At 58.6% G+C, this 56,474-nt stretch carries 56 protein-coding genes and 1 tRNA gene (2 of these 57 only partly in view); 26 read left to right on the top strand and 31 right to left on the bottom strand.

The annotated features are described in order from the left end of the window. Together J7447_RS21525 and J7447_RS21520 are read left to right on the top strand one after the other, a co-directional pair. Positions 1-1,192, top strand: partial view of a DUF262 domain-containing protein gene (locus J7447_RS21525; protein ID WP_209170871.1) — the 3' portion only. Its footprint begins 605 nt before the window's first position; the window shows 1,192 of its 1,797 coding nt (coding positions 606-1,797); its start codon lies off the left edge, out of view; it ends in the stop codon at positions 1,190-1,192. Continuing rightward, positions 1,189-3,552: a DUF262 domain-containing protein gene (locus J7447_RS21520; RefSeq protein ID WP_209170869.1), complete on the top strand. Its 2,364-nt coding sequence runs from the start codon at positions 1,189-1,191 to the stop codon at positions 3,550-3,552. Before J7447_RS21525 ends, J7447_RS21520 begins: the two co-directional genes overlap by 4 nt. An 82-nt stretch (positions 3,553-3,634) precedes the next feature. On the opposite strand, the gene J7447_RS21515 is transcribed toward J7447_RS21520, so the two are convergent. The 8 genes from J7447_RS21515 to J7447_RS21485 form a co-directional block, all read right to left on the bottom strand. Then, positions 3,635-4,210 carry an exonuclease domain-containing protein gene (locus J7447_RS21515; RefSeq protein ID WP_353653807.1) on the bottom strand — a complete coding sequence of 192 codons (576 nt, stop codon included), beginning with the start codon at positions 4,208-4,210 and terminating at the stop codon, positions 3,635-3,637. Positions 4,211-4,514: 304 nt separating this feature from the next. Beyond that, positions 4,515-5,522, bottom strand: a complete 1,008-nt coding sequence (locus J7447_RS21510) for a hypothetical protein (RefSeq protein WP_209170866.1) — start codon at positions 5,520-5,522, stop codon at positions 4,515-4,517. 343 nt (positions 5,523-5,865) lie between these two features. Beyond that, positions 5,866-6,552 (bottom strand): nucleotidyl transferase AbiEii/AbiGii toxin family protein, encoded by a 687-nt coding sequence (locus tag J7447_RS21505; RefSeq protein WP_286189417.1) that lies wholly within the window; start codon positions 6,550-6,552, stop codon positions 5,866-5,868. Between the two features lie 6 nt (positions 6,553-6,558). After that, complete coding sequence (locus J7447_RS21500) at positions 6,559-6,819, bottom strand: hypothetical protein (protein ID WP_286189416.1); 261 nt, start codon at positions 6,817-6,819, stop codon at positions 6,559-6,561. A 900-nt stretch (positions 6,820-7,719) separates the two neighbouring features. Beyond that, positions 7,720-8,511, bottom strand: coding sequence for a hypothetical protein (locus J7447_RS21495; RefSeq protein WP_209170864.1), 792 nt, complete (start codon positions 8,509-8,511; stop codon positions 7,720-7,722). Continuing rightward, on the bottom strand, positions 8,508-8,705 hold the full coding sequence (locus J7447_RS31555) for a helix-turn-helix domain-containing protein (protein WP_353653813.1): 198 nt from the start codon (positions 8,703-8,705) through the stop codon (positions 8,508-8,510). Before J7447_RS31555 ends, J7447_RS21495 begins: the two co-directional genes overlap by 4 nt. Before the next feature lie 187 nt (positions 8,706-8,892). Next, positions 8,893-9,636: a hypothetical protein gene (locus tag J7447_RS21490; protein ID WP_209170863.1), complete on the bottom strand. Its 744-nt coding sequence runs from the start codon at positions 9,634-9,636 to the stop codon at positions 8,893-8,895. Continuing rightward, a complete protein-coding gene (locus J7447_RS21485) occupies positions 9,626-10,807 on the bottom strand; it encodes a site-specific integrase (protein WP_209170862.1) in 1,182 nt (393 codons plus the stop codon). The genes J7447_RS21490 and J7447_RS21485 overlap by 11 nt, the downstream gene beginning before the upstream one ends. Positions 10,808-10,930: 123 nt before the next feature. Here J7447_RS21485 and J7447_RS21480 point away from each other — a divergent pair. Continuing rightward, positions 10,931-11,003 (top strand) — tRNA-Arg (locus J7447_RS21480). A 97-nt stretch (positions 11,004-11,100) separates the two neighbouring features. Here the strand turns inward: J7447_RS21480 and J7447_RS21475 are convergent. Then, positions 11,101-12,225, bottom strand: coding sequence for a TIGR03032 family protein (locus J7447_RS21475; RefSeq protein ID WP_209170861.1), 1,125 nt, complete (start codon positions 12,223-12,225; stop codon positions 11,101-11,103). Positions 12,226-12,472: 247 nt separating this feature from the next. On the opposite strand from J7447_RS21475, the gene J7447_RS21470 reads away from it, so the two are divergent. Beyond that, positions 12,473-15,955, top strand: coding sequence for an autotransporter outer membrane beta-barrel domain-containing protein (locus tag J7447_RS21470; protein WP_209170860.1), 3,483 nt, complete (start codon positions 12,473-12,475; stop codon positions 15,953-15,955). A 189-nt stretch (positions 15,956-16,144) separates the two neighbouring features. Here the strand turns inward: J7447_RS21470 and J7447_RS21465 are convergent, their stop codons facing one another. Together J7447_RS21465 and J7447_RS21460 are read right to left on the bottom strand one after the other, a co-directional pair. Beyond that, a complete protein-coding gene (locus J7447_RS21465) occupies positions 16,145-16,291 on the bottom strand; it encodes a hypothetical protein (RefSeq protein WP_023002620.1) in 147 nt (48 codons plus the stop codon). A gap of 333 nt (positions 16,292-16,624) precedes the next feature. Continuing rightward, the gene (locus J7447_RS21460; protein WP_082444716.1) at positions 16,625-17,356 is read right to left on the bottom strand and encodes an FCD domain-containing protein; all 732 of its coding nucleotides are present in this window, start codon (positions 17,354-17,356) and stop codon (positions 16,625-16,627) included. 149 nt (positions 17,357-17,505) lie between these two features. Here J7447_RS21460 and J7447_RS21455 point away from each other — a divergent pair, with 149 nt between their 5' ends. Genes J7447_RS21455 through acuI form a run of 3 tightly spaced genes read left to right on the top strand, consistent with a single transcriptional unit; the run spans position 17,506 to position 19,976 of the window. Next, positions 17,506-18,321, top strand: a complete 816-nt coding sequence (locus J7447_RS21455; protein WP_209170859.1) for a DUF2182 domain-containing protein — start codon at positions 17,506-17,508, stop codon at positions 18,319-18,321. A gap of 10 nt (positions 18,322-18,331) precedes the next feature. Further along, positions 18,332-18,958, top strand: a complete 627-nt coding sequence (locus J7447_RS21450) for a DUF1326 domain-containing protein (protein WP_023002616.1) — start codon at positions 18,332-18,334, stop codon at positions 18,956-18,958. Between the two features lie 25 nt (positions 18,959-18,983). Then, positions 18,984-19,976: an acryloyl-CoA reductase gene (gene acuI, locus J7447_RS21445; protein WP_031270065.1), complete on the top strand. Its 993-nt coding sequence runs from the start codon at positions 18,984-18,986 to the stop codon at positions 19,974-19,976. Positions 19,977-20,046: 70 nt separating this feature from the next. On the opposite strand, the gene J7447_RS21440 is transcribed toward acuI, so the two are convergent. After that, entirely contained in the window at positions 20,047-20,439 is a 393-nt protein-coding gene (locus J7447_RS21440; protein ID WP_023002614.1) for a hypothetical protein, read from the bottom strand. A 519-nt stretch (positions 20,440-20,958) separates the two neighbouring features. Continuing rightward, positions 20,959-21,864, bottom strand: coding sequence for a LysR family transcriptional regulator (locus tag J7447_RS21435; protein WP_209170858.1), 906 nt, complete (start codon positions 21,862-21,864; stop codon positions 20,959-20,961). 98 nt (positions 21,865-21,962) lie between these two features. On the opposite strand from J7447_RS21435, the gene J7447_RS21430 reads away from it, so the two are divergent. The 8 genes from J7447_RS21430 (at position 21,963) to J7447_RS21395 (ending at position 27,702) form a co-directional block, all read left to right on the top strand. Then, entirely contained in the window at positions 21,963-22,577 is a 615-nt protein-coding gene (locus tag J7447_RS21430) for an NAD(P)H-dependent oxidoreductase (protein ID WP_055660082.1), read from the top strand. Positions 22,578-22,861: 284 nt separating this feature from the next. Further along, a complete protein-coding gene (gene rpmI / locus J7447_RS21425; protein ID WP_023002610.1) occupies positions 22,862-23,059 on the top strand; it encodes a 50S ribosomal protein L35 in 198 nt (65 codons plus the stop codon). A gap of 26 nt (positions 23,060-23,085) precedes the next feature. Continuing rightward, positions 23,086-23,445: a 50S ribosomal protein L20 gene (gene rplT, locus J7447_RS21420; RefSeq protein ID WP_023002609.1), complete on the top strand. Its 360-nt coding sequence runs from the start codon at positions 23,086-23,088 to the stop codon at positions 23,443-23,445. Between the two features lie 210 nt (positions 23,446-23,655). Then, positions 23,656-25,086 (top strand): alanine/glycine:cation symporter family protein, encoded by a 1,431-nt coding sequence (locus tag J7447_RS21415; protein ID WP_023002608.1) that lies wholly within the window; start codon positions 23,656-23,658, stop codon positions 25,084-25,086. 145 nt (positions 25,087-25,231) lie between these two features. Further along, positions 25,232-25,759 (top strand): MAPEG family protein, encoded by a 528-nt coding sequence (locus J7447_RS21410; RefSeq protein WP_208992228.1) that lies wholly within the window; start codon positions 25,232-25,234, stop codon positions 25,757-25,759. Between the two features lie 19 nt (positions 25,760-25,778). Continuing rightward, positions 25,779-26,435 (top strand): 3'-5' exonuclease, encoded by a 657-nt coding sequence (locus J7447_RS21405; protein ID WP_209170857.1) that lies wholly within the window; start codon positions 25,779-25,781, stop codon positions 26,433-26,435. Positions 26,436-26,760: 325 nt separating this feature from the next. Next, positions 26,761-27,033, top strand: coding sequence for a hypothetical protein (locus tag J7447_RS21400; protein WP_031270062.1), 273 nt, complete (start codon positions 26,761-26,763; stop codon positions 27,031-27,033). A gap of 348 nt (positions 27,034-27,381) precedes the next feature. Beyond that, entirely contained in the window at positions 27,382-27,702 is a 321-nt protein-coding gene (locus J7447_RS21395) for a hypothetical protein (RefSeq protein ID WP_139314091.1), read from the top strand. A 15-nt stretch (positions 27,703-27,717) separates the two neighbouring features. Here the strand turns inward: J7447_RS21395 and J7447_RS21390 are convergent, their stop codons facing one another. Both J7447_RS21390 and ggt read right to left on the bottom strand, forming a co-directional pair. Then, positions 27,718-29,103, bottom strand: coding sequence for a multicopper oxidase family protein (locus J7447_RS21390; RefSeq protein WP_209170856.1), 1,386 nt, complete (start codon positions 29,101-29,103; stop codon positions 27,718-27,720). A 107-nt stretch (positions 29,104-29,210) separates the two neighbouring features. Continuing rightward, complete coding sequence (gene ggt / locus J7447_RS21385; RefSeq protein WP_023002602.1) at positions 29,211-30,806, bottom strand: gamma-glutamyltransferase; 1,596 nt, start codon at positions 30,804-30,806, stop codon at positions 29,211-29,213. Between the two features lie 134 nt (positions 30,807-30,940). On the opposite strand from ggt, the gene J7447_RS21380 reads away from it, so the two are divergent. After that, entirely contained in the window at positions 30,941-31,372 is a 432-nt protein-coding gene (locus J7447_RS21380) for a heme-binding protein (RefSeq protein WP_023002601.1), read from the top strand. 190 nt (positions 31,373-31,562) lie between these two features. On the opposite strand, the gene J7447_RS21375 is transcribed toward J7447_RS21380, so the two are convergent. Together J7447_RS21375 and phaR are read right to left on the bottom strand one after the other, a co-directional pair. Continuing rightward, positions 31,563-32,063, bottom strand: coding sequence for a GNAT family N-acetyltransferase (locus J7447_RS21375; RefSeq protein ID WP_209170855.1), 501 nt, complete (start codon positions 32,061-32,063; stop codon positions 31,563-31,565). A gap of 19 nt (positions 32,064-32,082) precedes the next feature. After that, positions 32,083-32,673, bottom strand: coding sequence for a polyhydroxyalkanoate synthesis repressor PhaR (gene phaR, locus J7447_RS21370; RefSeq protein WP_023002599.1), 591 nt, complete (start codon positions 32,671-32,673; stop codon positions 32,083-32,085). Positions 32,674-32,968: 295 nt separating this feature from the next. Between phaR and J7447_RS21365 the strand changes: the two genes are divergently transcribed. Beyond that, positions 32,969-34,150, top strand: a complete 1,182-nt coding sequence (locus tag J7447_RS21365; protein WP_031270058.1) for an acetyl-CoA C-acetyltransferase — start codon at positions 32,969-32,971, stop codon at positions 34,148-34,150. 120 nt (positions 34,151-34,270) lie between these two features. Next, the gene (gene phbB, locus J7447_RS21360) at positions 34,271-34,999 is read left to right on the top strand and encodes an acetoacetyl-CoA reductase (protein WP_023002597.1); all 729 of its coding nucleotides are present in this window, start codon (positions 34,271-34,273) and stop codon (positions 34,997-34,999) included. A 69-nt stretch (positions 35,000-35,068) separates the two neighbouring features. Here the strand turns inward: phbB and J7447_RS21355 are convergent, their stop codons facing one another. Beyond that, complete coding sequence (locus J7447_RS21355; protein WP_209170854.1) at positions 35,069-35,890, bottom strand: hypothetical protein; 822 nt, start codon at positions 35,888-35,890, stop codon at positions 35,069-35,071. A gap of 264 nt (positions 35,891-36,154) precedes the next feature. Further along, positions 36,155-36,898 carry a DUF3299 domain-containing protein gene (locus J7447_RS21350; RefSeq protein WP_209170852.1) on the bottom strand — a complete coding sequence of 248 codons (744 nt, stop codon included), beginning with the start codon at positions 36,896-36,898 and terminating at the stop codon, positions 36,155-36,157. A 139-nt stretch (positions 36,899-37,037) separates the two neighbouring features. On the opposite strand from J7447_RS21350, the gene J7447_RS21345 reads away from it, so the two are divergent. Continuing rightward, a complete protein-coding gene (locus tag J7447_RS21345) occupies positions 37,038-37,679 on the top strand; it encodes a septation protein A (protein ID WP_023002595.1) in 642 nt (213 codons plus the stop codon). A 210-nt stretch (positions 37,680-37,889) separates the two neighbouring features. On the opposite strand, the gene J7447_RS21340 is transcribed toward J7447_RS21345, so the two are convergent. The 4 genes from J7447_RS21340 to J7447_RS21325 form a co-directional block, all read right to left on the bottom strand. Continuing rightward, positions 37,890-38,312 carry a hypothetical protein gene (locus J7447_RS21340; RefSeq protein WP_023002594.1) on the bottom strand — a complete coding sequence of 141 codons (423 nt, stop codon included), beginning with the start codon at positions 38,310-38,312 and terminating at the stop codon, positions 37,890-37,892. Positions 38,313-38,500: 188 nt separating this feature from the next. After that, positions 38,501-38,686, bottom strand: coding sequence for a 50S ribosomal protein L32 (gene rpmF / locus J7447_RS21335; protein ID WP_006936667.1), 186 nt, complete (start codon positions 38,684-38,686; stop codon positions 38,501-38,503). A 181-nt stretch (positions 38,687-38,867) separates the two neighbouring features. Further along, a complete protein-coding gene (gene mtgA, locus J7447_RS21330) occupies positions 38,868-39,611 on the bottom strand; it encodes a monofunctional biosynthetic peptidoglycan transglycosylase (RefSeq protein ID WP_083660470.1) in 744 nt (247 codons plus the stop codon). Continuing rightward, positions 39,604-40,818, bottom strand: a complete 1,215-nt coding sequence (locus tag J7447_RS21325; protein WP_023002592.1) for a cyclopropane-fatty-acyl-phospholipid synthase family protein — start codon at positions 40,816-40,818, stop codon at positions 39,604-39,606. Before J7447_RS21325 ends, mtgA begins: the two co-directional genes overlap by 8 nt. Positions 40,819-41,008: 190 nt before the next feature. On the opposite strand from J7447_RS21325, the gene J7447_RS21320 reads away from it, so the two are divergent. Then, positions 41,009-41,869: a polyprenyl synthetase family protein gene (locus J7447_RS21320; protein WP_353653812.1), complete on the top strand. Its 861-nt coding sequence runs from the start codon at positions 41,009-41,011 to the stop codon at positions 41,867-41,869. Between the two features lie 107 nt (positions 41,870-41,976). On the opposite strand, the gene J7447_RS21315 is transcribed toward J7447_RS21320, so the two are convergent. From J7447_RS21315 to J7447_RS21305, 3 genes are read right to left on the bottom strand one after another with little or no spacing between them, the layout of a single operon-like run. Then, on the bottom strand, positions 41,977-42,921 hold the full coding sequence (locus J7447_RS21315) for a prephenate/arogenate dehydrogenase family protein (protein ID WP_209170850.1): 945 nt from the start codon (positions 42,919-42,921) through the stop codon (positions 41,977-41,979). A 6-nt stretch (positions 42,922-42,927) separates the two neighbouring features. Next, positions 42,928-44,064: a histidinol-phosphate transaminase gene (hisC, locus tag J7447_RS21310; RefSeq protein ID WP_023002589.1), complete on the bottom strand. Its 1,137-nt coding sequence runs from the start codon at positions 44,062-44,064 to the stop codon at positions 42,928-42,930. Then, on the bottom strand, positions 44,061-44,933 hold the full coding sequence (locus J7447_RS21305; protein WP_055660523.1) for a chorismate mutase: 873 nt from the start codon (positions 44,931-44,933) through the stop codon (positions 44,061-44,063). Before J7447_RS21305 ends, hisC begins: the two co-directional genes overlap by 4 nt. Before the next feature lie 216 nt (positions 44,934-45,149). On the opposite strand from J7447_RS21305, the gene J7447_RS21300 reads away from it, so the two are divergent. Beyond that, entirely contained in the window at positions 45,150-46,352 is a 1,203-nt protein-coding gene (locus J7447_RS21300; RefSeq protein ID WP_075282223.1) for a homoserine O-acetyltransferase, read from the top strand. Positions 46,353-46,356: 4 nt separating this feature from the next. Beyond that, positions 46,357-46,989, top strand: coding sequence for a methionine biosynthesis protein MetW (gene metW, locus J7447_RS21295; RefSeq protein ID WP_209170848.1), 633 nt, complete (start codon positions 46,357-46,359; stop codon positions 46,987-46,989). A 198-nt stretch (positions 46,990-47,187) separates the two neighbouring features. On the opposite strand, the gene J7447_RS21290 is transcribed toward metW, so the two are convergent. Beyond that, a complete protein-coding gene (locus J7447_RS21290) occupies positions 47,188-47,967 on the bottom strand; it encodes a class I SAM-dependent methyltransferase (RefSeq protein WP_023002585.1) in 780 nt (259 codons plus the stop codon). Positions 47,968-48,105: 138 nt separating this feature from the next. Between J7447_RS21290 and gloB the strand changes: the two genes are divergently transcribed. From gloB to J7447_RS21270, 4 genes are all read left to right on the top strand, one after another. After that, positions 48,106-48,888 carry a hydroxyacylglutathione hydrolase gene (gene gloB, locus J7447_RS21285; RefSeq protein ID WP_062486192.1) on the top strand — a complete coding sequence of 261 codons (783 nt, stop codon included), beginning with the start codon at positions 48,106-48,108 and terminating at the stop codon, positions 48,886-48,888. Between the two features lie 125 nt (positions 48,889-49,013). Further along, complete coding sequence (locus tag J7447_RS21280; RefSeq protein WP_023002583.1) at positions 49,014-49,229, top strand: hypothetical protein; 216 nt, start codon at positions 49,014-49,016, stop codon at positions 49,227-49,229. A gap of 44 nt (positions 49,230-49,273) precedes the next feature. Further along, positions 49,274-49,717, top strand: coding sequence for a cupin domain-containing protein (locus tag J7447_RS21275; protein WP_209170847.1), 444 nt, complete (start codon positions 49,274-49,276; stop codon positions 49,715-49,717). A gap of 510 nt (positions 49,718-50,227) precedes the next feature. Further along, entirely contained in the window at positions 50,228-51,016 is a 789-nt protein-coding gene (locus tag J7447_RS21270) for a DUF1206 domain-containing protein (RefSeq protein WP_209170845.1), read from the top strand. 45 nt (positions 51,017-51,061) lie between these two features. Here the strand turns inward: J7447_RS21270 and J7447_RS21265 are convergent, their stop codons facing one another. The 4 genes from J7447_RS21265 to dapF all read right to left on the bottom strand — a co-directional run. Further along, positions 51,062-52,447, bottom strand: coding sequence for a mechanosensitive ion channel family protein (locus J7447_RS21265; RefSeq protein WP_209170843.1), 1,386 nt, complete (start codon positions 52,445-52,447; stop codon positions 51,062-51,064). A gap of 169 nt (positions 52,448-52,616) precedes the next feature. Continuing rightward, a complete protein-coding gene (gene ftsY, locus J7447_RS21260; protein WP_209170842.1) occupies positions 52,617-54,077 on the bottom strand; it encodes a signal recognition particle-docking protein FtsY in 1,461 nt (486 codons plus the stop codon). Between the two features lie 265 nt (positions 54,078-54,342). Next, positions 54,343-55,611 (bottom strand): tRNA (N(6)-L-threonylcarbamoyladenosine(37)-C(2))-methylthiotransferase MtaB, encoded by a 1,269-nt coding sequence (gene mtaB, locus J7447_RS21255; protein WP_209170840.1) that lies wholly within the window; start codon positions 55,609-55,611, stop codon positions 54,343-54,345. After that, positions 55,608-56,474, bottom strand: the 3' portion of a protein-coding gene (dapF, locus tag J7447_RS21250; RefSeq protein WP_209170837.1) for a diaminopimelate epimerase. 45 nt of this gene lie beyond the right edge of the window; the window shows 867 of its 912 coding nt (coding positions 46-912); its start codon lies beyond the right edge, outside the window; the stop codon is at positions 55,608-55,610. The genes mtaB and dapF overlap by 4 nt, the downstream gene beginning before the upstream one ends.

Genomic DNA, 56,474 nt, shown 5'->3' with positions numbered 1-56,474 from the left:
CCCACTCAGCGAAGCTGAGTTGGTCCGAGCGCTCTTCTTGCGCCGCGCGGCGCAAGAAGACACTACCGGCAACCTGTCATTGAGAATAGCCTATGAATGGGACCAAATCGAAAGAAGACTGCAAGACGATTCCTTCTGGTATTTCCTGCAAAACTCAGACCACGGTGAGGCAAACAGGATTGGCCTCGTATTTCGACTAGCTGCCAAGATGGCCGGCCAGATCGTGAACGGTGAGGACTACGGGGTATTTTCCCATTTCGCTGATTTGCTTACGACTGAACTGAGCGCAGAAAGTGAATGGCGAAGAGTGAAGGAAATATACATGGCAATGGAGGAGTGGTACGAGGACCGATACCTTTTCCACGTGCTTGGCTTCATCCTGAATCAAACCGGTGGCCTCACTACGATAGCGGAACTGCTCGCCGACAGCCGAACATTGAGCAAGCAGGCATTCTCTCAGAGACTTCGTTCACGGGTGTTTCGCATGCTGCTCGGCGGCGATCTGCAGGCCACTAGCATTACGGAACTCAAGGAAGAGATCTCAGATCTCTGCCAAACAGTCACTTATACGAACAGCCCAAAAGTGCGCAGCATTCTGCTCCTGTTTAACTTGGCCACTCTCCTTGATGATCCGCAGTCGAACATGCGGTTCCAGTTCGACAGCTTCAAGCGCGAGTCGTGGGACATCGAACACATACGCTCGGTGAGCGACGAACGCCCTTCCCGTCCCCAGGCGCAGCAGGAATGGCTGCGCCACTGCTTGGAATTTTTGCGCATTTCGAAGGACGAGACCGCTCAGGCGCTCACTAAGAAAATTTCATCCTACCTCAGCCCCGAGAAAGAGCCAGGAGACCAAGCGACGTTTGAAGATATTGATGGTGAGATATTGGTCTACTTTAGCGAGGCCACGGATGGCCCAAACCATGATCTTGCAAATTTGACTCTGCTGGACAGCCGTACCAACCGCGGATATCGCAATGCGGTTTTTGCGGTGAAACGTGACCTTATGCTGAAAAACGATAGATCCGGCATTTTTATCCCCCTATGCACCCGCAACGTTTTTTTGAAATGTTACAGCAACGTCGTTGGCAACGTGATGTTCTGGACAGAGGAGGACGCCCAGGACTATCTCGGCGCAATCTGCGAAACGCTAGCTCGGTTCTTCGGTGGTAAGGGAGTAACAGGGCAATGAGTGCGAAAACCACCTTTTATGGGTTAATCGAACGTCATGGTAGGGTCGAAATTCCCATTATTCAGCGTGACTATGCTCAAGGCCGGCCGGATCAACATATTGTTCGGGATGAGTTCCTTAAGGCATTATACGACGCGCTGTGCCTTCCCGAAGATGACCCATCCCTGCCACTGGACCTAGACTTCATCTACGGCAGTGTTGTCAATGAAGAAGCCTTCCAGCCGCTCGATGGACAACAACGCCTCACCACGTTGTTCCTGCTGCATTGGTATCTAGCATGGGCCGACGGCCAAGGAGAGGATTTTCGAGCTCGCCTTGTTTCGGAAGATCGTTCTTTTTTCAGCTATGAAGTACGACCCAGCAGCCGGGATTTTATTAATGCACTTGCCAACTATGCACCTGAAATTGAAGCCGTAGACTGTGACGACCTCGTCGCAATGATCACTGATCAGCCGTGGTATTTTCGCAGCTGGCGGCTTGACCCAACCATACGTTCAGCGTTGCTAATGTTAGAGCGTATGCACGAGATTTTCCGCAACACTTCTGGCATTTACGAAAGGCTGGTTGATCATTCATCTCCAGTAATCACGTTCCAGCTTCTTGATCTGGAACAATTTGATCTCTCAGATGACCTCTACATTAAAATGAATGCGAGAGGAAAACCGCTTACAAACTTTGAGACTTTCAAAGCCCGCTTTGAACGGCATATAGAGAGCCAATTTGATGGCACTGTTTTCCTAACCTTTTGCACGAATACTGCACTCTCGAAATACTTCGCCCATCAGATTGATACCAGATGGTCCGATTTCTTCTGGCCATTTCGGGACAGAAGGTCGGCTACATTCGATGATGCCGTAATGAACCTACTTCGAACAATAATCATGGTAACTCGCTCATCCGAGATCGCCGGAACTGCAAATGACCTCGCCGACCTCCGTTCCAGCGCAAAAATCAGCAGCTACTCATGGTTTCATGAGAAGTCCTGGCTTGACCAAGAGATGGTTGTTGCATTGATCACGGTGTTGGAGCGGTGGAGCTCGGGCTCGGGCGAGTTTCAGTGCTATCTGCCCAACACGCGGCATCTCGACGAAAAGGGTATCTTCGAAGAGCTTACAACTCGCCCCACCGGTCTTACATTCGAAATGCTCGCACAACTGGCGGGCTACGTTCAGTACTTTGTGCATAACCAAGATGAGATCGAACCCACAGCCTTCGATGCATGGATGCGAGTTGTCTCAAACCTTGCGATCAACACGGATTATAACAGGCCAGAAGATCTCCGGCGCAGTCTGGGTGGAATTAGGGATTTAGTTCCGTGGATGAACGACGTCATTCTCCACATCTCGGGTCCGGACGGTGATATTAGGGGCTTCTTCCGCGATCAAGTGGCAGAAGAGCGAATTAAGGCTCGCCTAATTGCACTCGGCAACGGCTGGCCGGAGCGCATCGAACGGGCCGAACGGCATTCCTACTTCCGAGGCCAGATCGGATTCCTTCTGCATTTCTGCGGCTTGGATCTAAATTCCCCGGATGAAGAGCTTGATCGTCTCGACATCATCGCTGCGCAGGACATTGCTGAGCCATTCGAGCACTATCTAGCCTGCGCCACGCAAATGTTTAATGACCTCTCAAAGGATCCCATGGATACTGGCCGGCTATGGGAACGCGCACTCTTGGCGATCGGAAACTATTTACCACTAATCGGCCGGAATCATTCCCTCCTGACCATGGCTCAAGACGAAGCTTGGAGCTGGAAACGTTTCCTGCGCAATGCCGCGACCGGCAGGCTGTCAGGAGAAGTTCTGCGGGAGCTTTGGGATCGCCTTGGAGATTCTTCCTCGTTCGTTGCGGACCTTTCGAAGATAATCGAGCAGGAAACCAACATTGATCCTTGGCGCCAAATTATTCTAAGCACACCTGAAGTTTACGGTTATGGACACTATCGAATGCTGCGCTTCTCAGATAACGGCGGTGTCTATCTCCTGAGGAAGTCGCAAATGAACGGCAGGCATGCCGAACTGTTCACTTACTGTCTTTTTGAGGAGCTCCAAACGACACCAGGAGCCTTGGGGCTGACAGTCGGGTATGAAGAGACGACGTCGACCGACGATGAACCTGGCCTTATCCTTTCAGCGCAGTTTAGAGATGAGGAAGTCTCGTTTTATCTCCAACTAGGAAACGCGGCTGACAGTTATGAACTCTACCTACGTACCCCTCGGGAGCCCCAAAGCGAGCTAGAGGCTTTATTGAAAGATGCGGACTACAATGTTGATGGTGGCTTTCTGACGAAGAAGTTCAGCCTTGGCGGAATGAAGGCGGCAATATTTGCTCTCGACAGTACGCTAAAACAGAATGCTTAAAATGCAGATCGCGACGACTCAACCCATTGTCTGATCAAATGATTTTAAACCATTTCACTTTGGAAAAGTTGTTTACAACAATTTAAGAGCTATACTCGGTGAGGACCATGAAATCCAAGCCTGTCGCCGCCTCTGCGCGAAGCACAACTTCTGCTGCCGCGCGCGCGTCTTCTTCCCCGTCGTGATGCCTGAATTCGAGACCTAAATGGGTTTTGAGCGACGTCAGGCCATGGCCGCCATTTCCCTTGAGCTCCGGCCAAGCCCGGCGGGCGACGGTCACGCTGTCACGCCAGAGCCATTCCGGGGCAAGGCTGCCATGCTGTGCACAGGCAGCGTTAATTGCACTGCGATCGAAACTGCTATGCTGGAAGACGGCATGCCCTGTCACCACCTTGGTGAGCATGGAAAGCACCACCGGAAAGCGCGGAGCACCTCGCACCGTTTCCTGGCTGATGCCGTGGATCCAGGTACAGGTCCAGGTCGACGTGCAGGGGTCAACATAGGTCGACCAGGTCGCAATTGATCCGTCCAAGCTGACACAGGCAAGACCTACCTGGCAGATGCTGGCGCGGTCGTTATTTGCTGTTTCAACATCCAAAGCGATAAATCGAAAGGAACCCGTGGGAAGCGGCTTTTCGGTAGTTCGATCAAAGAACACGGGCATTTCCCTCACTTATTGCACAATGTCGTTCCCTCTGGCACTCAAGTGCCGCCAGTTCGGCATCTGTTATTCCCAGGCGTCCGATCGTCTGCAGGAAGCAGCGTCTTTACCCGCACCATGCACACTGAAGCACTTGCCTCTTTTATCATGACAAAGAACTCGATAACAAGCCAACATAAATAGTAAAAATTGGATACTCATAAGTAGATATTAAATTGAAATTGCTCGAAACAAGAAATCACACTATCACGCGTTTGGCAGAAAGTCATTTTAATTCGATTTCAATATGTCTCCCGTGTCATTATTCCTGCTTTTGCCAAGATTTTCCAGTAGAGACATATATTCCGTCCAAACCGACCGTTTCACTTGATCCAAATTCAGTATATTCTGGCAGTAGCCCTCGAATCATTTCAAGTGTAACTTCTTGCTTAGTTAAATGAGGAAGAATCCGCATCAGCTTTAACTCCATTCCAAGCCAAATATCTAATCCTGATAATTCTCCCACGAGATATTCTCGTCCATTCAATTCCCTCACTTGAAGACCTGATCTGTCTTCGTTTAGGAATTCTCTTATGGGTTGGTAGTAGATATCTATAAGTTCATAATAATCTAAGTAGAGCGCTTCAGATTTGTCAGACCAACCTGACGGGTCAATCCATTCATGAGCAAGAATTTTGCCGCTAAAGCGTGCGATCGACGCGTATCGCCAGTTGGGCGGCATACCGTTAACAACACTAATCTGCCTTGTTTGCTCCTTTGCTTTTATGCGTAGTTTATTGGTGACGCTATTGGAGCGCCCCTTTGCTTCGCATACAAGCCAATCTCCCGTTTTACTCAAACCAATAAGATCTGGCCTACTATTAGTGCCCCCCGCGTATGTAATCTTGTTTGGCGGACCATATGGATTATTGACTTTAGTATAAATATCTAGATGCCATAGCCAAGGCACATTCAGCTGCCTTTCTGCGGCCAGCTTAGCCAACGCTAAGCCTAAAAAGTAAGTAATTGCGCCTTTCTCGGAACCATCCAACCACTGAAAAGATTTATTGTAACAAAAATCATAACCCCTCCGAATACCTTTAACGTAGTATGGTTGTGTTTCTATTTTTGACCTTATTATTGCACATCTCCAAATTATTTCCATTAGAGACGCGCCCCCGAATGCAAATATATCTAACAAAGATCGACGCCCAACACTTAATGTTGCCCAAAGTAGATCTGACCAACTATATTCAAGATAGTCACGATCTAAAAGCTGAACCTCGTCGGCTGCAGTGATGTTGGACCGAATGAATTTTACTCTTGGCATTGAAATCTCGTTTTGCGAGGAATGAATATATGATTGAACGAAAGCAAAGTCGGCATTGAATAGATAATAAATGCTTAAGCAAGTGATTACCTATACTGACGACTGATCGAAATTCTGAAATGTCCACAAAAGGACCCCATCCACCACCGGCGCGTAATGAGGGCACCAGGGTGGGCCGGAGGGGCGACCGCCCATTTTTTTATTCACTTGATTTCATTGGGGGCTCGCCTTGCTCGCCAGAACAGCGAGCAATCGCACTCCAAGGGGCCGCCACAGCGCGTTCGCACTCACGGCCTTGAATGGCCTAGCCAATCAACGAAACGACTCTCAGAGGGCCTTAGAATCAATCGCCCTGCAGAAGTGCTGGTTCGAATCTCTCCAGAAACTCAATCACTTTCTTCTGAGCCTTTTCCGGCAGGTCTTTGTATTTCGGCCTGATGTGCTGCAGGGACTTCATGCCGGCGACAGCGAGCTGCGGGTTCATGCGTGCAGCCGCCTCCTTGGCGACAGCGCACTTGTCTGCATATGGGATCAGCGCCTGTTCAAGGGTGTCTGCGTCGCCGTGCCGTATAGCGGCAGCGATGTCGAACATATCACGCGGCTGTATCATGCCGCCTCGATAGAAGACTTTCTTGGCGATGATTTCAGCCGGCGTTTCAAGTTCAACCTGCCGGCCGAGAACTTCGGTTGTCGAAGTTGGATTCTCTGTCAAATGACCGCAACAGATGAAGTCTATCTCGCCGATCTCGGCGAAGCTGAGCTTCAGCGAGCGCGTGCCGTCAGTGTCGTAAGCCGAAGGATGCAGCGTCAGCTCATAGCCTTGTGTCTCAGGATTGAGCAAGGGCAGCACTTGAGGATCGTCGATGAAGATATCGATATCATGGCTCTCACGGTGGTCGATTTGCAACATGAGGGCCGTACCGCCGCCGAACGACCAGGGTGCAACGATACTATCGCCACCGGCCAGATCAATGATCCCGCAAGCGATGTTGAAAAGCTCTTCCCAACGGCTCGGGTTCGGCGTGTTCAAGGGACGTTAGGCTGCCAGGGGCAGGTCGTACCCGGCAAGCTTCTGGAAGCCTGCAGCAACAGCGGCAACCGCATGCGGGTCAAGCTCCATTTCGGCCACGAAGGCTTTCTGGAGATCCGGCTTCACTTCGGAGAAGAAGGCGAACGCCGGCATGTTGCAGGTTTCAACGCTGCTCATGCTCGATATGGCGGCGGCGAGATCCCAAGCGGAGACGTTCGCGCCATAGGGCGCGTTCACCGTTCCGAGGATTTTTTCTGCTGCAGTCATCTTCAAACTCGCCACGGGAGCATTCTCCATGCTCCTACAATTGGTAGGGAATAGCTTTACTTCAACGGGTGTTAAGAATCAAACAATCCATAGGTCAGACCGAGCACCGCGGCTTTCAATCCGCGCAAACGAACCCTCGAAATCGGATGTCCGTTGAAGGGGCCCAACTACCGGGCCGCAAAATCAGGGCACCCCGGTGCCTGCTTTCGACGCCATTTTGCCATCGTCGAGATCTTAGGCAAGCAACGCGTAAAAACGTTTTCGGTTCCCATGTCCAGCCAAGCCGATCGCCTGAAGTCAGTTCTTCGCGACTCTGATTGACGTTTGATCTATTGCGGCTTGGCAATCGCGCACAAGTCGAGAACTCGAGTGAAACAGCGGATTGCTAATCAATGGGACCGCTGGAACGCCCACCATTGAGGCTCACCTGCCATCTGGCTGAAATTTGTGAAACCAAGTTCTGCATGTCCGGCGCCTCAGAAGGAATTAAAGGTCTGCGGATCAAAAACCTGATTTTTGATAAGTAAATATTAGTTTTGATCAGAAAATCTGCTTAAACCATTGATAGATATATAGAAATTCTAGTTCGTATTGAGTTCGAGCATTTTCTTATCACCTGATCAGCCAACTCAGTACCTTCACCACGTAGAACTCCAAGGTTTTCAACGGGTACCGACTGTTTCCAAGCAATTGTTGCGAGAACATGAAACTTATCAGTGATCCGAGAAAACGCCGGTTTTGACTTATCATGATAACCTTTCCGGCCATGATTTTGTGATCATGATAAGTCAGCGCCGCAGGTCGCAGACCTCATCGAGCGTTCCTCAAACTTATTCGGTCTGCCCGCTGCGCGGGGAAGACGCGCCTAGCGACGCGTCTCTCTCAGCGTGTAAGCGATTTTCAAGCCAAGTTGTATCGGATCATGTTGCGTCCGATGGAAGAGCTTGAGACCAAGTGCTTAATAGGTTGCGAAATGCTAACGGCACCGCCAACCGACCATTGACAGCGGCTCGCGAGCGTCTTGTCCAACGACTTCGTCATGTAGTCCTGCCAGCCCAAGACACCACGTCGGCCGGTGGCTTTGTACACGTACTTGTCCGATATTGGTTGAGCGTGGATCCTGGTCCCACTACCGTCCAGCCTGAAAAGAGTTTCAAAGTCTAGCCTATTTGCATGACCACGATCGGCCAGCCGCTTCCATGCGCCATAGAAAGCGTTCAAAAAGGCATCGTCGCTCTCGGAGTACACCATGCTGTGCAAATGAAAGAGTCTGTCAGTCTCAACAACGCTGATCATCAGGAAGGGATGTGACGCACGTCTCATGCGGTTGCGAACGGACATCATGATCCACCTGTCGACAGCGCTAGTTACCGACAATCCAACCTGCAGCGCTTCAGCCTTGAACGTGTCTGGCAAGTCAATGGTTACCCCTAGGTTGGGCTGAAGCTCGCTCGAGTTCTTCCAAGCATCAACGTACATCGCGACCCTACGTCTGGAGTTCGTACCTCCGAAAAAGGGAAACTGAAATTGATACGTCTTCTGTTCGTATTTCCTTTTGCCTGTTTTCTTTTCCGTATGGTTTTTGTAGGGGACTATTGGAATTGAAGAATTTGAGTCAGTTTCACGAGGCGAGTCGCCGCTCTTTCGGCTGCTGTCCGTAGGCCCTGGAACATCGAAATGGTCGCTGCTCATTGACCAGCCTCGGATGTATTTCTGAAGCAACGTTCCGAGAGCCAGTCGATGACTGCCTGACGTGGGCACCGAACTGTAGAACCTGATATTTTACAATGAGTTGGCCCTTTCCCCTTGACCCGCCAGTTGCGCAGCGTTCCGGCACTCATGTCAAGCCATGTAGCCAGTTCATTCTCAGACAGAAACGGGGGCATCTCTTCCGAAGAAAGAAGCCGGGAATTGGACCGATGCAGCGGTAGTATCTCGTTCTTCAGGAACTCAACTGCCGTATGAATTTCGCTATCTTGCAACGTCATCTCCTGCGTTCGTTGTTGGCGATGAGCAGAAGGTGACGAATTCCGGATCGAGCCTTACAGAGGAATATTAGGGGGCGTTCTGAACCTATTTTTCCACTGGCTCGCGACGGGCAATTTCCGAGCGTTTTTCTTGTCCAACGTACCGGCGGATTGCGTTGTCGACCGCACTGTCGGACCGCTCAACAATTTTGAGGATGCGTGTCGCAAAGCGGACAAAGGGACCATGGCGATCTTGACCAGAAGAGCCGGGTTTCTGTTCTGGAGGGCTCGAGTAGCCCGGCTTGTGTCCTGTCATGTGCTCATAGAAGATTCCGAGCTGTTGAAGGGCGTCCAAAAGATCGTCTCTAGCCGGTCGACCACGGGTGGGCTGGATCGCTTCTTCGATGGCAGCCGCAGCTTTGGCAACCATCAGGGTGTGATACCGGAAATCGCTCCCATTGAAATGACCGCATTGATCCTCATCCTCCTCTCCAACGGCCATCTCGATCTGATCGATCGTTAGGTCATCCATCTCGGTGAGAAGTTTGTGGGCTTCCGAAAGATGCATTTGCAGCGATGAGAACACTTGCTTTGCCGTGCGAGACGTAAACATGTCCATGCCATTGAACCGGCTGAGCCTGTTATTCCAGTACAGGTACATGTAAAGCGTTCGCTCGATGCTAGACACGCAGTCATCGAGTTCTGCCTCTGTCAGACTTCCGAACTCTTCGAACAGTTTCTGTTTTGCGCTCAAATTGAGGTTGAGCAGTCTAAAGCGGATCTTCGGATGAGCACCCTCAGGCAGGTGTTTCATTTCTTCATGGCTGAGAATCTTGTACTCAATTTTCATTATTGCCCCGAGTGGCCGCGCTGAGGACCTCCGAGAGTTTGTTCGCAGACTCCCGAACATCGTCGTCATAGAGATGTGCGTAGCGGAGAGTAGTCTGGTGTTGGGTATGACCAAGTTGCCTACCGATCATCGGCAACGAGGCGCCAGAACTGGCCATCAGGGTCGCAGTGGTGTGGCGGAGGTCGTGCAGTCGCACCTCAGGAATGCCGGCCTCTCGTCGGATGCGCCCCCAGAAGGTCTTAAGTGTTGTTAGAGGCTTGCCTGGCTCCTTGCCTGGGAAGACATGTGTATCCTCCTCAGCACGCAATTTATGGCGTTGTTTCAACAGCTCGATAGCAGGTTTGGAAAGCGGCAATCTCTCCGTGCGCTTTTGTTTGGTGTTGTGGGAAGGCTTGACCCAATTGCCGGTGTCTAGATTGACGTGTGTCCACCGCATGTTGAACACTTCACCGCATCGGGCACCAGTGAGCAGGAGAAAGCGGACAATATCGCACGCCTTCTGATTGGGATGCCCCTCCATCAACACATAGAGCCGATTGAGTTCTTTCTGAGTGAGCGGGCGCTCTCGTCGCTCCTCATGGTGCTTCTTCCACCCCTCGGTCGGGTTCTGCGCACACCAACCCCATCTCTTTCCGAGATTGAACATTTTGCTTAGAAGGGCAACTAGGCGATTGGCCGTGGTCGGCGTGCTGCTCATCAAGGCGGCGACACGCTCGATGTCCCGAAAGGTGACGTCCTGAATCTTTTTCTTGCCAAGCTGCGGCTTGATGATCCTGCGAATTAGGGATTCGTCACCTTCTAGGGACCGCGGGCGTTTATTCGGCTTGGCGTGACGCTCGATGTAGTCGTCGCAAAGTTTGTTGACGTCAGGAGCCGCCTTCAGGGCTTTTCGGTCGGCGAAGGGGTTTTCTCCTCGCCGGACCTTCGCATAGAGGTCACGAGCCTCCTCACGAGCCTGGTCGGGAGTAAAACCTCCGTGTTTGCCTATGGTCCCTCTTTTCTCATGTCCGGCGTGGTCGCGATATCTAAAGACATAGCTTTTGGCGCCAGCCTTCGTCACCCGCAGGCCGAAGCCGGGAGTGGTGCTGTCCCAGAATAATATCTGATCCTTGTCAGTCGGCGGCGTGGCTTGGTCGACGAAACGTTTGGTGATCTTTATGGAGTTGGCCATATGTAAGCGCAATGTAAGCAGTAGAACGTGATTATAAGTGATGCAGAGTGACATGCCGCTTTGGCACTGCCTTCCAGAAAATTATTAATATCAACACCTTAATGATGCGACGTGAGCACCGATGACACGGAGTGACATGGCTCGCACCAGATTCCTAATCTGAGGGTCGCGCGTTCGAATCGCGCCGGGGTCACCAGTTTTCCTGATTTAGCGAATAAGTTTTTGAGGTTGCCGCGCCATGATACGCTTGTGCTGCATCCCCCAACCGATCGCGCTCTGGTGCGAAAGTTCAGCTAAGGGCTGACTGGCCTCTCCTTGTCTTCGACATCGACGGTAACAAGGTTCATCAATTCCTCGCTTCCGAACCCAAGTGACATTGGGCAAGTGACACCGGGGAGGACGCCGATGTCATAGAGCTCGGCGACGGCACCGTCGATACGGAACCATTCCACACAGGCGCCGGTGTCGAGGTCGATGACCTGAACACCGCACCAGGGCTCTGAATCGGCAACCCTCAGCCGTTCATCGAGCGCCAGGCCCTCGAAACGCTGGTAACGTGGTTTGGAGAGCCCTACGAACGCATAACGACCGTGGAAGGATAGGCCGCGCAGGAAACCGGGGCAGAAGGTGAGCGGTTCGAACCGTCCCTCGCTGTCGCCGTCAGCGGGGACTATTGACCCGAGTTCACCGGTGCCTGAATTCAAGAGCCACAACCGGCCGCGGTACCAGCGTGGGGAATGCGGCATGGAAAGCCCCTGGCAAACGATCCGGCCGGTTTCCACCTCCACCACAACGCCGCCGTCGGCGCGCCGGTCTCGCCAGCCGTCAATCGTGTCGGACCGGCTCACCGCCGTAACAAAGGCCGGCCTCCCATCCCTCATCGCCATACCGTTCAGATGGCAGCGATCTTCGTCGATGATCCGGCTTACGAAGGGCGGCGTCCAGACCGGTCTGAAGCTGTGTCGCTCGGATATTGTCGACAGACAGTTGAACCTCGTATTTACGAACAGGATGCGTCCGTCACGGTCAATGCCCAGATCATGTGCATCGAGGGCACCGGTGACATGAGCAGCGCGCGGCACGAAGCAGGCATCGAACGTGTCGTTGATCCGCTGGTTCGGTTCAAGCACGTTTTCCAGCCGCACGATTTCCGACAACGTGGCCAGGTATATGGTTCCGCCGCTGACATGAATTCCCATGGCTTGCCGGAAAAACTGCTCATTGACCATCAGCCCGCCTTCCGGATTGCGGCCAAGCAGATAGAACTTGCCGGATTGGTAGGACGAAAAGGCAACCGAGATCTTGAGCGAGGCGAGAAGGCCAACGAGGCCGCCCGACATGGAATAGGTGACGCCTGCAGGTTCATCAGCCCGGGTCTCGCTATTGCCGACTGGCAGGTTCCTGTCCTCAGTCGGCATCAGCTTCCCGTTTCCAACCTGCCGAGCTCGCCGCCGGCATCGCATTAACCATCTATCATGCTCTTTTTGCAGCACAGTTTTTGAAGATGTCGAATCAAAACATTAACCAATCCGGGAGCAAGAATAGCAGTAATTCGTTTTGTCCTGTTTCGATTACTCGCGATATGTCGGCCGGCAAAGGCCGGCAGTCACCGGAAAGACCAGTTTCATGTGCTCCTTCCCCAAGTCCGCAGTACAAAGGCGGCTTATGCTGACCTCGGCGCTCGCCGTCCCCGTCGTCTTCGGCTATGCGGGGCGCCAGGCCTATGCCGCCTGCAGCGCGCTTGGCGGTGGCACCTATCTGTGCTCGGGTACGCTGAGGACCACGCAAACCATCAACGCCGACAATGCCGACGTGACCATGGCTTCAGGCGCCTCCATCGACACGACCGGCGGCACCGGTAACGCCATCACCGTCACCGGGAACGGCGCCCTCAGCTTCATCAATACGACCGGCGGCCTCATCCAGGGCGAAGAAAACGCCATCGATGTCAGGTCGACAGGTGACGACGGCACAATCGAAGGGGCGGTGACCATCAATGTCACCGGCAACGTCAATGCCGTGAAAGGCCACGGCATCAATGCGCTCAATGAGTCAGGGTCGAGCGGGTCGATCACCGTCACTGCAGCCAGCGTCACCAGCGCGACAAAAGACGGCATCTATGCGCGCAACCGTACAACGGCCGGCCGCGATCTGACGATCACGACGACCGGTACGGTCTCTGGCGAAAAGAACGGCATACAGGCCAGAAATGACGGCACTGGCCGACTGTCCGTCACGACTGTCGACGTTTCGGGCGGATCGGGAAGCGGCATTTACGCATGGAACGAAGGGACGGACCTCAGCGTGCGCGCGACGGGCACAGTCACCGTCACGGGCGCCGGCTCAGAGCACGATGCAAGGGCAGGAGTCGTTGCCCGCAATTACGGTTCCGGATCCCTGACAATCGAAACTGTCGATGTTGTGGCAAGCGGCGACAGCGAAGTCGATGGCATCTTCGCAGACAACGCGTTTGGCACGGACTTGTTCATCACCGCCACGGGAGCTGTCACTGCTGAAAGCAACGGTATTACTGCAACGAACCGAGGGAGCGGCAGCCTCTCCATTACCGCCGCAGATGTCCGGGGCAGCGAAAACGATGGCATCTATGGCCTGATTGAGAGCACTGGCACCAACATGTGGATCACCGCCACCGGTGGAGTGTCGGGCGGGCGATACGGAGTATTCGCCAAGAACGAAGGCAGCGGCGAGGTGACAGTGACCACCGCAACGGTGACGGGCGGGACAAAGGACGGCATATACGTTCGAAATTCGGCCAGCGGGACGGATATTACGATCACCGCAAATGGTCCCGTTACTGGCGAGGAAAGGGGCATCTACGCCCGCAACGACGGTACCGGAAATACAACTCTCACTGTCACCACTGCTGCTGGGGCGAAGAATGCCGGCATTCTGGCCAGGAACTTCAATTCCGCTGGGGACCTGACGATCACTGCAACTGGTACGGTTTCAGGTGCCTTATCAGGGCTCTTTGCCAGAAACTTCGGCACCGGCGCGCTCAGGATCACGACCTATGACGTTGAAGGTTTCGACGGTGACCACGTAAAAAACACGGCCAACGGCATCAATGCGGAGGCCCACGGCACCGGTCTCACCATCACCAGCTCGGGTACCGTGAGCGGTACCGGGAGCGGTATTGCCGCGAGGAACATGGGAACCGGTTCCGCAACGATCAGCGCAGTGAACGCCACCGGCGGGGCCTTCGAGGGTATCTATGCCCTCACCAGTTTTACCGGCACGGACCTGACCGTAACCTCGACCGGCCGAATTTCGGGGGCCACCCACGGCATCCGGGCCCAGAACGACGGCACGGGAACCACCACCGTCACCGCACATGACGTCTTGGGATCAAGCAAGGACGGTATCTATGCACGCGGTGCAAGCACAAGCGCCGACATCACCATTACCGGTTCGGTCTATGGCGGCCGGAATGGCGTCGGCCTGGACGTGGCCGGGCCCAACACGATCACCATCACAGGTACCGGAGCCCTCAGCGGCGGCGACAAAGCAATCAACACGACGGTGAATACGCCTGCCAGCGACGACACAGTTGTCAACTATGGAACGGTCACCGGCGACGTCGACCTGGGCGGTGGCACCAATTCCTTCGACAACAGATCAGGAGGCCTCTTCAAGAGTGCTTCGACCGTCAATCTTGGCGCCGGCAACACGCTGACCAACGAGGGCGACCTCTCACCCGGCGGCACCGGAACGATCCAGACAACGGCACTGACCGGCAATTTCGTCCAGACCAGCAGCGGGACCTTTTCCGTAGACATGAACTCGGAAGCCTCGACGGTCGACCGGATCAACATTTCCGGAACGGCGACGCTCTCAGGCAATGTGAAGGTTAATCCGCTGAACCTGGTCGACCCGACCAAGACCCTGACCATCCTGTCCGCGGCAGGCGGTGTCACCAACAACGGGTTGACCGCCAGGGACACCGTCGTGGTGGACTACACGCTTGTCTTTCCCAATGCGACGGACGTGGCCATCGGCAACCAGTATATCGACTTCACACCCGTTGCTCCCGACGGCACATCGCAGCTCAGGACGCAAAACGAGCGCAATGTTGGCGCCAACATGAACGCAATCTACTCTGACGGCGGCGGTGCCATGCACGACCTGCAATTGGAGCTGATGAAGATCGAAAGCATCGAGGCCTACCAGAAAGCCTTGGATCGGCTGCACGGCGAACATTACCTGGTACAGGTCGGGGTGGCGATTGGCAGCCTTCACAATTTCCGTGAATCCCTTTTGTCCTGCCCTTCCCGGCTCGATGGCGTCGCGGTTGCAGCCGCCGACGACTATTGCCTTTGGGGCCGGGTCCAGGGCCAGAGGGTCGATATTCGCCAAACCACGTCAACGATCGGCGGCGGAGAGACGAGTTACGGCTTTTCCGGCGGCCTTGAAGTGCCACTCGGCGACGGCATGCGGGTCGGTGTCGCCGGCACGGTAGAAACCAGCGAGCTTTCCACCAACAATTCAGGCACATCCGACGGCATGCGCTACACAATCGGCGCAAAGTTCGAAAAGACCTGGGGCGCGCTGGAGGCAAGTCTGGGTGGCTATGGCGGCCTGGCGCAATACGACACCGACCGCCAGGTCGGTCTCGGCTTTGGTACCGCCAGCAGTGATCAGACCATCTCATTTGCCGGGATCGTCTCCCGGCTGTCCTATGCGTTCGATACCGGTACGGTCCGCGTCGTGCCGATGGTCGACGTCGCTGCGACCCGGGTAGGCTTCGGCGATGTTCGGGAAACGGGAGCCGGATCCGCCAACCTCACCATATCTGGCAGCAACGACTGGATTCTGACTGCAACACCTGCTGTTGGTGTCATGGGCACGTTACACGAAAGCCCCGGTTACAGGATAAATGGCTCGCTGAAGACGGGTGTCAGCTTCTTTTCCAACAACGACTACCGCATCCATTCACGCTTCACTGAAGCCCCTTCGGGTGTTCCGAGTTTCGTAACCACGACCAAACTCGATACTACGGTCATGAACCTTTCCGCCGCACTCGAACTGCAGAAGGCCTCCGGCACTTCCTTCAAGCTCGCGTACACCGGCAGTTTCGGAAGCGTGAGCCGGAGCAATGGCGGTTACCTGAGGGCAATCGTTCCATTCTGAAAGCAGGCATGGCCTGACTTTTTCATGACAATGGCGGGATTGCAGGCTGGCAAATGTGACACGGCCGAACAACGCTCGCTCAAGGCCGGATAAAAAGCTACGCGCAGGGTATGCAGCCGAAGCAGGTTTCATAAAACAAGTCTGAGCGCGCAGGCAAAGGGCGCCTGCGCCGGACGTTTGTTGGTTGCCTTACGGCGTGACTGGCGTGTGCAGCGTCGTGACCGGGATGCCGGTGGCGACGGAGCCGTCGGTCAGGGCATGGCTGGGGTTGGCGGCCTTGGTGGCGGCGACACCGGCGAGGATCATGGCGACGACGGCGATGCTCCAGAATTTCATGGCACTGCTCCCTATGGTGAAGAGCGCTCCTGCCGCGCAGGCGCAAGCTCTGTTCAGACCTGTACGCCCGGCCAGGGGTGACCGGGCGTACAAAAGCCGACCTTTTCAAACAGATGGCGCATCCGGTGACCGTCTCGGCAGACGTGGGAGGCAAATTCGCCACGATTCGAACTTCGACTTTCGTCTATATTAGACTTTAGGATGAGATTGAACAATGCCGTAAAGTTACTTATTCGGCAAGTCTCTGACATGACTTGGCTTTCAGGCTTGGGCGCGACAGAAATCGCCTACCAGCTTCGCATGGACAAGGACAGACATCCCTGAAAAGGGGTGTTATGCGCTGCGCGGCTTGCGCCTTTGCGCCGCCAGTTCCCGCGTATAGGCCGACAAGGCATCCAGATGTTGTGCCGCAGCGGTGCTGTCGCGCGCGGCCAGCGCATCGGCCAGGGCCTGATGCAGATCGGCGATCCGTTCGCGGTCGCGCAGGCGGTAGACCAGCATGTTCATGAGTGGCTGCATCGCCTCGAAGGCGGCCGACAACTGGAAGACCAGGATCGGGTTGTCCGTTGCCCGCGCCACGGCCGAATGAAAGGCGACGTCCGACGCGCAAAAGTCCTCGTCGCTTGTGTCACGGTTTCTCTGCCGGGAAATTTCACGGGCAAGTTCGGACAACTGTTCGTCGGTGCGTTTTTCCGCCGCCAGGGGCAGCGCGGCAGCTTCCAGCGCAAAGCGGGCCTCGATGGCGTCTTCCAGCGGAATGTCGTTCATGCCGATCAGGAGCCGCGTGGTCGTCATCAGGTTGTCCTGAGCTTCGGCCCAGGTCATGCGATTGACGAAAGCCCCACCGGAAGAACCCCGCTCGCTGCGGATAAGGTTCTGGGCGGCAAGCCGTTTCAAGGCCTCGCGAACAGTCGACCGCGACACACCGAAGCGCTCCGCCAGATCGGCTTCACTCGGAAGGCGTTCCTCACCGGCAAGGCGGCCTTCGAGAATGGCATTGCGGATGGCATTGGCGATCTGGACCGAAAGACCCTCTTTTTGAATCGTGTTGAATTCAATCGCCAAAAGAACCTCCGAATTTTCGCCTGAACCCCGGCAAACCTAAAGAGACGACCCGACACGGTCAAACAAATTGTTTAAATGTCTGACAATTAAATGTTTGACTTTTAGAGGCTGCCCCCGCAGCCTAGGCGAAAATTTATCAGGAGGATCGGGTGGACACCGTTGCGCGGCTCATGCCTGGCCACAGAGCGTTCTGGCTGACCTTTTATGCCGCCATTCTGGTGGCCTGGGCCATCCTGTTCGCCATGCAGGCAGACGGCCTGAGGGAAACCACGGACTGGCAGCTTACCGGGCTAACCATGGGGCCGCCGCTGGAGGCATTCCTGTCCCTGTGCTCGGCAACAGCCGCCAATGCCGGCTTCGGGGTCGCCGCCCTGATGTGGGCCCTGATGGCCCTGGCGATGATGGCACCAACAGCCTTTCCTGCTTTTCGCACCTATGCGCAGCTGACACAGACTGCCGCCGCAGGCATCTTGCCGCTGGCCGCGCTTGTGGGTGGGTATCTTGCTGTCTGGCTCGGATTTTCGCTTCTGGCCGGTTCTCTTCAGGTCTGGCTGGCAGGACAGAACCTGCTCGATCCATTCGGCAAATCCGTTTCCAACCCCTTGAACGCGGCCCTGTTGCTGCTGGCGGGGGCTTATCAGTTCAGCCGCCTCAAGCAGGCCTGCCTCAGCTCCTGCCGGAACCCGCTGACCTTTTTCTTCAGCCATTGGCAGCCGGGGGCCCGGGGCGGGCTTTCGCTTGGCCTCAGACTTGGCGCCGTCTGCCTTGGCTGCTGCTGGGCCTTGATGCTGCTCGCGTTTGTCGCCGGCACCATGAATCTCGCCTTCATGGGAGGCGCCATGGTGCTGATGACACTGGAAAAACTTCCCGACATCGGCGCGAAACTTACCGCGCCGGTCGGCGTTTTCCTCATTCTGGCCGGACTGGTCGTTCTGGTTCTGCCGTTATTACCAATAACCATATAGGGAGAAAATCATGTCCGGCTGGGCCATCAGAGGAGAACTGATCCTCAACTGCAATTGCACCGTCTTCTGCCCCTGCGTGGTATCGCTCGGCAAGCACCCGCCCACAGAGGGTTATTGCCAGGCCTGGGCGGGTGTGCGCATCGACGAAGGCCACTATGAGGGCGAGGACCTCTCTGGCCTCAACGTCGGCCTCGTTCTGGAAATTCCGGGCCTGATGGCCCGCGGCAACTGGAAGGCCGCTGCCTATATCGACGAGCGCGCCAGCGAAGCGGCCTATGACGGATTGATCAAGATCTTCTCCGGACAGGCCAAGGGCACCACCGGCCTGTTCCGGGTTCTGGTCAGCGAGTTTCTGGGCGCCGAACGCGCTCCTGTCTCCTACACCAACGAAGGCAAGAAACGCCGCCTGATCGTCGGCAAGGCGATCAAGGGCGAAGTGGAGCCTGTGCGCGGCGCCAATCCGGACGAGGATATTGTCGTCAAGAACACCGAATACTGGATGGGTTCGGACATTACGGTCGCCACCGCCACGCAAGGCCGCGTGCGCGCTTACGGCAGGGTCTGGGATTTTGACGGCAGAAGTGCTGAAATCTGCCAGATCGACTGGTCCGGCCCGGCGGCGGAAGCCGCCGCCTGAAACCGAAGAGAAAAGGGAACAGCTCATGACCTTCAAGGCACTGATTGTCGACAAGGACGAAGACGGCAAAACCCACGCCTCGATTGAGAACATCGACGTGAGCCGGTTGCCGGAAGCCGATGTCACCGTTGCCGTGGAATACTCCACGCTCAACTACAAGGACGGCCTGTGCCTTGGCCCGGGAGGGGGACTGGTTCGAAACTATCCGCATGTGCCCGGCATCGACTTTGCCGGAACCGTCGAGGAAAGCTCCGACGACTGGTACAAGCCAGGCGACAAGGTGGTACTGACCGGCTGGCGCGTCGGCGAAGCGTGGTGGGGCGGCTACGCCCAGAAAGCACGGGTAAAGGGCGAGTGGCTCGTCCCATTGCCGGAAGGCTTGACCACGCGCAACGCCATGGCCATCGGCACAGCCGGCTTCACGGCCATGCTTGCGGTCATGGCGCTTGAGGAGCACGGTCTGAAGCCTGAAAACGGGCCGGTGCTGGTCACCGGTGCCGCTGGCGGCGTCGGCTCCGTCGCAACCGCCATTCTGGCCAATCTCGGCTACGAGGTTGCCGCCGTCACCGGACGCGAGAGCACCTGGGATTACCTGAAGTCTCTTGGCGCCGCCCGCGTGGTGCCACGCGATGACGTCGCCGAAACGGTCAAGCGCCCCCTCGAAAGCGAAACCTGGGCGGGCTGTATCGATGCTGTCGGCGGTCCGATGCTCGCACGTGTTCTCGGCCAGATGAAATACGGCGCATCTGTTGCAGCCGTCGGCCTTGCAGGCGGCGCCAATCTGCCGGCAACCGTCATCCCGTTCCTGCTGCGCGGCGTCAACCTGCTGGGCATCGACAGCGTTATGAAGCCTTATGACGGCCGCCTGAAAGCCTGGGAACGGCTGGCGAAAGACCTGCCGATGGACAAGCTGGAAGCGATGATTCACCCGGCGACCCTTGAAGACCTGCCGGCGCTTGGTGCCGACATCCTGAAGGGCCAGGTCAAGGGCCGTGTCGTCGTCGACGTGAATGCCTGAATCAATTCCTTGCCCGGGTGGACAATGCGTCTGCCCGGGCGAATTTCGTCATGGAAATGAATGCAGATCTTCAGGCAGCCGCAGCTTTTTCCTGTAAGCGCATGAAGTCGCGATAAGGCACCGGCCTGTAGCCAAAAAGCAGGTAATCGACCTTGTAGTGGTCGATCAGGGCCACATAGAGATCTTCCGCAATATCGACCACTTCAGTTTGTGGGTTCGCGTTTTCCCGTGGCAACGGCTTCTGGATATCGAGATCCTGCGCGAGCTGGGAAAGATCCATGTTCTCGAACCGGATCAGATAGTCCGGCGCCTTGTTGGAATGCATGTGCATCGTGTACTTGAACTGCGGCGGCACCACGAAGATCTGTTCGTTGAACATTTTCCGGAAGAAGGTCAGCGGGTCCCAGGTTGGCAGGTCCGGATACCGGCTGCGGAAGCTTCCGACATATTTTTCCCGGGTCATGAACCTGTACCCGGACAAGGCCCGGTCGATCGGATCTCGTATAGCAACAATAACCCTGTAGTCATTCCAGCATTCTACAGGCGTATTTGTCGTCGGGAATCCGTGATTCCAGACTTCGTCAAAGCCAAGCCAATCTCTCAGGCTCGTACCAGCTACTTTGGGATTGTGTACAAAAACAATCTTTCGATCGTGGCATATGTTGGGATTCATATCCAAGGTTGTCCGAATTATTGTTCCGCAGCCTCAAAACAACATATTCACGACCTGATTCTCAAGAAAGAAATGTATTATGGGACAAAGTTGTACACTAAATAACACGTAAAGATTGAATATGGCGCCTTTCTTAGTGAAATTACCATAAATGAATAAACTTAATCGTATACATCAGTTAATAGATTCAGAAACACGATCAAACATCATGAATATTTGAATTCATAAATATTCCTTGAGGTAAAAAATCTTCTTCATTTCAATAAATTGGATAAATTATCTGAAAAGAACAAATCCTCTGATGTTTAATCAGTTCCCGGAACGTCCGAACTCTGTCTTCAGAAAATCGATCATCACCCGCACCTTGAGCGGCAGATAGGCCCTGCTCGGATAAAGGATCCATGCGGCGGTTTCGAAGTTCGCCGGAGCACACGTGTGGTCGGGAAAGAGATCGACCAGCCTGCCGTCTTTCAGGTCGCTCGCAATCAGCCAGTCGGCCAACAATGCCGGACCAAGGCCAAGCCTGGCTGCTTCGCGTAGCGCAAGCGCGCTTGAAATTGTCGTTCTGCCGGACACTTCCACATCGAAGGGCGAGTCATCCCCAAGCCTGAAGCGCCAGGCATTGCGAAAATCCGGCAATGCAAAACACAGGCAATTTCGGGCAGACAGGTCACCCGGCGCTTCCGGATGCCCTTCCCTTTCAAGATAGTCCTGCGAGGCCACCACCCGGTAATGGGTTTGCAGCAGCTTTGTGGAAATGAGATCGCCTTTCGGCGCCGCAGCCAGGCGGATAGCAAGGTCCAGTCCTTCGGCCAGAAGGTCGAGATTGCTGTCGGAGGGAAAAAGCTCGACCGAGATATCCGGGTACCGGTCGTGAAACACCGGCAGAAGCGGGACGATTCCTTCCAGCACGAAAGCAACCGACGCCGTCATGCGCAAGGTTCCCCGTGGCTGCTGGCTTCTGGCGGCAATGTCCTCGTTCGCCGCTTCGATCTCCTCCAAGAGCGGCGCAACCCGCTGGAGATAGGCTTCGCCCGCCTCCGTCAGCGACAGCTTGCGCGTGCTGCGCTGGAAAAGCCTCTGACCAAGCTCCCGCTCGATTGCAGAAACCGTCCGGGACACATTCGAGGCATCGAGATCCAGCGCCCGCGCGGCAGCTGCCAGGCTGCCAAGGTCGCGGACGAGCAGGATTGTCTTGAGGGCTTGCAGATCCATTCATGCAGAATAAGCACGAATATCCTGCGAGCCACAGTGTTTTTCCTCCACATGTGCAGAAATAACCTCCGGGCATCATCCAACCAGGAGATACCCGCATGACACTGCTTCTGCGCATCAATTCCAGTTCCCGCCAGACCGGCTCGCACTCGACCGCCATTGCCGATCATTTCGAGGCAAGCTACCGCCGCAAACATCCCGACTGCCGCGTCATCACGCGAAATGTTGCCGATGGCTCCATCCCGATCATCGGCCAGAAGACCATCGAAGGTTTCTATACCGAGCCCGCCTCCATGACCGAAGACCTGAAGGAAGCGACAGCCCTTTCCGACAAATTGATCGCCGAACTTCAGGAAGCCGACACCCTGCTGATTGCCGCGCCGATCTACAATTTCGCAGTTCCCGCGGCGCTCAAGGCCTGGATCGACCAGATCGTTCGTGTCGGGCACACATTTTCGTTTGACGGCAACAGCTTTCAGGGACTTGCAAAAACCCGGCGCGCGGTGGTGATTTCCGCCTATGGGGCCGAAGGCTATCTTGACGGCCAGCCCTTTGCCGCGGCCAACTTCGTGCAGCCTTACCTCAAGTTCCTGTTGTCGTTCCTGGGCGTTGAGGATATCCGCTTCATTGCCGTGCAAGGCACCGTCGCCGATCCTGAAAAGGTCTCTGCCAGCCTTCTGGCCGCCCGGCAGGAATGCGATCTGGCTGCCTGATCGACCTTGCTGGCGCACACCGGTCTCCGCGGCCACTGCTTTTGCCGCGGAGGACCGTGCCGCAGATCTGGCCGAAACCGCCAAAAAAGGCGCGCGAACCGGTTGCATTCCAAGGAAAGCTCCCATATAAGCGCCCGGTCCAGAGTCGTCCGGCTCGTCGTGGACTGGTTTTCTGTGTTCTTGCGCAGACCGTTTTCGACAACCGAGGGCATGCCGTGTCGGCTCTGAATGCACCAACAAAAGAGTATCCGTTCTGAACGGATGCACCAAGGAAAGGATGCAAAATGCCCAAGCTGAAAACGAAGTCCGGCGCCAAAAAGCGCTTTAAAGTGACCGCGACCGGCAAGGTGAAAACCGCGCAGGCCGGCAAGCGTCATGGCATGATCAAGCGCACGAACAAGTTCATCCGCAACGCCCGTGGCACCACCACGCTGAGCGACCAGGATGCAAAGATCGTGAAGCAGTTCCTGCCCTACGCATAAAGCCAGCCCCGAAGGAGATCACCTAAATGTCACGCGTCAAACGGGGCGTTACCGCCCACGCTCGCCACAAAAAAGTAATCAAGGCAGCAAAAGGCTATTACGGCCGCCGCAAGAATACCATCCGCGTTGCCAAGCAGGCCGTCGAGAAAGCCGGCCAGTACGCTTATCGCGACCGCAAGGCCAAGAAGCGCAACTTCCGTTCGCTCTGGATCCAGCGCATTAATGCGGCAACCCGCCAGCACGGCATGACCTATGGCCGCTTCATCGACGGTCTGAACAAGGCCGGCATCGAAGTCGACCGCAAGGTTCTGTCCGACCTCGCCATCAACCAGCCGGATGCCTTCAAGGCCCTGGTTGATCAGGCTCAGGGCGCTCTGGCCGCTTAAGGCAGGCTTCCCTATCCGATTTGAAAAACGCGGTTCATTCGAGCCGCGTTTTTTGTTGCCTGGTGGCTGCCTATCAACCCGGCAATTCAAAGCTGCATTTTCAAGCACTTCTCTTTTTTATTGCAAACCCCGGAAATTGAAGCCTACCCTTCCGGTTCCGATGAGGCTGACCCTTCGTCAGCCTTGCGGAAAACAAGGAGGGTTGGATCCATGCAGCTTGTCGAGGCGTTCTTCGCCCTAATCGGCGACCTGACCTGGGGGTGGGCACTCATCCCGTTTCTCGTCGTCATTGGCATCTTCTTCACGGTCGTTACCGGTTTCGTTCAGCTACGCTTCTTCCTGCGTATGTTCCGCGTATTGTCTTCCAAGAACCAGTCGGGTGATCCCAACGCCATCTCTGCCCGCGAAGCCCTGCTTCTGTCTGTCGGCGGCCGGGTTGGTGGCGGCAACATCGCCGGTGTCGCAGTCGCAATCACCCTCGGTGGACCCGGTGCGGTCTTCTGGATGTGGGCCGTTGCCCTTGTCGGCATGGCAACCAGCCTGATCGAGTGTTCGCTCGCCCAACTCTACAAGCGCTCCACGGGTGACGGCACCTATCGTGGCGGACCTGCCCGCACCATCATCCATGGCCTAGGCGCCGATTACCGCTGGCTTGCGGTGCTTTATGCACTCTGCCTCATGGCCTCCTTCGCCTTCGGCTTCAACGCCTTCCAGGGCAACACTGTGGCGGGCGCCGCGGAAGAAAGCCTCGGCATTGGCCGGCTGTGGACGGGCATAGGCCTGACCGTGCTGACCGGCCTGATCGTCTTTGGCGGCATCCACCGCATTGCAAAGGCAGCGGATGTCATCGTGCCGATCATGGCCGTCGGCTATATCGGCATGGCACTGGTGATCATCCTTCTCAACATCACCGAGGTGCCCGGCGTCATCTATTCCATCGTTCTCAACGCCTTCGGGCTGGAAGAGGTAGTCGGCGGCGGCATGGGCGCAGCCCTTGCGCAAGGCCTGCGCCGCGGGCTATTCTCCAACGAGGCCGGCCTCGGCTCGGCTCCCAACGTTGCCGCGACGGCGGAAGTCCGCCACCCGATCAGCCAGGGCATCACCCAGTCCTTTTCGGTCTTCATCGACACGATGATCATCTGCACCTGCACGGCGCTGATCATCCTGCTCGGCGATGTCTATGCGCCGGGTGCAGAAGGCGTTGACGGCGTCGTCCTGACCCAGCAATCGCTTGCTTCCCACCTCGGTGGCTGGACGAGCTATTTCCTGACCGGCGCAGTGCTGCTCTTCGCGTTCAGCTCCATCATCTACAACTACTACCTCGGCGAAAACGCCCTCAGTTCGATGACATCCAGCACCATGGCCCTGCACGTACTCAGGGTCGCCGTGATGGGCGTCGTGTTCCTGGGGGCGACGGCACCGAATGCAACCTCGGTGTTCTTCTTCTCCGATCCGCTGATGGGCGTCCTGGCGGTCGTCAACCTACTGGCTCTGATGATGCTGTTCCCGACGGCAAAGCGGATCCTGGACGACTTCAAGAGCCAGCTTCGGGAAGGTGTCGCCCGACCGGTGTTGAACCCTGACAACTTCGCGGATCTCGACATCGACCGCAGCGCCTGGACCGGCAAGGCGCCGGACTGACGGGCTCAAAAGACGATCTCTTGCAGTGGCGCGTCCTCCTGGTCGCGCCAGTCTGTCTGCGCCGGGGCCTGCCAACACTTTTCTTTTGAAGCCCGGTGTGGTCCTGTTCCCGTGTCGGTTCCGTCAGCGAAAGCGAGGCAGCAGGTTGCCCCTGACAGCGAAACAACATGGCGTCATGAAGGGCATGATTGCGGCGGTAATCGTCGCGGCCACCGGGCTTGGCCTTGGCGCCGTTCAGTATCCGCAGGACTGGCTGCCGGACGGCTCGCCGCAAGCCCGCCTTACGCTGGCAGCCCAATGTCTGCTGGCCGGTGCTTTCTGGCTGCTTTTGTCGATAGGCCTTCTGGCGCGGCATCGCTTTTTCACACCGGAGGATATCGACGGCAGCGGACTGACCTCAGGCACCGAAAAGGCCAAGGTGTTGCAGGCCGTGCTCCAGAACACGCTGGAACAGACCACGCTGGCCGCCCTTACCTACATCGCATTCGCAGCACTTGCTCCGGCCGGGTATCTCGGCGCTTTGCCTGCGGCCGCGCTCCTGTTCTGGTGCGGACGCGCTCTGTTCTGGAACGGTTATGAAAAAGGCGCGGCCGCCAGGGCCTTCGGCTTTGCCCTGACGTTCTATTCAACCGTTCTTCTGTTTCTGGCCGCCCTCGCTTTTTCCTTCTTTTGATCGGACGGACCTCTTTTTCATGCATCACGTGATCATTTACGACTGCGAATATCTGACCGCGCCCGGCGCCATGAGCCGGCAATGGTGCGGTCCGCTGGATCCGGATCCGAATGTCGCCCAGATTGGCGCGGTGAAACTCTCGCTCGGGGGCGGTTATGACATTCTCGATACATTCAATGTCCTGATCAAGCCGAGGGACAGGTTCGGCAGGCACCCGAATGTAGATCCTTTCTTCACCGAGCTGACCGGCATTACCCAGGCGGACATCGACCGCGAAGGCATTGCCCACGCCGACGCACTGGAAAAATTCGCAGCCTTCGCAGAGGGGGCGAATTTCTGGTCCTGGGGCAAGGACGAACTCACCCTTCTGGCGATCAGTTCCTATATCGAAGGCCTGACACCACCTATCCCCGCCCACCGCTTCGGCAACGCCATCGGCCTGATCTTGAATGCGGGCACCCCCGTTGAGGATATGGGCAAAATGACGAGCGGTCGTCTGGCGGAGTATTTTGGCCTAAAGACACCGGACGGGCGGCAACACGATGCTCTCGACGATGCCATGTCGGTTGCCGTGAGCCTGCAGCATCTTCTGAGGAGTGAGAAACTGACCGCCGAAGACTTCGCTCTGCCACTCGCGGTCCGGCTGCCAGAACTGTCGGAACACCGTTCAGCCTGAGTCCTCCCTCCGCAGGTCAAACCTGATTCCCCTTGCCGTCAGGACTTGCCCCTGCCTGCAACGGGCCGGTTCCGGTTACCACCGCTATCCTCGCTTCCCACTGAAAAGTGTCCGGTTTTGCGCCACTGCATTAACGATTGTTAATGCGGATCGGCGGTTTTCTGCGGACAAAAAGTTAACAAGAGGTTAACGTGGCACGGTGATTGCGACGTTTCAGGTGAGGCAGCCTTGGGCGTGCCATTCTGAAACAATGAGGCGTTAAATCGTGCGAGTTAACCCGGTTTCTTCTGCAGGTCGTGCCAATGTGAGGCGGAAGCGTCCCTCCGTGGGAGAGACGGAATCCGAGCGGCAGGCGACCTTTGACACGTATCTCCCCGTTCCCGTGGAACCGGAGCTTGAGCGCGAGCAGATTGCCTTCAGCGCGCGCTACCGCCCGAACTCTATTTTCCTCGCCCATCTGATCGCGACGCGAGATGGAGAGCCCCAGACAAGGTTCCGCAGGCAAACTGAGCCTCTCACCGGCGTGAACTCCTATCGGGCAACTGCTGCCCTGCCACGCCAGCGCCCTGCCGGCCGACTGCTCAAGACCGAGCGCTAGGCCAACCTGTTTTAAAGTTCCAGAAGTACCACTGGAGACCTTCAACCCGGGGCATTGCTCCGGGTCTTTTTTTGGTTTGCCCGAACATGCTTCAGGTGAAGATCTTGGAGGGGCATATCAGCCGGACTGCAGAGGCTGGAGGCAGAAGCACCGCGCGAAATGACGGCACCGGGAACAAATTCTGCTGACAACCGTTACCTCCAGACAGCAGCGGGCAAACCCTTCACCCGTCAAAGTGTGACGCGCGTCACATTTTTCTGTTGTCAGAGACCCTATATTGAAAAACAGATCCGGACTCCCCGGACCTCCGAAAGACTGGCCACGGACTGGCCCACCCCGGAGACTGAAATGCAAGTAAGACCCGTATCGGCCATCCATCCCATGCGCATCCGGCAGAAGCCGGTAACCGCTCCGACTGAAAGAACCGGCTTCGGTTCGACCTCAAATGGTCAGTTTGGCGCTCTGGATGCCGTCCCCGCACATCTCGCCGCACAGGCTTCTCAGCGTGACGCCTATTACGGCGCTCATGCCGAATATGCCACTCAGCTTCTGGCCGGAGACTCGTTTGACGAGCAGACCTGGCTGGAACGCCGGCAGCATGTCGCGCAATATGCATCCGCCGCCGAAGACGGCGACGAACGCTCCTACACGATCTCCCTGTCTGCCTGACCTGTCGGAAAACGCTCAGGCTTCTACACGCAGGAAACCGGCCAGGCCGGTTTTCTGGTGTTCGATCACATGACAATGGAATGCCCAGTCGCCCGGATTATCGGCAACCAGGGCCACTTCCATGGTTTCTTCTTCCAGAAGCAGCGCGGTATCCGTCACCAGCGGCGGCAGCTTGCGCTTGTTCGACCGCAGCAACTGGAACGACATGCCGTGCAGATGGATCGGATGATCGTTCGGTGATTCGTTTCGGAAGCGCAGGATGTAGGACTTGCCATGCCGCAAGGTCGCCAGCGGATCGAATGGCCCCGGCACATCCCCGCCCCAGGCCACCCGGTTGATCGACCAGAAGGTATAGCCGAGCGAACCACAGATGCTGGCCTGCGGCGCATCCCCGCCCGGAGACCAGCCGAACACGAAATCCAGAACCTCGGCATTGGCAAGGTCTGCCTGTGGCACAGGGTTCGGCTTGAGTGGCTTCAGTTCTCGCAGGTCCCTGCCGGCTGACGCGCCCTTGGGCTGGAACGTCGCCAGCACCTTGTCACCATTCGGCTTTTTCAGAACAAGCGTGGCGACCTCGTCTTCACTGTCCGGCACACGCAGGGCAACATCAGCCCGCTGACCGGGCGCAAGCACGATTTCGTCCATCGCCACCGGCTGCGGCAACGGGTTGCTGTCGATCGCGATCACCAGCGCCTCGGCGCCGGAAACTGTATATCTGCCGACCCTTGTGAGATCGGTGACAGCCAGACGCAGACGCACGAGAGAGCCCGCGGCAAGTTCATAAACGGGCTGTGGTTGCCAGTTGACCGTCGAAACGGTTCCGAGCGTGCCGCCTCGCGCGGCATTGCGAGGCTTGTAGAAGGCAATGAACTGGCCGTCGCCCCCAAGCCGGAAATCACGAATATTCAGTGGCAGGTCGCTGTCGAAGCCGGCATCTTCCTCGTCTTCCACCACGATCACCCCGGTCATTCCCCGGGCGATCTGTTCCAGCGTGTTGCAATGCGGGTGGTACCAGAAGGTGCCGGCGTCAGGCGGCGTGAACTCGTAGCGGAACGCGTTTCCCGCCTCGATCGGATATTGCGTCAGATAGGGTACGCCATCCATGTTGTTGGCGATCCTGAGCCCGTGCCAATGCACCACCGACGCTTCATCAAGCGCGTTCTTCACGTCGATCGTGGTGGTCTGCCCCTTGCGGAACCGCAGCACCGGTGGCGGACCACTGGGGCTGAAGCTCATCATGTCAGCCGTGACCGTTTCCGGCAGCACGGAATGATTGAGCCTTGAAAGGGTCAGGCTGTGCTCGGCGGCCAGTGCCTGCCTGGCACCAAGTCCACCGGCTGCAAACGCCGTCAGCGCCCCGGCGCCGCCAAGCAGGATCTCCCGCCTCGAAAATCCGGGCATATTGAAAACCTCATATGAATATCGGCGCGTCCAACCGCACCAAACACCCGTGAGGCGGCGATCACAAGGTTCAAATTGACGCGGTCAGGTGGCCGGCCGAAGCCGGGTCAGTAGCCTCCGGCATGCCCATCCTTGCGTGGATCGGAGCCTGCGGTCAGCAAGTGCCGGGCCTTGTCGATCATGATGGCCTGGGACCCTCCGATCGGACCGGACGCCGGAACGACGGAATGGCCCAGCGCGCGAAGGCCATCCAGCGTGGACGGCGGCACCAGTCGTTCCGCCTGCAGTTCGTGGCTGGCGATGTCGAAGAACATGCGCGGGAAGTCGATGGCGGCCTGAACATCCATGCCATAGTCGATGATATTGGTCAGCACATGAGCATGGCCACAGGCCTGGTAGTGGCCACCCATCACGCCGAAGGACAGGAACGGCGCGCCTTCTTTCAGCACCATCGCCGGGATGATCGTATGCATCGGCCGCTTGCCGCCGTCGATGGAATTGGCATGTCCCGGCTCGGCCCGGAACGAACTGCCACGGCAATGCAGCAGCACACCGGTTTCCGGAGCGACAATGCCGCTGCCGAACCCGCTGAACAGGGAATTGATGAAGGAAACCGCAAGTCCGTCCCTGTCGACAATCGTCAGGTAGACCGTATCCGTCTGCGGAGCCAGCGCACTTGCCGGGACCGAGTCCATCCGCTTGGTCAGCGACACCTGCCGGGCAAGCTGGTCGATATAATCCGCGCCGATCAACCGTGTGTGGCAGACATCCATATAGCCCGGGTCGGTGATGAACTGCTCCCGGACACCGTACGCCAGACGCGCGGCTTCCATTTCCAGGTGGAAACGTTCCGGACCGAGCGGATCAAGGCTTTCCAGGTCGAACTGTTCCAGAATACCGAGCATGATCAGGGCAACGATCCCCTGCCCGTTTGGCGGCAATTCGGCCACCGTGTGACCCTTGTAGTCCCTCAAGACCGGTGACACCGCTGTCGTGTGGCAAGCGGCCAGATCGTCCTGGGTCATCAGCCCGCCGCGCGACTGCAGCGCGCTCACGATGTCGTCGGCAACCGGGCCAGAATAGAAGGCATCCGCCCCGCCCTCGGCAATTGCCGCGAGAGTGTCTGCCAGACGCGGGTATTTCAGAACCGTGCCGGTTTTGGGTGCTTCGCCCTTGATCAGGTAGCGCGCGGCCGAAACCTCGTCGGCGCGCAGCTTGTCGACATCCCCGGCCCAGTCGCGCGCAACACGCGGGGCAACCGGAAATCCGTCGCGGGCATATTGAATTGCCCGCTTGAACAGGGACTTGAAACTCTTGGTACCATGCGCCTTCAGCAACGTTTCCCAGGCCCGAATGGCACCGGGTACGGTCACGGCATGCGGCGACGTGTCGGTGATGTCCTTGACGCCAAGCTCTGCAAGCTTTTGCGGTGTCGCGGCCCGCGGGGCTGCACCTGAGCCATTGAAACCCGTCAGACGTCCATCCGGCTCCATGACGATGGCAAAACAGTCGCCGCCGATACCGGTCATATGCGGTTCGACAACACATTGAACCGCAACTGCCGCGATCGCGGCGTCAACCGCGTTGCCACCTGCCTGAAGCACTTCCAGAGCCGCGCTCGTTGCCAGCGGATGAGAGGTCGCAGCCGCTGCTTCGCGTGCAAAAACCGGGGACCGGCCCGGGGCCTGAAAATCACGCTTCACTGAATTCCTCCTGGCCGAAGTGTCTTTCTTTCCGAATCGCAGCAATAGCTTCTCGGGAATGCCGCCTATTCGCCAATGCCATGTTCTGTTAGCAAATCGGTATCGCGGTCAGCACCTTAAGGAGAAGTGGGAAAATGCGCAAACTGACATTATCAACGGCAGAGACCATCATTTCTGCCGCTTTTGAAAAAGCAGCCGAGCTGAATCTGAAACCGCTTACCGTTGCTGTCCTCGATGCGGGGGGTCATGCCATCCTGCTCAAGCGGCAGGACGGATCCTCGATCATGCGTCCGCAGATCGCCACGGGCAAAGCGATCGGTGCACTCGCTGTCGGCACCGGCACAAGATGGCTGAACGCCAATGCAGAGTCCCGTCCGCATTTCGTCAACGCTCTGAACGGCGTTTCCGGCGGGGCCATCGTACCGGTGCCCGGCGGCGTTCTGGTGAAGAACGACGAAGGCGAAACCCTTGGCGCTGTCGGCATTACCGGCGATACGTCCGACAATGACGAAGCCTGCGCAGTCGCCGGCATTGCCGCTGCAAGCCTGGTTGCCGACTGCGGCTGAGGGAAGGACCGGATCTGCCTTCTTTCAAGAAGCCTCACCTACCCTTCACCTCATCCTGAGGAGGGCCGATAGGCACGTCTCGAAGGATGGGCTGCAAACACAAGAGCAAGCGGCCCATCCTTCGAGACTCGAGTGAGCTCGCTCTTCGGGATGAGGCTTTATTTTGACGGCGGTCCGGGCTGACGCCCGTTCAGACCGGCCCCAGGGCTTTGCGATAGATATCCAACGGCCCCGAAGCCGATTGAAGTGTTTTGACCTGCTGCCAATCCCTTCTGAGGACGAGCGACCCGGCCGTTGCCGTTGCAGTCAGAATTTCCGGAAATCCGATCCTGGCGGCTTCCCGTTCTGCGGCGGCGATCAGCTTGATGCCGATACCTGCTTTCCGGAAATCGCGATGCACAAGCAATGCAGTCAGCCAGGCGCCGGGATAAAGGTCCGACCCCGGCGAGGTATCGCGCAGGGAGACCGTTCCCAACGGTCTGCCATCTCCGTCCAGCGCAACCAGACAGCGTGGCAGGCGAGCATTTGGCAGAAGGCACTGTTCCAGATCTTCCCGCGCATCGCCGGGTTGCCCCGGGCCATACCAGTCGGCCCACTCCTCGACAAACCACGTCTCGAGGATTTTCAGCAACACGGGATCATCGCCAAGCGCAATGATGGCGATGTTCATGCGGTCCAGATCACGGCTCATTGCAGGTCGCGTAAACGCCTCAGGACTTTTCGCTGAGCTGGTTGATCTTTTTCTGCATGTCTTCCAACTGGCGCTTCATGTCGTCGAGATCGTTCCCGCCGGACTTTGCAGGCTTGGCCTGGCTCGCCGGGTTGGCAGTCGCAGCCGGATCTCCCCCTGCGGCCGGAAAGGGCATGAACATCTTCATGGCCCGCTCGAACATCTCGGTGTTGCGCTTGACCTGGTCCTCGATGGCCTCGAACGCCGTTGCGCCGAAAGCTTCGCTCATTTGCGAACGCAGCTTCTCCTGCTCCTTGGTGAGCGAGGTCATGGAATATTCCAGGAAGCTCGGCACGAGGCCCTGCATGCTGTCGCCGTAAAAACGGATCAGCTGGCGCAGGAACGTGACCGGCAGAAGATTCTGCCCCTTGCCTTCCTGTTCGAAAATAATCTGGGTCAGGACCGACCGGGTAATATCCTCACCGGACTTCGCGTCATAGACGACAAAGTCCTCCTCCCCCTTCACCATCACCGCCAGGTCCTCAAGCGTGACGTAGGTGCTGGTGCCCGTGTTGTACAGGCGCCGGTTGGCGTATTTCTTGATGATTGTCGGCTCGTTGGTCTTGGCCATCCGTGAATTCCGCCTATCAGCCTTGTGGCTAGTTTCCCATTTGACGACAAGGCTTTCGCAGGCCTGTCATCTCCTCCGTGTAAGAGACTAAGCCAATCGTATCGGATCGTGCCAGCCTTTTTATGTGCGCTGACGAAAGGATTATACCGCAAATGCGAAAACAGGCCTTCGATACGGAGTGTTACGGTTGACACAAATCTCAGCGCAGTTTCTAGTCCATGCATAATAAGCATCGACAGGTGCCCCTGCGGCACCAGTCCACTACGGTCAATTGGCCTCAAGTCTGGAGAGTATGATGAGCGCTTTCACCGATATCGTCATTGTCAGTGCGACCCGCACGCCCGTGGGGTCGTTCAATGGCGCCTTTGCCAACACCCCGGCGCATGACCTCGGTGCCATTGTCATGAAGGCGGCCATGGAACAGGCCGGCGTCGAAGGCGGCGACATCGACGAAGTCGTGTTCGGTCAGGTTCTGACGGCCGGTCAGGGCCAGAACCCGGCGCGTCAGGCTGCCATCAAGGCAGGCATTGCCGATAGTGCGACGGCATGGACGCTCAACCAGGTCTGCGGTTCCGGTCTTCGCACCGTTGCCATTGCAGCGCAGCAGATCATCTCAGGCGACGCCACCATCATGATGGCAGGCGGCCAGGAGAACATGTCGCTGTCGCCGCACTGCGCCCACATGCGCGCCGGCTACAAGATGGGCGACTACAAGATGATCGACACCATGATCAAGGACGGCCTGTGGGATGCCTTCAACGGCTACCACATGGGCCAGACCGCCGAGAACGTCGCCGAAAAGTGGCAGATCAACCGCGACCAGCAGGACGAGTTCGCAGTTGCTTCCCAGAACAAGGCGGAAGCTGCCCAGAAGGCCGGCAAGTTCAAGGACGAGATCACCGCGGTAACCCTGCAGGAACGCAAGGGCGAGCGCGTCGTTGCCGATGACGAATATATCCGTCACGGCGCCACGCTGGAAAGCGTCGCCAAGCTGCGCCCGGCCTTCACCAAGGACGGTTCCGTGACCGCTGCCAACGCCTCCGGCATCAACGACGGTGCAGCCGCCATTCTGGTGATGAGCGCCGCCGAAGCCGAAAAGCGCGGCCTGAAGCCGCTCGCCCGCATCGCCTCCTGGGCCACTGCGGGTGTCGATCCGGCAATCATGGGCTCCGGCCCGATCCCGGCATCGCGCAAGGCGCTTGAAAAAGCCGGCTGGTCCGCTGCCGACCTCGATCTCGTGGAAGCCAACGAAGCCTTCGCCGCTCAGGCTTGCGCGGTCAACAAGGACATGGGCTGGAACCCGGACATCGTCAACGTCAACGGCGGTGCGATTGCCATCGGCCACCCGATCGGCGCGTCCGGGGCTCGCATCCTGACCACCCTGCTGCACGAAATGAACCGCCGCGACGCCAAGAAAGGCCTTGCAACACTGTGCATCGGCGGCGGCATGGGTGTCGCCATGTGCCTGGAGCGCTAAGCCGCCAAGGGAAAGAAGGATCATGGCCGGGCCTCCGGCCATGATCGGGAACAGCAAACAAGACTGAATTGATGTCAGAGAGCCCAAAGGGCCCGGAACTGGAAGTCAGGAGGAAGGGGAATGAGCAAGGTCGCATTGGTCACGGGTGGTACGCGCGGTATCGGCGAAGCAATTTCGCGGGGTCTGAAAGACGCAGGCTACACCGTGGCGGCCACATATGCCGGCAACACCGAAAAGGCCGAAGCCTTCAAGGCCGAGACCGGTATCCACGTCTTCAAGTGGGACGTTTCCGATCCTGACGCCTGCGCGGCAGGCATTGCCCAGGTGGAAAGCGAACTGGGTCCGGTGGAAGTGCTGGTCAACAATGCGGGCATCACCCGCGACGGCATGTTCCACAAGATGAGCTTCGAACAGTGGCGCGAAGTCCTGTCGACGAACCTCGATTCCATGTTCACCATGACCAAGCCGGTGATCAACGGCATGCGGGAACGGTCTTCGGGCCGCATCATCAACATCTCTTCCATCAATGGCCAGAAGGGCCAGATGGGCCAGGCGAACTATTCCGCGGCCAAGGCCGGCGTGATTGGCTTCACCAAGGCACTGGCGCAGGAAAATGCCTTCAAGGGCATCACCGTCAACTGCGTCTGCCCGGGCTACATCAACACCGACATGGTTGCCGCCATGCCGGAAAAAGTGCTGCAGTCGATCATCTCGGGCATCCCGGTCGGCCGCCTCGGCCATCCGGAAGAAATCGCCCAGACGGTGGTCTACCTGGCGTCCGACGCCGCCGCCTTCATGACCGGTGCGGTGATGACCATCAACGGCGGCCAGTACATCGCCAACGGCTGAGGCTTCAGTAAAACCAGAACTACGGAAAGGCGCTCTCGGGCGCCTTTCTTTTTTCTGTTTTTTAGAACGTTACTCTCGTTGATCCTGGCCGAAACAGACGCGCTGAAGCCAGCCACGATTTGCCTTCTGATCGGGAACAAAGCCACGTTCATGGTAGCTCCACGCCCAGGCCTTCTCTCGCGAAACCAGGAAAAAATTGCCACCTCTTCTGCGTTTGGCCAAAGTCAGGAGGGTCAGACGGTCGCCGACCTGCGCGATCTTTTGATTGGTGGGAAAGTAGATGCAGTGGTCGCTGCCATTGACAGCAGCATACGCTTCAGAGCGTACCAGGGTCGGATACCAGAACCAGCTATAAGCCGTGAGAGCCAGCAGGACCGTGGCGGTTCCAATGCCGAATGGATGAAGAAAAAGCCTTGATGCTGGTCGTTTCAGCCAAGACTCAGTGGTCTTGGCAAATAGCCAGATACAGAAAAGAGCAAGGCTAACATGCAGTAGCATGGCGTGGGACAGGTCACTGGTTGCCCAGGCCAGGTTGCAAAAAAAGATCAGCGTCAAAATGCCTGACGCACCAAACCCCACGACTAAGTCCAGCCAGTAAGGCGATGCGGTTTCAACATCTTCAAAACAACGTTTCTTGTCTGCGAAATGGAGAAACAGCACGCACAGCAAGCGTAGCGACACGCTCATACCTATTGCAATACTGGCGAAGACAACGACAAACAAAACACCCTCCCGGTCAGAGGGGCCGGTAAAACGCCACCAAAGCAACAGTCCTGAAAAAATCGCGAGGGCTATCTTCATGGCAGTTTTCAACCTGACCATGAAAATCGGAAATGTGATAATAAACCCTACGATCCCCAGAAACCCAAGAAAAGAAAAAATCTTAATCATCACAAAGGCACCAAAGCTGAAACGAAAGGAACCGCTGCAAGAGTTGAAACGGTTTCTGCTATGGATCAGATCTTGATGAATGCTCCGGTTTTCAATCTACTGCGCAAAATCATCTCGGAATTTGCGCAAAAATTGCACTGGCGAGCAGGTTTCTGACTTTTTTAGTTTCTACCTATCCATCGCGTATTTTAGCCTGGCACCTCAGACGAACGAATTTCAGCGATCACGCGGCTATTCCAAAAAGCGCCCGTTGCGGCGCCTTTTTTATGGGTGCTTCCAGGAGTTTTCCGGAACGGGCCCCTTGAAGAACTTCCAGATCCGGCTCATCGGGTCCGGGGTGGTCTCCTCACCCAGGCTTTGGGCGCCTGTGACCTCCATCTCGAACGCCGCGATCATGTCGACCTGACCGTCCAGAAGCGTGATTTCCTGGCGGGTCGTTTTCAAGGACAAGCGCCCGGTTAGCCGGACCGGTTCATAGACATACTCCGCCCTCCAGCCTGTCGACAGCCGGTACCGGATCATCTGGTTGGGATCGGGCGCCGGCATGTGGCTGCACATGCCCTGCTCGGGAACAAGGTAGCCGGCGATTACCTCATCGCTGCCGGGTTCCTGCACGGGGATCACATACCCGGTAATCGCGATGTCCCTCCCGGCCAGAGCCTTGTTGCCGGCAAGCGACGCAGCAGCTCGTTTCTTCGCAACCTCGAAGCGTTGCGACGGCAATTTGTCCGTCGGCACGCCGGCCGCTGCAAGCCGGGCTTCTTCCTGCTGAAGACGACGTTTCAGCGTTGAACGGTCCGCGTCAGTCGCAGCCATCTCGTCCAATTGCTGGCGAAGCCGCAGCACCGTGCCCAGCGACCGCAGCTCTGTGCCGCTGAGCGCGGCAAAGGGGTCCTCATAGGCTGCAGCCTCCGGATCCTTGAGCTGGTCCCAGCGAACAGGCATCGCCGCGAAGGCAGAGACCGTAAGCAGCAAGGTGGCCGCGAGGCACAGCATCCAACGTTTCATCTTCACGCTTCCCGGTGCCTCTCTACTGGCCCTGAAATTTTCCGGCTCTATTTTCCGAATCGGACCGGGGTCCTTGACCCTGGCACCCTCCATCACCTATGTCCGGAAGCAGACTTCCTGAACAGGATAACGGAAAAACATGGAATTCGAACACGCCCCGAACGACCCCACCCGCAAGGAACTTTCCCCGCTCCTGAAGCTGGCGCTGGAATTGGGACCGCTCGGGGTGTTCTTCCTGTTCAATGCCCGCGGCGAACAGATCGCGGCGGCCTTTCCCGTGCTGCAACAGGTCGGCAAGCCTATCTTCCTGGCAACTGCCGCCTTCATGGTGGCCATCAGCATCTCGCTGGTCGTGTCGCTGTGGCTGACGAAGCGCCTGCCGATCATGCCGCTCGTGTCCGGCGCGGTGGTTCTGGTTTTCGGCGCCCTGACGCTGTGGCTCCACGACGAACTGTTCATCAAGCTGAAGCCGACCATCGTCAACTGCCTGTTCGGCACGGTTCTGCTGGGCGGATTGCTGTTCGGCAAGGCGCTGCTCGGCTACGTCTTCGACAGCGCCTTCCGGCTGACGGACGAAGGCTGGCGCAAGCTGACATTCCGCTGGGGCGTTTTCTTCTTCGTGCTTGCCGCGATCAACGAGATCGTCTGGCGCAGCTTCTCGACCGATTTCTGGGTCAGCTTCAAGGTCTTCGGCATCATGCCGATCACCCTTGTCTTCACCCTGACCCAGCTGCCGCTGATCCAGAAACACGCGATCGTCGAGGACGGCAAGGACGCCTAGCCGTTCCGGTCTTGCTCCGCGCCCGTCATTCCTGACAAATGCAGCGAAGCGCTGCACGCCGATCCGGCAACCGGATAACGACGTGTGCAACGCGAACCCATTCTCCTCAAATGTGGACAGCGCTAAAACGCAAAGGAATTCCGCGTGCCGGTTCTGCGCTCGGCCGCGTCACCCTTGTCCGGAATAGCGGCGGTCGGCCGGCAAGCAGTCTTAGTGCACGTCCCCATGGCCGAAGGAAACGTCCCGCCGTGCGCCAGTGATGGAAATCGAGAACCCGGCGATCACGTCGATCAGAGAGATCGCCATGAGGATGAAGAACAGCGACGTTGCCGCGGGCTGCAGCACCAGGAACTCCACCAGGTAGGCGACGAACACCAGCACCGAGAACATGTGGTCCAGCAGGGCCGTCGTGCCGATGCGGGTCGCCTTCAGAATTTCGATGAACAGGAAGAACAGCCCGACGGTGATGAGCAGATCGCTCGCCAGAAGCTCGAAGGTTGCGCCGGAAACCATCTGTATGGTGATCATCGGCTGCGCCCAGAAGCCAGGCTCTCCCGCGCCCACCGTGAAAGCAAGGGCGTTATAGATCAGCAGCGAGAAAAGCGTGAAAGGAACGGCTGAAAAAAGGCGCATGAACGGCTCCCGAATTCAAGGACACCCGAAGCGGGCGGAAATCGGAGCGAGCTGACACGATCTTGATAGCCAATTCAAGGCGCTGAAAAGAAAAAGGCCGGCCCGTCGAAACAAGGCCAGCCTCAATCTTGATTTGCCATGCGGCGATCCGGTCCGGACGCTACCTGCATTCACGAAGAATACGGGTGTTATGCGTCGTCTTTTGCGGAAAGGATCTGACGGCCCCGGTACATGCCGGTCTTCAGGTCAACGTGATGCGGACGGCGCAGTTCGCCCGAATCCTTGTCCTCGACGTAAGTCGGCTGCTTGAGGGCGTCCGCGGAACGGCGAAAACCGCGCTTGGAGCGCGAGGTTTTTCTCTTTGGAACGGCCATTTTGTTTTTCTCCGTGGTCCATAACCGCGCGGCCCGGACCGGGTTAGCCCGGGGCGTGGCGTCACGCAGCGTGTTGGAATGCGCGGCGTTATACAGGCAACGCCAACGTTTTGCCACCCCATAGAGAAAAAATTCTTGGTCTGGATAGAACAGGCGGTGGCGAAGCGCTATCCACCTTCGTCTATTTCCCCAGAACACAGCCGAAAATCGGCCCCGCGCCCTTCACACGGGCCAGGTTCGTGCCGGCCAGTTTCCGGTGTCCGGAACCTGGTTTGGCGGGGTTCCGGCCACGTGGATTTGGCAAAGCTGTCGCCAATCTGGCAGCTTCGGTCCGTGTCAGGTCCTTGGCGCTCTTGCCGAACCAGGCCTGCGCGGCGGCTTCGGCGCCGAAGATACCCTCACCCCACTCGGCAATATTGAGGTAGATTTCCAGGATCCGCTTCTTGGTCAGCATCGCATCCAGCATCAGGGCCAGCGGCAGTTCCAGCCCCTTGCGGATGTAGGACCGCTCGCCCCACAGAAACAGGTTCTTGGCGGTCTGCATCGTGATGGTGCTTGCGCCGCGAGGCTTCTCGCCTTCGCTCAGTGCTTCGACCTGATCCTGAAGCGCGTCCCACTCGACGCCGTCGTTTTCGCAAAAGCCGCTGTCTTCCGAAGTGATGACCGACCGGACGAGGTTTGGCGAAATCTGCTCAAGCGGTACCCACTGCCGGTCGACCCATAGAAACTGGACATAGCGCCCGATCATCAGCGTGCTTATGGGCGGCACGACGGAATAGATGACAGTAAGAACGGGCGGAAGCAGGACCAGGACCAGCAACAGCTGCAACAAGCGCTTGCGGACAAGGCCGATCATGCCACGGCGGCGCCCCGGCGCACCTCCGGAGCCTGACTTTCCACCCGTTGCAGGTTTGACCCTAACCATTCAGTTCCCGTTCGTTATCGACGATGAAGTCGCGGACAATCGGCACGGCATCCCGCTCCTTCGACAGGAGGAGCTGGAAGACCATGTTGGATCCGTGCAGGAAGCCCAGCTCGACCGCACACAGATAAAACTCCCACATACGGCAGAAAGTTTCGTCATAAAGATCAGCGGCAATCGCCCTCTTGTCTTCAAAGCGAATGCGCCAGTCGCGAATGGTGTAGTAGTAGTGCAGCCGCAGGATTTCCGCATCGCAGACCCATAACCCAAGCCGTTCGGTAGACGCAAAGACTTCCGACAGCGCAGGAACGTAACCCCCGGGGAAAATATACTTGCGAATAAAAGGCCCCGTCGTGCCCGGAGGCGTCATGCGACCGATGGAATGCACGACCGCATAGCCTTTTTCGGTCAGGCATCTGCGGATCTGGCCGAAATACTCGTCGAGATGGCCGATGCCGACATGTTCCATCATGCCGACCGAGATGATCCGGTCGAATTGCCCTTCGAATTCCCGGTAATCCTTCAGAACGAATGTCACCTGGTCCTCAAGACCCGCAGCGCGCACGCGTTCTTCGGCGATCTTCACTTGCTCTGGCGAGACGTTGAGCGAGGTAACCTTTGCACCGGCCTGAGCCATGCGGATGGCGAGTGAGCCCCAGCCTCCGCCGATTTCAAGCACTTCCATACCTGGCTTCAGATCCAGCTTGGCAACCAGATGGGCCAGCTTGGCCGCCTGGGCTTGTTCCAGCGTGTCGTCAGGCGAGGTGTAATAGGCACAGCTGTAGTTGAGGCCCTCATCCATGAACAGCCGATAGAGGTCGGTTGAAAGGTCATAGTGATGCCGCGCCTGCGACTTTGCCCGTTCGACGCTGTTCTGCTGCTGGCGCCGCCGCAAGAGCTTCCAACCCTTCCGCAACAGGCCCTGCACGGGATTGGCCCCAAGCGGCGCCCTGTTGATGGAAAACAGGAACATGAAGTCGTAGCAGGTCGACCCTTCCTCCATCGTCAGGGTTCCGTCCATATAGGCTTCGCCCGCGGCCAGCTCCGGATTGAGAAAAAGCGACCGGTAAAGCTTTTTGTCATGCAGCCGGATGGTCACTGTCGGACCGTCCTCGCCCGACCCGAATTCGTGCACGGCACCCGCGACGTCGATCACACGCATGCGCCCGCGCTTGATGAAGGATCGCAGAAGGCTCGACAGCAGTTTCATGGAAAAATCTCCAAAAGGGTCAGTTTGAAAAGATCGGGCAGGTAGCTCCCGCATTTTTTTGAAATTCGAGCCTTGACGATACAGAGAATTGGTTTCAGGGAAACCCGGACTTTGAAAATGTTGCCGATCCGTCCCGGAGCCAATCGTGACCCTTGACCCAAACCAGCATCTGACATTCCAGGCCAAGTTTGTGGAGGCCACGCTGGAAACGCTTCTGGCCACCCAGGCGCTGCCGGATGAAACCGTGCGCCCCCCAAGGCTGCTTGCCGCCATGCGCCACGGCGCGCTGAACGGCGGCAAGCGACTGCGGCCGGTTCTGGTGATGGAGGCTGCCAATCTGTTCGGGCGGGCGGATGACGGCATTCTGCAGGCTGCCTGCGCGCTGGAACTGATCCATTGTTATTCGCTGGTCCATGACGACCTGCCAGCCATGGACGACGACGATCTTCGCCGGGGCCAGCCAACCGTGCACAAGGCCTATGACGAGGCGACCGCCATCCTGGCCGGCGATGCCTTGCTGACGCTCGCCTTTGACGTGATCACGGGCGAGGCTGTGCATGCGGATGCAGCCGTGCGCCTGCGGCTATCGCGTGAACTGGCCCGCGCGTCGGGCATCGGCGGCATGGCGGGCGGGCAGATGCTCGACCTGGAGTCCGAACACCGCGAGCGCTCCGAGGCGGAGATCCGCCAGCTTCAATCCATGAAGACCGGTGCGCTGCTGCGCTACGCCTGCCGGGCGGGCGCCATTCTGGCGGATGCAGCGGAAGCGGATGTCGACCGGCTGACCCGCTTCGGTGAGGTAATCGGCCTTGCCTTCCAGCTCGCGGACGACCTTCTGGACGTGGAAGCCAGCGCGGAAACAATGGGCAAGGCCACCGGCAAGGATGCGGAGGCCGGCAAGGCGACGCTTGTAGGCCTCTGGGGCACCGACAGGACGCGCAACGAGCTTGGCCGGCTGGTGGTGGAAGCCGAAACGCTTCTCGCGCCCTACGGCAGCCGTGCGGCGATCCTGAGCGCCCTTGCCCGTTTCATCGTCAACCGGACCAACTGACGAGACAAAAAAGCCCTTGAGGGTCGAGCGATCCTCAAGGGCTAGAATGCAATGGGGGCTCAACGCCCGGGAAATTCTCTGGCAAGACCGGTTCCTGATGGAAGCGGTCACTCCGCCGGTGCGCCGGCCTTGTCCTTGGCATGACGGCCGAAGTCGGGGGCGTCGGTTTCCTGACCGGCCTCGATGATCGAGCGGCGGATACCCCGGGTGCGGGTGAAGAGGTCGAACAGCATCTGGCCATCGCCCCAGCGGATTGCCCGCTGAAGGGCCGAAAGATCTTCGGAAAACCGCGCCAGCATTTCCAGGATCGCGTCCTTGTTGTGCAGGCAGACGTCCCGCCACATGGTCGGATCGGACGCCGCCAGACGCGTGAAATCGCGGAAACCGGACGCCGAATACTTGATGACTTCCGACTTGGTGACCGTCTCCAGGTCGTCCGCGGTGCCGACGATGTTGTAGGCAATCAGATGCGGCAGATGCGAAACGATGGCCAGCACCAGATCGTGGTGTCTGGCGTCCATCGTGTCGACGTCGGAACCACAGGCGCGCCAGAAGGCGCTGAGTTTTTCGAGGGTCTCGGGATCCGTGTCCTCTGCCGGTGTCAGGATGCACCAGCGCTGGTCGAACAGCGTCGGAAACCCGGCATCGGGTCCGGACTGTTCGGTCCCGGCAATCGGGTGACCCGGAATGAAATGCACGCCTTCAGGCACATGGGGGCTGACCTGATCGACGACGGACCCCTTGGTGGAACCGACATCGGTCAGGATCGCGCCTTTTTTCAGCGCAGGCGCAATCCACTTGGCAATGGCCTCATTGGCCCCCACCGGCGCGCAGAGGATCACCAGGTCGGCCCCCTCCACCGCCACGGCGGCGTCGAGCGCATAACTGTCGCCCAGGCCCAGCTCCTCCGCCCTTTGCAGGGTGTCCGCAGACCGGGTGGAAATCGCGATTTCCTTGACCAGGCCGCGTTCACGGGCGACCTGTGCGAGCGAGGAACCGATCAGGCCGATGCCGATCAGGGCCATGCGCTCGAAAATGGGGGCAACAGTCATGTGTTCTTATTTCTGTTCCAGAAAGTCCTTCAGGTGGCCAATGATGGCCCGGTTGGCGTCTTCCGAACCGATGGTCATGCGGATCGAGTTCGGCAGCCCGTAATTGCCGACCATGCGCAGCACGCAGCCGCGCTCCAGCAGATAGGCATCGGCATCCGCCGCGCGCTTGCCGTCCTCGTCGGGGAAGTGAACCAGCACGAAGTTGCCGACGCTCGGCGTCACCTTCAGGCCGAGCTTTTCCAGCTCCGCCGTCACCCAGGGCAGCCAGGTGTCATTGTGCTCGATCGAGCGCGTGACGAAATCACGGTCACGAACAGCGGCCATGCCGGCCGCAATCGCCATGCCGTTGACGTTGAACGGACCCCGGATGCGGTTGAGCGCATCGATCACATGGGCCGGACCGAAGCCCCAGCCGAGACGCAGATTGGCGAGGCCGTAAATCTTGGAGAAGGTCCGCGTCATGATGACGTTGTCGGACGTCGCTGCCAGCTCGAGACCGCTTTCATAGTCGTTGCGGCGGACATATTCCGCATAGGCGGCATCCAGAACCAGCAGGACGTTGGCCGGCAGGCCCTCATGCAGCCGCTTGACCTCCTCGAACGGCAGATAGGTGCCGGTCGGATTGTTCGGATTGGCGATGAAGACCATGCGCGTCTTGTCGGTGACCCTTGCCAGGATCGCATCGACATCCGTCGTCAGGTCCTTTTCAGGCGCAATCACCGGCGTTGCCCCGGCAGCGCGGATGGCAATGTCGTAGACCAGAAAGCCGTGTTCGGAATAGATCGCCTCGTCGCCCTGGCCGAGATAACCGTAGGCGATCAGGCTGAGAACCTCGTCGGACCCGGCGCCGCAGATGATGCGGTCCGGATTGAGGCCGTAGACTTCGCCGATGGCCGCACGCAGCTCGGCAGAGGATCCGTCCGGATAAAGTTCCAGGTTCCGCGCCACGGCTTCAATGGCTGCGCGGGCAGCATCGCTGGTGCCGAGCGGCGTTTCGTTGGACGAAAGCTTGTGAACGGTCTTGCCGTGGCTGCCCTTGGACTTGCCGGGAACATAAGGCGCAATATCCAGAACGCCCGGCCGCGGCTGCGGACGGTTTGCGGTTGCCTTGCCGGCTTCAGTCACTGTCGTCATCTCGTTCATCCCTGAGGCTCCTCGTCCTCGGCAGCAAATGTGTCGTCCGGATCGCCATTGCCGTCGATCGGTGCGGCATAGCCGCCGACACGTCTTAAAACTTCCGGGGCGGCGCCTGCGGCGAGGCAGGCTGCGCGCACATCCTCTTCCGTCAGCTCGCCGGAAATCGCAAGCAGCGCGTCGACACCGGCGGCGGACCGGAAGAAACTGAGCACTTCAATGCCTTCGTCCATCAGGTTGCCCGGCAGAAGATCCGACCAGCGGGCGTCATAAACCGCAATATCGGCGTTGTCGATCATGCTGTCGGCCTTGGCCAGCACAAGCGCCGGCAGGTCGGCGGGACGCTCGTCCAGAATGACGAAGGGCAGCCGCGCCCGCACCAGTGCACCGGATTCGCTGAGGCCGCGCCACCAGGGCAGCTCCGCCCGGTCGATCAGCGCCACAAGGCCCAGGTCACCGGCTGACGCCGTCACGGCGCCGACCACGTCGGCCGCATCGCTTCCCGGCACCAGCTCCACGGAAAAACCGAAATAGAAACGCGCCAGGTCGAGCATCTCGATCAGATCGGCGCTGCCGTCCAGATGGACGGCGGTGTCTGCCTGCAGGCTGGTGCAGGCACAGATGAGATCACGCCAGATGTGTTCGACGGTTGCCAGCGGCAGGTCGCCCTGGTGGCGCTCCACCATCTGGCGCATCAGGTCGGCGTCACGTTCGGGTTGAAACAGGGCGGGTGCAGCTCCCGCGGCGCGGCCGGCAGCCTGGATACCGGCTTCGGCCTGGGCGCGTTCCATCAGGGCGGTGTGGATGCGTGCATCGATCTCGTCGACCCGTGTCCTGAGGTCGTCCAGCGACAGCCCGCTGTCCGGCAAGTGAGACATGAGGTGGCTCCGGCCTTCGTTTGGGTTCAGCGGCGCATAGTCATAGGCATGTGATTGCCCAAAGGCAAAAGAAAACATTGACTCAGGCGTTCCGGCACGGCTAGGTCGCCAGTCTGGCCGTTCTGCCGGGTGCCTGCCGTTTCCCGGTGGCGGACCGTGGCCCGCTCAACCGGCCTGAAAATTCCCGCCCGGGACAACAGATAATTCTTTAGAGCCATGTCCGCAGACACATCACGTCCAGCCACCCCGGAGGATCTGAAGGCAAGCGAAGCGGTTTCGCCCTCGAGCAAACTTGCGCGCTTTCCCGCAGAAGAACCGCTGGAGCTCGATGCCGGCGTAAAGCTTGGCCCCTGGCAGATTGCGTATGAAACCTATGGCGAGCTCAACGCGGACAAGTCCAACGCTGTCATCGTGTGCCACGCCCTGACGGGCGACCAGTATGTAGCCTCCACCAATCCCGTGACGGGCAAGCCCGGCTGGTGGAGCCAGATGGTCGGCCCCGGCAAGCCGGTCGACACCAATCATTATTTCGTTATCTGTTCCAACGTTCTCGGCGGCTGCCTCGGCACCACAGGACCTGCCTCCATCAACCCGGAGACAGGGCAGCCTTACGGCCTTGCACTGCCTGTCATCACCATTCGCGACATGGTTCGGGCACAGGCGCGCCTTGTCGATCATCTTGGCATCGACACGCTGTTTGCGGTCATCGGCGGCTCCATGGGCGGCATGCAGGTGCTGCAGTGGGCGGCCAGCTATCCCGAGCGCGTGTTCTCGGCCGTACCGATTGCCGCGGCAGCGCGGCACACGTCCCAGAACATCGCCTTCCACGAAGTCGGCCGGCAGGCAATCATGGCCGACCCGAACTGGTGCGCCGGCAGTTACCTGCAGGAAGGACAAAGGCCGACCAAGGGCCTGGCGGTTGCCCGCATGGCGGCGCATGTCACCTATATGTCCGACGAGTCCCTGCACCAGAAATTCGGCCGCAACCTGCAGGACCGGGACAATGTCACCTTCGGTTTCGACGCGGATTTCCAGATCGAGAGCTACCTGCGCCACCAGGGCATGACCTTCGTCGACCGGTTCGACGCCAATTCCTATCTCTATGTCACCCGGGCGATGGACTATTTCGACCTGGCGCATCAGTTCGGTGGCTCTCTGGCCAACGCCTTCAAGGGAACGAAAACGCGTTTCTGCGTCATGTCGTTCACATCCGACTGGCTGTTCCCCACGTCCGAAAGCCGGCGCGTGGTCAAGGCGCTCAATGCGGCGGCGGCCAACGTCTCCTTCGTCGAGATCGAAAGCGACCGGGGTCACGACTCGTTCCTGCTGGACGTGCCGGAGATGTTCCAGACGATTTCCGGCTTCGTCACCGGCGCAGCACACGCCCGCGGCCTGCCCGCACCGGGCGAGGAGGTCTGATCCCGTGAACCTGGCTCCAAGACAGACCAAGAGCGGAGACGTGCGCGGCGACCACAAGGTTGTTGCCTCGCTGGTACCGCACAATGCCCGCGTACTCGACATCGGGTCCGCCGACGGTGAACTGCTCGACCTTCTGGTGCGCGAACGCCAGGTGGACGGACGCGGCATCGAACTGTCCCAGGAAGGCGTCAACCGCTGCGTAGCCCGCGGCCTGTCGGTGATTCAGGGCGATGCCGACCAGGACCTGTCCGACTATCCGGACGGGGCGTTCGACGTCGTCATCCTGAGCCAGACCCTGCAGGCCACCCGCGAACCGAAAAAGGTCGTCAGCGAGCTCCTGCGCATCGGCAATCAGGTCGTGATCTCGATCCCGAACTTCGCCCACTGGCGCAACCGGGCCCAGCTCCTGTTCCGCGGCCGCATGCCGGTGACCAAATACCTGCCCTACGAATGGTACGACACGCCGAACATCCACTTCTGCTCGCTGCGCGATTTCGTCGAGCTTTGCCGGGAACTGGACGCGAACGTCGAGAGGGCCATCGCCCTCAGCGGCCGGGGCAACAAGATCCCGGTCAATGCCCCGTGGTGGGTGTGGAACATCGTCGCCGAACAGGCCGTGTTTCTGCTGAAGCGGTAAGCTGGTTCAATAACCTTCGGCCGTCATTCCGGACAAGGAAGGCGAAGCCGAACGCAGATCCGGAACCCAGACAAATTTCGCGCGATTAGCGCACCGATAAAACCTTATCGAGTTCGCTGCGCTCACGCTGGCGCGCTGGATTCCGGATCGTCGCGCAGCCTTCTGCAGCGTTAGTTTGGAATGACGGCCCAGAGGCTGTTAGAAGTCGCCCGTCTCCGCCCGATGCACGGACCTGACAGGTTTCAGTCCTGTCGCGACGCCTTCGGGAATGAAGACAGGCCGCAGGACGCGGAAGCGGCTTTTCTTGCCGTCGACGGGCAGGCTCTGGAACACGACCTTTTCCGCCTCCATGATCAGAACACCGCCAAAGGCGGGCCAGATGCGGCGGCCGATGCCTTCCCAGGTGCGGGCCGCGCGCAGGATGGTGCGGGCGCGCGAGGGCGGCATGAAGAGGGCTTCCTTGTCCTCGGTCACGTTGAACTGGCAGCTCTTCAGAAGATCCTTGAGCTGGCTGCCCGAATAAGGCCGGCCATAGCCGAAGGGGGAAAGCTCCGACTGTGCCCACAGGCCGCGCCGGTTCGGCACGACGGCAATCAGTCGCCCGCCCGGCACCAGCACCCGCCAGGCTTCCCTGAGAACCGCCGCAGGGTCCGAACAATGGTCGAGAGCGTGTACCAGCATCACCCGGTCGAAATAGGCATCGGGAAACGGCAGGTCCTGGTCTTCCACCAGCGCACAGGCGCTATCCCGCTCGCGCGGCCAGTGAACGGCGCCCTGGGGAGCGGGCATGGCGGCGATCGCCCGGTCGACCGTGTCGAGGTAGGGCCGCATGAACGGGCCCGCGTAACCGATACCGAGCAGAGCCTGGCCGGTAAGGTCCGGCCACATCTTGCGGATAGGCGCGCCGATCAGGCTGCGAAGCAGCCTGCCGAGTGGCAAATCGTAAAAAGCGCGCAAATGAACGACGTCGAGATACATTCAGCCTTGCTCGGTCAAGAAGGGTCGCGGCGATTGAACATGGAACGGCGGGAGAGCGCAAGATCTCTTGCCTTGCCCTTGGCGCCTGACTTTGCCAGTCTGCATCTCAACCAACAGATCTCAGCAGGGAGCCGTTTCATGGCCTTGAGCGACACCACCGAAATTCACCAGTTTACCTGTCTCGACGACAATTTCGGCGTGCTGATTCACGACACTGACAGCGGAACGACCATTGCCGTCGACGTGCCCGACGCCGATGCCTACGAAAAGGCGCTGGAGCAGACCGGCTGGTCGTTGACGCATATTCTGATCACCCATCACCATTGGGACCATGTCCAGGGTCTCGGCACACTCAAGCGGAAAACTGGCGCGACCGTCATCGGTCCCGAGCGTTCGCGGCTGAAGATTGCCGAGTTCGACCGCACCGTTGAAGACGGCGACGACGTCCGGTGCGGACCTTACGAGATCAAGGCGATCTCGACCCCGGGCCACACGCTGGATCAGATCTCCTGGTACATCGCCTCCATCAAGGTGGCCCACACCGGCGACACTCTGTTTTCGCTCGGGTGCGGCCGTGTGTTCGAGGGCGACAGGGACATGATGTGGTCGTCGCTTGCCAAATTGATGCGCCAGCTGCCCGATGACACCACCATCTACTGCGGCCATGAATACACGCAGGCCAACGCGCGCTTCGCCCTGACTATCGACCCGGACAACGCCGATCTGAAGGCGCGGGCAGACGAAGTTGCCGCGCTGCGCGAGAAAGGCGCCGCGACACTGCCGACAACCATGGCGAAAGAGAAAGCAACGAACCCGTTCCTGCGTGCAGGTGAAGCTTCTGTCGCCGCTGCACTCGGCATGGAAGGCAAAAGTGCTGCCGAAGTCTTTTCCGAGATCCGCATGCGCAAGGACAACGCTTGATCATACCTATAGGTCCCGCAGCAGAATTCTTGCACCGCCTTCCGGTTTTTCTTGGCCGGAAGGCTTAAAACAACGACTGGTTGCCCCCATATGCACGCCATCGTGATCATGAAGGGGCACACACCATGACACCTGCGAGTTCCGAAGACCACTTGACACGCTCCGCGGAGCAGCGCGCACGGGACGTGGTCAGCCGCATCGTCGGCCAGGCCGAACCGATACCGGGTCATCTGGGCGGCGGACACAGGCTGGACATGCAGCTCCTTTACGAGGAAGTGGTTGCGGCCCTGCGCGAAACCATTGATGATCTGGCTTTCTGCACCGGGTCGAAATCCTCCTGAGCGATCCCGTCCCGGAAATCCAGTTGATCCAGCCGGGACTTTTCATGACTTCTACCGCCAGCCTGACCGCCGAAAAGATCGTCGACCTTCTCGACATGCAGCCGCACCCGGAAGGTGGCTTTTATGCCGAAACCTTCCGCGACAGCGTCACCGATGATGGCGGCCGGGCTGCATCTACCCTGATCTATTTCCTGCTTCCCGAAGGCGTTCTCTCCCGCTGGCACAAGGTTGACGCGGTCGAGACCTGGCACTGGTACGCCGGCAGCCCGCTGGAACTTTCCATCAGCACCGACGGCACCACCCGGGAGGTGATTACCCTGGGCAACGACCTTCTGGCCGGCGAACGCCCCCAGGGCATCGTTCCCCGTGACGGCTGGCAGCAGGCCCGCTCGCTCGGTGCATGGACCCTGGTCGGCTGTACGGTTGCCCCCGGATTTCAGTTCGAAGGCTTCGTCATGGCACCGGAAGACTGGCAACCGGGAAGCTGATTTTTCGCTCCCTGTTCGATTCCTCGGAACCATTTCCTGTTTGACGAGTTCTCTCTCCAACGAAAGGAGAGAGGCATGAACGGTATCATCTATCTGGTCGGTCTCGTCGTCGTTGTCGGCGCGATCCTGTCCTTCATCGGACTGGTCTAACCTAGCCCCGGTAACTCTGCCGCGCCCCCGGCAGACGATCTCCAACAGTTTGGGCCGGACGCAAGCCCCCGCCACGAACGGCCGCCCCCTGCCGTTCACCCAGCGTCCGGCCCTTTTCCGTTTCTGGTAAGGAATTGAACATGCACAACATTATCTATCTCGTCGGACTTGTCGTCGTGGTTGTTGCCATCCTGTCGTTTCTCGGCCTCGGCTGAGCCGGGGTAACCGTCAACGTATTGCAGGTTTAGCGACCACGCCCTCTGGCACCGCCCGCTGGTCGGCCCGCCAAACATTCTGGCGGAGCCGACTTACAGCGCTTACCGATCGTGAAAATGCCGGGATGGCGGAAAGACCAGGGGAATGAAGTACTCGCACTGGTTACAAGCTGCCGCACGCGCGGGATATCTTTCGCGCGGCATCGTCTATGGCATCATATCCTTCTTTGCCATTCTCGCGTCCATCGGCGCAGGCAGCAGCAAGGGCACGAAAGGTGCCCTTGTCACTCTCTTGTCCCAACCTTTCGGCTCAGTTCTGGTGGCTGTCCTGGTGACAGGCCTGTTCGGTTTTGTCGTCTGGCGGCTGGTTCAGGCCGTTCTGGACGCGGACAACCATGGACGGGACCTGCAGGGGATCGTCGTGCGCCTGGCCCTTCTGGCAAGCGCCGCCACCTATAGCGCGCTGGCACTCTACGCCATGAGCCTGCTCGGAATTACGGGCACGGATGATGGCAAACTGCTGCCGGGCCTGATGAACGCTATCTCGCAAGCTCTTGGCCAGCGGGTATTCGTGACTGGCTTGTCCCTTGTCTTTCTGGGAATAGCGGTTGCGCACTGGTGGAAGGCCTGTTCAGGCAGATACAGCAAGCACTTCGATGAAAATGAAGCCCCGATGCGGGTTGTTCACGTCGTGTCGGTTCTTGGCCTCGGTGCACGCGGGATCGTGTTCGCCCTTCTGTCGGCAATGATCTGGCTGGGCATCGAGGGCGCCTCAACCTCCGGCGGCGATCTGCCGAGCACGCTGGATGCTCTGAAATACATTCAGGGTTTGCCTTATGGGCAGGTCATGCTGTTCACGCTGGCGGTTGGCCTCATGGTTTTTGCCATCTACTCCTTTGTCGAATCCCGATGGCGCAGGGTCAGCCTTTCCTGAGGCGCTGCGCAGGATTTGCTTCATTAATCGCCTGTCTTTTCAGGATTACCTTGCTGCTTTCGCCCCGAATTCCTTCGGCGCATGTTCATCGAGAAGGTCGTCCGACTGGGCGGCTTTACGTTCCAGTTCAACCTGCTTTTCAAGATCCCGGTCGGCTTCCGTATCGTTCGGCATTTCTGCCGATTGCGGAAACGCTGCCTCTTTACGGGTGATCTTCCCGCGATCCTGATCTCCCTGGTGCCTGTCCGGCAGGAGGTTTTCCAGCGCAGGCGCATCGTCGAACCTCAGCCGGTAGATGGGCTCCGGCAGGGAGAAGCCGTTTGATTCAAGCGCCAGCTTGACGAGGCGCATCGCCTCGGACCGGGCCTTCTGGAAATCGGTCCGCGTCTGGTCAATCCAGCCTACAAAACTCAGAACAACGTTGGAATCTCCCAACGCTTCGATCCAGGCATCGGGGGAGGGATCCTGAAGAATGAACTCCTGGCGGCGAAGCGTCATAAGGCCAACGTCCAGCGCCTTGTCGAGGTTGCTTTCCGCATCGACGCCCAATTCGAAGACGAAGCGGCGCCGTGGATTGGTGGAAAAGTTGACGAGGGTGCTCTTGAAGACGATGGCGTTGGGGATGCGGATATGGTTCCCGTCCTTTTCCATCAGGATCGTTGCACGCGACGTGAGACTGATGACAAAGCCCTCGTAGCCTTCAATCCGGACGAAGTCCTTCGGGTTGAACGGCTGCCGGATGCTGAGCATGATACTGGCAATGTAGTTTTCGACCGTGTCCCGGACAGCAAAGCCGACCGCCAGACCCACAATGCCGGCTGCTCCTAGCAAGGTGCCGATGACGGCAGTGGCGCCCAGCACATCAAGCGCAAGCACGATCCCGATCGTGAAGAACAGGATCCTGATCAGTTGCCTGACAAGATCTGCAATGAAGGCATTGGGCGTGAGCCTGTTCCAGGGCCATTCAAACCGCGCGATCAGCAGTCCGGCCGCACTGGCCAGCATCCAGACGAGCAGGGCAACCAGGGCAAGTGGCAGATAGTTCACCCCTTGGGACAGGCGCGCCTGCAAGCGCTCGTAAACCGGAACGAGACGTTCCTCCAGGGCGGTTTCCTCGGTGAGATTGTTCTGGACCGCGACGACGCCGTCGACACGGCCGGCAAGCTCTTCGGCCTTTGTGGCAAGGCTTGCCTCGGTCACGGTTCCGGTCAGGTTGACCACACCTGATCTTACAACGACCGAAATTCCGGAAAGTCCGTCGAGCTGGTCATAGATGCCGTTGATACGCTGCTCGATGGCTTGATCGTCGCCGGCTCCGGGCACGGCGGTGATTGCTCCGGCAGGGCTTTCCGCTTGTGAAAATGCAGGCAGTGCTCCGGGCAGAAACAGCACCAGAGCAACAAGAAACGAGTGCAACAATCTGGAAATCATGACGGCCTTTCCGCGCTTGTGCCCGGCTGCCGTCAGTAGAAGGGTTTCCGCGCGCGCCAGACTTCGACGCTAACTAAACGCGCGTCGGGCTGCGAGGTTCCCCGGCACTGCTTTGCGAATTCGCAAGGCGCCCGAACGAACGGATCCAGCGCCTTGCGGGACGCCCGAGTTAAGCCATGCCTGCAATCGCGCTGGCAAAATCCTTGGCCGAGAAGGGCTCGAGATCGGCCACACCTTCCCCAACACCGATGAAATGCACCGGCAGTGCGTACTTGGCGGCAATCGCGACCAGGATCCCGCCCCGGGCGGTTCCGTCAAGCTTCGTCATCACCAGACCGGTCACGCCGGCAACCTTGCCGAAGATCTCGACCTGGTTGAGTGCATTCTGGCCTGTCGTCGCATCAAGCGTCAGCAGGACCGTGTGCGGAGCTTCCGGGTCGTGCTTCTTGATCACGCGGATGACCTTCTCCAGCTCATCCATCAGCTCGGCCTTGTTCTGAAGCCGGCCCGCGGTATCGACCAGAAGCACATCGACGCCCTTCGCCTGCGCTTCCTTCATCGCATCATAGGCAAGTCCGGCGGCATCCGCGCCGGTATCGCGCGCAATCACTTCAGCCCCGGTGCGCTCACCCCAGATCTTCAGCTGTTCCACCGCAGCCGCACGGAAGGTATCGCCAGCCGCCAGCATGACGGTCTTGCCTTCCGAACGCAGCTTCTGTGACAGCTTGCCGATGGTGGTGGTCTTGCCCGTACCGTTGACCCCGACCATCAGCACCACATGCGGCTTCTTGCCGGTATCGAGATCAAGCGGCTTGGCGACGGGAACCAGCACCTTCTCAACCTCTTCGGACAGGATCGCCCGGACTTCCTCCGGCGAAATTTCCTTGTTGTAGCGCCCATCGGACAGACGGTCGGTAATCGCCATCGCCGTGTCGACACCAAGGTCTGCCTGGATCAGGATATCCTCCAGCTCCTCCAGCATGGAGGCGTCCAGCTTGCGCTTGGTGAAGATCGAGCTGATGCCTTCGGTGAGCGATGCCGAAGACCGGGACAGGCCGTTCTTCAATCGCTGGAACCAGGACAGTTTCGGCTCTTCGGCAACAGGTTCAACAGGTGCGGCCGGCACTGGCGCAGCAACAGGCGCTTCTGCGGGAGCCGGCTCGATGACCGGTTCCGGTGCGCTGGCCGTTTCAGGCGTTTGTATTTCCGGTGCCTGCGGTTCTGGTGCCAGGGTTTCTGGCGCCTGTGTTGCAGGTTCTGGTGTTGCGGGTTCTTGGCTTTCGGGTTCTGCCGGCCGGGGCGCTTCAGGTTCCGGTGTTTCTGCCTGCTCGGGCTCGACGTCGGGTCCCGTATCGGTTGGCAGAATGTCTTCCGGCTCCACCGCCGGCTTCATTGGCGAAAGTTCCGGAACGATACCAGGGCTGACATCCATTGCGATCGGCTGGAACGGCTCGTTCAGCGCCGCGACAGGCCGAACGTCCATCTCGACGTCGAGTGCCGGGTCATCTTCCTGCGGTTCTGCGGATGTTGCTTTCTGTGCCGCATCCTCTGCGGCCGGAGCAGCCTCGTCTTCCGGTTTGCTTTTGCCGCCGAAGAGACGTCCAAGAAAGCCGCGCTTTTTCTCGCTCATGAACCTGCCTTAAAAAATCTGCCCATTACTGCGTTCTTAAACTGTCGGCATCCACCGCCGAAGCCAAACCCTATACCTCATCCTGAGGAAGCGCTCAGCGCTGTCTCGAAGGATGGGCCACTTGCGCCGAGACTGCCGCCCATCCTTCGAGACGGCCCTGCGGGCCTCCTCAGGATGAGGGGGACATTGCATTTCGCCCCGGCTTCAATCCAATCTGACTCACACCACAGGCCAGCTCGTCACCACCCGATCCCTGAACCTTTCCTCAGGCAGCCCTGGAAAGGGCTTCGCCCAGAAGATGCCGGCCGGTATGTCCGATAATTCTGGTTTCGACAATCTCACCGGCATTGCCGCTGCCCAGCTCGACCTGCGTGAATTGTTCAGTCCGGCCAAGGCCTTCCTTCTCGATCAGCACGGGGCGGGTCTTGCCGACCTCGGCCTGAAGGTGCCTGACCAGCGCTTCCTCGCCCTTGGCCCTGAGGCGCGCGCCGCGTTCCTTCACGACATTGCGCGGCAGCTGCGGCATGCGCGCTGCCGGTGTGCCCTTGCGCGGCGAGAATGGAAAGACATGCAGATGCGTCAGGCCGCATTCGTCGACGATCCGGAGCGAGTTCTGGAACATGTCCTCGGTTTCCGTCGGGAAGCCGGCGATGATGTCCGCACCGAAAACCATGTCCGGCCGCAGGCGGCGAACCTCTTCGCAGAAGCGGATCGTGTCGGCCCTCAGGTGGCGCCGCTTCATCCGTTTCAGGATCATGTCGTCACCCGCCTGGAGCGACAGATGCAGATGCGGCATCAGCCGTTCGTCTTCGGCGATCACCCGCATCAGGTCGTCGTCCGCCTCGATGGAATCGATGGAAGACAGCCGCAGGCGCTTCAGGTCCGGAACCATCTTCAGGATCTTCGCCGACAGCCTGCCCAGCTTGGGGGGCCCCGGAAGGTCCGCGCCATAGGAGGTGATGTCGACACCGGTCAGCACGATCTCGTTGTAGCCATTGTCGACGAGGCGCTTGATCTGGTCGATGACCACGCCCATCGGCACGGAGCGGGAATTGCCCCGGCCATAGGGAATGATGCAGAAGGTGCAGCGGTGATCGCAACCGTTCTGGACCTGCACGAATGCACGCGCACGGCCCGTCAGCCCGTCGATCAGATGGCCTGCGGTCTCCTCGACACTCATGATGTCGTTGACCCGCACTTTCTCGGTTTCGGAAACGCCGAAGGCGGCAACGTCCTGATAGGACTTGCGCTCAAGCTTTTCCGTATTGCCGAGCACCAGATCCACTTCCTCCATGGAGGAGAAGGTCTCGCTTTCCGTCTGCGCGGCGCAGCCGGTGACAATTACCCTGGCGTTCGGGTTGTCGCGCTTGGCCTTGCGCACGGCCTGGCGGGCCTGACGAACCGCCTCGCCGGTAACGGCACAGGTGTTGATGAGGATGGCGTCCTTGAGGCCGGCAGCCTCCGCCTCGCGCTTCATCACTTCCGACTCATATGCATTGAGCCGGCAGCCGAAGGTCACGACATCGATGCTCATGACGCGGCTCCAGCCGCCAGCGGGGCGTCGCCCGTGGCGGTCTTGCGCCAGGCCAGGGTATCGAGATCGACCTCGCCTTCGAATTCCACTTCCGTCAGACCGGTCATCAGCACGTGGTTGTCGCTCTCGCGCCATTCGATCCCGATGGGACCGCCCGGCAGATGGATTGTGGTCTTGCGGCTGGTCCGGCCATCACGCGCGGCGGCTACCCCAACCGCACAGGCAGCCGTTCCACAGGCCAGCGTCAGACCGACGCCGCGTTCCCAAACCCTTACCCGGATCTGGTCGGCATCAAACACATGGGCCAGCGAAATGTTGGCGTATTCCGGAAAGATCGGATGGTGTTCCAGCAAGGGACCGACCCGCTCAAGCTCATAGGCTTCCACGTCGTCGACCCAGAAGATCGCGTGCGGATTGCCCATGTTGACGACGGCCGGCGTGTGCAGGATCGGATCATCGATAGGTCCGATCTGAAGTTCGATCGCACGGGTGTCGGCGAACTCTTCCGCAAGCGGGATTTCGTTCCAGGCAAGCCGCGGTACGCCCATGTCGACAGTCACGCTGCGCGGGCCGTCGGCATCGAACGCGTGCAGCAGCCCGGCACCGGTCTCGATGGTAACAAGCTCCTTGCCGGCTTCTTCCATCAGCAGACGGCCGATGCAGCGCGTGGCGTTGCCGCAGGCGGACACTTCACTGCCATCGCGGTTGTGAATGCGCATGAAGGCATCGACACCCAGCGAGGACCGTTCAACGGTGATCATCTGGTCGAAACCGATACCCGTCTCGCGGTCTCCCAATGCGGCAATGGCTTCGGGTGTCAGGCGCAGCGGTTTTTCACGCGCATCCCAGACCACGAAATCATT

The organism is Labrenzia sp. R5_0, from assembly GCF_017743835.1.
Lineage (GTDB): Bacteria > Pseudomonadota > Alphaproteobacteria > Rhizobiales > Stappiaceae > Roseibium > Roseibium algicola.
Note: the sequence above shows the minus strand (reverse complement) of the source record. Positions and strands in the feature narration are given on the sequence as shown.

What these genes read in the sequence shown, in the direction of transcription:
- J7447_RS21470 (WP_209170860.1), top strand. Translation starts at nt 12,473, where the DNA reads ATGCTGACCTCGGCGCTCGCCGTCCCCGTCGTCTTCGGCTATGCGGGG.
- J7447_RS31555 (WP_353653813.1), bottom strand. Translation starts at nt 8,705, where the DNA reads ATGCCCCCGTTTCTGTCTGAGAATGAACTGGCTACATGGCTTGACATG.
- J7447_RS21365 (WP_031270058.1), top strand. Translation starts at nt 32,969, where the DNA reads ATGAGCGCTTTCACCGATATCGTCATTGTCAGTGCGACCCGCACGCCC.
- gloB (WP_062486192.1), top strand. Translation starts at nt 48,106, where the DNA reads ATGGCCTTGAGCGACACCACCGAAATTCACCAGTTTACCTGTCTCGAC.
- hisC (WP_023002589.1), bottom strand. Translation starts at nt 44,064, where the DNA reads ATGAACGAGATGACGACAGTGACTGAAGCCGGCAAGGCAACCGCAAAC.
- J7447_RS21395 (WP_139314091.1), top strand. Translation starts at nt 27,382, where the DNA reads ATGCAAGTAAGACCCGTATCGGCCATCCATCCCATGCGCATCCGGCAG.
- J7447_RS21380 (WP_023002601.1), top strand. Translation starts at nt 30,941, where the DNA reads ATGCGCAAACTGACATTATCAACGGCAGAGACCATCATTTCTGCCGCT.
- phbB (WP_023002597.1), top strand. Translation starts at nt 34,271, where the DNA reads ATGAGCAAGGTCGCATTGGTCACGGGTGGTACGCGCGGTATCGGCGAA.
- J7447_RS21490 (WP_209170863.1), bottom strand. Translation starts at nt 9,636, where the DNA reads ATGAAAATTGAGTACAAGATTCTCAGCCATGAAGAAATGAAACACCTG.
- J7447_RS21275 (WP_209170847.1), top strand. Translation starts at nt 49,274, where the DNA reads ATGACTTCTACCGCCAGCCTGACCGCCGAAAAGATCGTCGACCTTCTC.
- acuI (WP_031270065.1), top strand. Translation starts at nt 18,984, where the DNA reads ATGACCTTCAAGGCACTGATTGTCGACAAGGACGAAGACGGCAAAACC.
- J7447_RS21510 (WP_209170866.1), bottom strand. Translation starts at nt 5,522, where the DNA reads ATGCCAAGAGTAAAATTCATTCGGTCCAACATCACTGCAGCCGACGAG.
- mtaB (WP_209170840.1), bottom strand. Translation starts at nt 55,611, where the DNA reads ATGAGCATCGATGTCGTGACCTTCGGCTGCCGGCTCAATGCATATGAG.
- J7447_RS21500 (WP_286189416.1), bottom strand. Translation starts at nt 6,819, where the DNA reads ATGACTGCAGCAGAAAAAATCCTCGGAACGGTGAACGCGCCCTATGGC.
- J7447_RS21415 (WP_023002608.1), top strand. Translation starts at nt 23,656, where the DNA reads ATGCAGCTTGTCGAGGCGTTCTTCGCCCTAATCGGCGACCTGACCTGG.
- J7447_RS21450 (WP_023002616.1), top strand. Translation starts at nt 18,332, where the DNA reads ATGTCCGGCTGGGCCATCAGAGGAGAACTGATCCTCAACTGCAATTGC.
- rpmF (WP_006936667.1), bottom strand. Translation starts at nt 38,686, where the DNA reads ATGGCCGTTCCAAAGAGAAAAACCTCGCGCTCCAAGCGCGGTTTTCGC.
- J7447_RS21340 (WP_023002594.1), bottom strand. Translation starts at nt 38,312, where the DNA reads ATGCGCCTTTTTTCAGCCGTTCCTTTCACGCTTTTCTCGCTGCTGATC.
- rplT (WP_023002609.1), top strand. Translation starts at nt 23,086, where the DNA reads ATGTCACGCGTCAAACGGGGCGTTACCGCCCACGCTCGCCACAAAAAA.
- J7447_RS21325 (WP_023002592.1), bottom strand. Translation starts at nt 40,818, where the DNA reads ATGAAACTGCTGTCGAGCCTTCTGCGATCCTTCATCAAGCGCGGGCGC.
- J7447_RS21315 (WP_209170850.1), bottom strand. Translation starts at nt 42,921, where the DNA reads ATGACTGTTGCCCCCATTTTCGAGCGCATGGCCCTGATCGGCATCGGC.
- J7447_RS21495 (WP_209170864.1), bottom strand. Translation starts at nt 8,511, where the DNA reads ATGAGCAGCGACCATTTCGATGTTCCAGGGCCTACGGACAGCAGCCGA.
- J7447_RS21265 (WP_209170843.1), bottom strand. Translation starts at nt 52,447, where the DNA reads ATGATTTCCAGATTGTTGCACTCGTTTCTTGTTGCTCTGGTGCTGTTT.
- J7447_RS21355 (WP_209170854.1), bottom strand. Translation starts at nt 35,890, where the DNA reads ATGATTAAGATTTTTTCTTTTCTTGGGTTTCTGGGGATCGTAGGGTTT.
- J7447_RS21390 (WP_209170856.1), bottom strand. Translation starts at nt 29,103, where the DNA reads ATGCCCGGATTTTCGAGGCGGGAGATCCTGCTTGGCGGCGCCGGGGCG.
- phaR (WP_023002599.1), bottom strand. Translation starts at nt 32,673, where the DNA reads ATGGCCAAGACCAACGAGCCGACAATCATCAAGAAATACGCCAACCGG.
- J7447_RS21375 (WP_209170855.1), bottom strand. Translation starts at nt 32,063, where the DNA reads ATGAGCCGTGATCTGGACCGCATGAACATCGCCATCATTGCGCTTGGC.
- J7447_RS21440 (WP_023002614.1), bottom strand. Translation starts at nt 20,439, where the DNA reads ATGACCCGGGAAAAATATGTCGGAAGCTTCCGCAGCCGGTATCCGGAC.
- J7447_RS21485 (WP_209170862.1), bottom strand. Translation starts at nt 10,807, where the DNA reads ATGGCCAACTCCATAAAGATCACCAAACGTTTCGTCGACCAAGCCACG.
- J7447_RS21475 (WP_209170861.1), bottom strand. Translation starts at nt 12,225, where the DNA reads ATGCCGACTGAGGACAGGAACCTGCCAGTCGGCAATAGCGAGACCCGG.
- J7447_RS21430 (WP_055660082.1), top strand. Translation starts at nt 21,963, where the DNA reads ATGACACTGCTTCTGCGCATCAATTCCAGTTCCCGCCAGACCGGCTCG.
- J7447_RS21280 (WP_023002583.1), top strand. Translation starts at nt 49,014, where the DNA reads ATGACACCTGCGAGTTCCGAAGACCACTTGACACGCTCCGCGGAGCAG.
- J7447_RS21270 (WP_209170845.1), top strand. Translation starts at nt 50,228, where the DNA reads ATGAAGTACTCGCACTGGTTACAAGCTGCCGCACGCGCGGGATATCTT.
- J7447_RS21350 (WP_209170852.1), bottom strand. Translation starts at nt 36,898, where the DNA reads ATGAAACGTTGGATGCTGTGCCTCGCGGCCACCTTGCTGCTTACGGTC.
- mtgA (WP_083660470.1), bottom strand. Translation starts at nt 39,611, where the DNA reads ATGGTTAGGGTCAAACCTGCAACGGGTGGAAAGTCAGGCTCCGGAGGT.
- J7447_RS21465 (WP_023002620.1), bottom strand. Translation starts at nt 16,291, where the DNA reads ATGAAATTCTGGAGCATCGCCGTCGTCGCCATGATCCTCGCCGGTGTC.
- J7447_RS21305 (WP_055660523.1), bottom strand. Translation starts at nt 44,933, where the DNA reads ATGTCTCACTTGCCGGACAGCGGGCTGTCGCTGGACGACCTCAGGACA.
- J7447_RS21520 (WP_209170869.1), top strand. Translation starts at nt 1,189, where the DNA reads ATGAGTGCGAAAACCACCTTTTATGGGTTAATCGAACGTCATGGTAGG.
- J7447_RS21405 (WP_209170857.1), top strand. Translation starts at nt 25,779, where the DNA reads ATGCATCACGTGATCATTTACGACTGCGAATATCTGACCGCGCCCGGC.
- J7447_RS21345 (WP_023002595.1), top strand. Translation starts at nt 37,038, where the DNA reads ATGGAATTCGAACACGCCCCGAACGACCCCACCCGCAAGGAACTTTCC.
- J7447_RS21435 (WP_209170858.1), bottom strand. Translation starts at nt 21,864, where the DNA reads ATGGATCTGCAAGCCCTCAAGACAATCCTGCTCGTCCGCGACCTTGGC.
- rpmI (WP_023002610.1), top strand. Translation starts at nt 22,862, where the DNA reads ATGCCCAAGCTGAAAACGAAGTCCGGCGCCAAAAAGCGCTTTAAAGTG.
- ftsY (WP_209170842.1), bottom strand. Translation starts at nt 54,077, where the DNA reads ATGAGCGAGAAAAAGCGCGGCTTTCTTGGACGTCTCTTCGGCGGCAAA.
- J7447_RS21290 (WP_023002585.1), bottom strand. Translation starts at nt 47,967, where the DNA reads ATGTATCTCGACGTCGTTCATTTGCGCGCTTTTTACGATTTGCCACTC.
- J7447_RS21300 (WP_075282223.1), top strand. Translation starts at nt 45,150, where the DNA reads ATGTCCGCAGACACATCACGTCCAGCCACCCCGGAGGATCTGAAGGCA.